Source organism: Rathayibacter sp. AY1D2, from assembly GCF_002932695.1.
Lineage (GTDB): Bacteria > Actinomycetota > Actinomycetes > Actinomycetales > Microbacteriaceae > Rathayibacter.
Genome location: NZ_PSVX01000012.1, coordinates 1 through 54,495, shown reverse-complemented (window position 1 = coordinate 54,495; position 54,495 = coordinate 1). Strand labels below are relative to the sequence as shown.

The window sequence follows — 54,495 nt, the reverse complement described above, 5'->3', positions numbered from 1 at the left end:
TCGACCGGCTTGCCCGCGGCCTGCAGGACGGCGTCGTCGATCGCCTTGCTCGCGTTGGCCTTCCAGCCCGGCTCCTCGACGAAGCCGCGGGTGAAGAACTCGACCGGCTCGCCGAGCGTGCCGCGGTCGAGGTCGGCGATGGCGAGGACCGTGATGGCCCCCTCCTCGGCGAGGACGATGCGGTCGTTCATCGCGTCCTCGGTGGCGACGCCCATCGTGGTGCCGTCGACCAGGATCTGGTCGGCCGGGATGCGCCCGCTGATGCGCGAGCGGCCCTTCACCAGGTCGATCGAGACGCCGTCCTCGATGACGAAGACGTCCTTCTCGTCGATCCCGGTGCGGGTCGCGATCGCCGCGTTCGCGGTGAGGTGGCGCCACTCGCCGTGCACGGGGAGCACCGCGGTGGGGCGGAGGATGTTGTAGCAGTAGGCGAGCTCGCCCGCGCTGGCGTGACCCGAGACGTGCACCTTGGCGTTGCCCTTGTGCACGACGGTGGCGCCCCAGCGGGTGAAGGCGTTGATGATCCGGTAGATCGCGTTCTCGTTGCCGGGGATCAGCGAGCTGGCCAGCAGCACGGTGTCGCCGGGGCCGATGTCGATGATGTGGTCCTTGTTGGCCATGCGCGAGAGCGCCGCCATCGGCTCGCCCTGCGAACCGGTGCAGATCATCACGATCTCGGTCGCGGGGAGCTTCTCGAGCACCTTCATATCGACGACGAGGCCGGCCGGGATCTTGAGGTAGCCCAGGTCGGCGGCGATGCCCATGTTGCGGACCATCGAGCGGCCGACGAAGGCGACCTTGCGGCCGTGGCGCTGCGCGGCGTCGAGGACCTGCTGGATGCGGTGCACGTGGCTCGCGAAGCTGGACACGACGATGCGGCGCGGCGCGGTGCGGAACACCTGGTCGATCGCGGGGGCGAGGTCGCCCTCCGAGATCGCGAAGCCGGGGACGTCGGCGTTCGTGGAGTCGACCAGGAACAGGTCGACTCCCTCGTCGCCGAGGCGCGCGAAGCCGGGGAGGTCGGTGGTGCGCCCGTCGAGCGGGAACTGGTCCATCTTGAAGTCGCCCGTGTGCAGCACGAGGCCGGCCTCGGTGCGGATCGCGACGGCGAGCCCGTCCGGGATGGAGTGGTTCACGGCGAGGAACTCGAGGTCGAAGACGCCGGCGTCGATCCGGTCGCCCTCCTTCACCGGGCGCGTGCGCGGGGTGATGCGGTGCTCCTGCAGCTTCGCGCTGATCAGCGCGAGGGTGAAGGTCGAGGCGATGATCGGGATGTCGCCGCGCTCCTTGAGGAGGTAGGGCACGCCGCCGATGTGGTCCTCGTGGCCGTGGGTGAGGACGATGGCCTCGATGTCCTTCAGGCGCGAGCGGATCGCGGCGAAGTCGGGGAGGATCACGTCGATGCCGGGCTGGTTCTCCTCGGGGAAGAGGACGCCGCAGTCGACGATGAGCAGCTTGCCCTTGTGCTCGAAGACGGTCATGTTGCGGCCGATCTCGCCGAGGCCGCCGAGCGGGGTGATCCGCATGGCGCCCTTCTCGAGGGGCTTGGGCTTGGGGAGCTCGAGGTGGTGGCGGGCGGGCTTGGCGGTTCTGGCGTTTCTCATGCGGTTCTTCCGGGAGGGAGTGGCTGGACGCGGGCGCGCGGCGCAGGGTCCGACCGCGCGCCCGGTCGGGCCGCGGTGATGTGTCGCTCCGGCGCTGTGAGCGCTGTCGGGAGCGGGTGGAGGTGTGCGGGACGGGGCCGGGCGGGGCCGCTCTCAGCGGGCGGTGCCGTCCGTGCGGCGCGCTCTCGCGCACCGACCGTCCCGTACATCCTGCCAGCGTTCCCTGGGTCGCGGGTCCAGGAGGCGGGATCCGGGCCTCGCAGGCGCTCAGGCGCGCGCGTCCTCGACCTCTCGCCGACCCACCGCGTCCTGGCGGCTGCGGAGGAGCTGGCGGCCTGGCGCGCGTGACGGGCGCCGTTCGATGGCTTTACTGCGCTTCACTCGATCTGGATAAAGCACAGTAAGACTCCTGAACCGGCCCGTATGGATGCCGTCGACAATCCCTACACGCCGAATGCGGGAGCGCGACCGGGGATCCTCATCGGCAGAGACGAGCAGACCCAGGCGTTCCGCACCCTGCTGACGCGCCTGCGACGGGGCCGCACGAACCAGTCGATGATCATCACGGGGCTGCGGGGCGTCGGAAAGACGGTCCTTCTCAACGGCTTCCGGACGATCGCCCAGGAGGAGAACGGGGAAGTGATCGAGTTCGAGGCGGTCAAGCACGACGAGGGCCGGTTCCGCCAGGTGCTGGCATCCCAGCTCAAGGCGGCACTCCTCCGCCTGTCCCCCCGCGCGAGATGGACCGACCGCGGGAGGCACGCCGCCGCGGTCTTGAGCGCCTTCGCGGTGTCTGTCGGAGCGGACGGCGAGTGGTCCATTGGATGGGATGTACCGCCGGCAGAAGGAGTGGCCGATCATCGGGATCTCGGACTGGACCTGACGGACGTCCTCGTCGCTGTGGGTGAAGCGGCGGCCGAACAGGGCGAGGGGATCGTCCTGCTCATCGACGAGGTCCAGTTCCTCGACTCACCGCAGCTCGAAGCGCTCATCCAAGCCATCCACAAGACCGTGCAGCGGAGCCTCCCCGTCACGTTCGTCGGTGCCGGTCTTCCGCAGATCGCCGAGCTGGTGGGCGATGCGAGATCGTACGCCGAGCGGCTCTTCACCTTTCCGCGGATCGACTCGCTCGATCACGACGAAGCGGTAGCGGCTCTCCGAGAGCCGGCAGCGGCCGAGGGCGCGGTCTACGACGACGACGCTGTTGAACTCGTAGTCGAGATCACGACCGGATACCCCTCTTTCATCCAGGAACTGGGCTACCAGGTCTGGACGGTGGCTGAGAACGATCGCATCCACCGGGAGGACGTCGAACTGGCGAGGGAGGCCTACGAGGCGAAGCTGGACAGCTCCTTCTTCCGCGTGCGACTCGATCGGGCGAGTCCACTTCAGACCGCGTACATGCGAGCCATGGCGGAGCTCGGACCAGAGCCCCAGAAAGCGGGCGACGTCGCGGCGCTTCTGGAGCGCGCGTCCACTCAGCTCGGATCGGTCCGCGCGGAGCTGATCGGGATGGGGCTCCTGTTCACTCCCGAGCACGGGTACGCCGCGTTCACTGTTCCGGACTTCGACCGGTTCATGAAGCGTGCAGTCCCCGTCTTGGAGGTGCCTCCCGTCGTGAGCCGGGGAGCCCGTCGAGCACCCGCCACCGAGGTCTGAGCCAGGCCGCACCCGTTCACGGCCGCCCGGCGTCAGGACTCGTCGGCCTCGAAGCGCAGGGACCGGTCGGCCACCGGCAGCCCGGAGTCGCGCACGGCGGCCTCGATCGCGGCGTGCCCGCCGTCGGGCGCGACGATCCGCAGGCCGTCCTCGGTCGCCCAGTAGGCGGTGACGCCGTGCTCCTCGACGAGGGTCGTGAGCAGCGCGGCGGTCCGCTCCTGCTCGCCGGGACCGACGGTGATCGCGGCCCAGGGACCGGAGATCTCGACCGGGGCGCCCCGCTCCGCGCCCGCAGCGTCCCGCAGGTCCTCCGCCGCCCGGACGATCGGGAGCAGCGCGGGCAACCCGCCGGAGACGTCCTCGAAGGAGTCGAGGGCGAAGGACCCCTCGCGGAGCGACGCGTGCAGCTCCAGGTCGCGGCCGAGCCCGTCGATCCGCTCGAGCAGGGCCGACGCGTCGACAGCGGGAGCGGGGCACGCGGCGGTCGGCTCCTCCGCGCCCGCGAAGGAGAGGGTGTTCCCGCCTGCGGACGTCGCCCGGAACGACCACAGCACCGGATCCGCGTACTCGGTCGCGCAGGCCGTCGCGAGGGCGTCGGCGAGCGCCGGCTCCTCGACCGCGACCCCGACCCACGAGGTCGGCGGGCCGAACGCCGGCGCCTCGACCCAGCGCTCGGCGCCGTCGAGGGAGACTCCGGGCACCGCGGCGACCTCGCTCGTCAGACGGTCGAAGCCGGCGTCGGGCCGTGCGAACGGCGTCTCGTCGATCGTCCAGACGAGGAGCGTCAGCCCGCCGGCGGCGAGGGCCGCGGCGAGGACGCCGGCGACGGGAAGGAGGAGGCGACGGGACACGCCCCCATCCTCGCTCCCCTCCTCCGCGGCGTCACGTGGACATCGGGTGAACGGACGGTGCGTCGGCGTCGACGGCTCCCGCCCGCGGCCCGGCCCGCGCCGCTACTGCCCGGCGCCCATCCCGCCGTCGATCCGGTACTGGGCGCCCGTGACGAACGAGCTCTCGTCCGAGGCGAGGAAGAGCACCAGCGCGGCGATGTCCGAGGCCTCGGCGCAGCGTCCGAGCGGGATCCCGGCCTCGTAGGCGGCACGCTGCTTCTCAGCGTCGCCGCCGCCCGCCTCGATCGAGCGCATCATCCGCGTGTTCACGGGCGACGGGTGGATCGAGTCGACCCGGACGCCGGTGCCCGCGACCTCGAGGGCCGCGCTCTTGGTGAGCCCGGCGACCCCGTGCTTCGAGGCGACGTAGGGGCTGAGGCCCGGGGCGCCGTCGAGCCCGGCGACGGAGGAGGTGTTGATCACGCTGCCCCGCCCCTGCTCGATCATCCGCGGCAGCACGGAGCGGAGCCGGTGCCGACCCGCTCCCAGCACGCTAGGCGGCCGCCGGCCGCCTGCCACGGGGGTCGACCTCCGCGGGGGGCAGGGGTTACCGGCGCAGTCCCGAGACGAGCGCGAGGAGCCCGTCCATCGACTCGACGACGAGGGGCGGGAGGTCGCCGCGCTCGGCGACGAAGGCGATCGGGGTGGTCGCGACGACGTGCCCGGCGAGCTCGCCGTCGACGTGCACGACCAGGAGGCCCGCCCCCTCGGCCTCGGGGGTGCCGACCACGACCTCCCGCTCGCCGAGGAAGCCGGTGCGCGGTTCCGTCCGGGCGGTGCGGATCCACGCGGGCAGCGGCTCCTCGGCGACGTACCTCGAGAGCGCGTCCTCGAGCGACGGGCAGGTCACGTCCTCCTGCGGCAGCCCGAGGCGGTGCGCCTCGAAGCCGCCGTCGACCGGCGTGATGAAGCCGAGCACGGCCTCCGGCTCCCGCGGGTCCTCGGTGCGGGCGCGGACACGCCAGCCGTCGTCGCCGACCGGGTCGAGCTCCACGTCGTCGACGGTCGCGGGCAGTGCTGTGCGGATCACGGGTGGTCCTTCCTCGAGGGACCGTCCAGTCCACCGGACGGCGGAGGGTGCGTCACCGGGGTTGACGACGGTCGCACCACCCGCATCGAGCACGCCCGCTCCGGACGCGTCCGACTGCTCCCGCTCCGGCACAAGGCCCAGCGCGCGGGCCGCCGTCTCCGCTTGACTGGGGGCGACGCGCCGACCCTCGGCGCACCCGGGAGGCGACATGGCGAACCACCGTTTCGAGCTGCGGTCCGGCCGCGGGATGGGCGTCTCGGCGGCGGGCGATCCCGTCGCCGACCGGCTGGTGGTGTTCTGCCACCCCACTCCCGGAGCCGGCGGCTTCGACCCCGACCCCACTGTCACCGGCCCCTGGGGCCTGCACCTGCTGATCCTCGACCGCCCCGGCTACGGCGCCTCGGACCCGGTCGACGCCGCTCACGGCCGCGTCGAGGACCGCGCGGACGACCTCGCCGAGTACCTGCGCCGCTCCGAGCGCACCGCCCGCATGGTCGAGGGCGCCCGCTTCGGCAGCGTCGGCGTGGTCGGCTGGGGCTCCGGCGGCGCGTTCGCGCTCTCGCTCGCGGCCCGGCACCCCGACCTCGTGGACCGCCTCGCGCTGGTCGGCACCCCCGCGCCCCCGCGGGCCGGCGTGATCGTGCACCCCACCAGCGCGTGGGAGCGGCGCGAGACCCTCCGCGGGGAGGACGCCGACGCGATCGCCGCCGCCCTCCCGCAGACGCAGCCGGGCCTGGACGCGCTCGGGATCGACTCCGACGACCCGGTGCTCACTACCCACGGCGGACTGCGCAACCGGCTGGAGCGGATGCTCGCCGAGGGCTGGCGGCAGGGCCCGAGCGGCGCCGCGACCGACCTCGCGGCCCTCCGCGACGGCTCCTGGGCCGACGACCTCGACCGGGTGACCGCCGAGACGCTCCTGGTCCACGGCGACGCGGACCCGGTGGCGAGCGCCGAGGACGGCCGCTGGTACCGCGGCCGCCTCGCGCGGGCGCGCACCGTGACGGTCGACGGAGCCGGCCGGCTGGCGCTGGTGCGCGAGTGGCGCCGGATCCTCGACCACGTCGCTCCGCTCGAGCGCGGGGCGGAGGGCCGATGAGCGGCCTGGGCGCGGGCCCGCTCGTGCTCGTGTCGGCGATGGCGGTCTCGGGAGTCGTCCACCTGGTGCACCCGCGGACCTTCGACGCGGTGGTCCCGCGAGGGATGCCCGGCTCGGCGCGCGGATGGGTCCTCGTCTCGGGAGCGGCGGAGCTGGTCTGCGCGGCCGCGACGCTGCACCCGCGGACCCGCGCGGCCGGCGGTCTCGCCTCCGCCGCCCTGATGGCCGCCGTCCTCCCCGGCAACGTGCAGATGGCGCGGGACGCCCGTCGGCCCCGGACCCGGGTGATCACGCTGCTGCGCCTCCCGCTCCAGATCCCGCTCGTGCTCTGGGGTCTTCAGGCGGCACGCAGCCGCTGACGCAAGCCCGCGCGGGCGCGGATCGCCCGCTGCTACCGTCCAGGCATGACCGACCAGAGCGCGGACGACCGCCACGACCAGCTGACCAGCGCCCCGAAGGCGACGGAGGCCGACGCGGCCCCGCGCATCGAGGTCTCCACCACCGAGGCCGGCGACACCCGCATCGACATCCGCGAGGACGCCGCCGTGCGACCGGGCCGTGTCGACGAGAACGGCGACGAGCTCGACGAGAGCCGCGACGATGCCTGAGCGCCGCCGCGCCGCCCTCGTCTACAACCCCGTCAAGGTCGACCTGGAGTCCGTGAAGGCCGCTGTGAAGCGCGCCGAGGAGGCCGCCGGCTGGGAGGAGACGCTCTGGTACGAGACCTCCGTCGAGGACCCCGGAGCCGGTCAGACGAAGGAGGCCCTCGCCGCGGGCGCCGACGTCGTGATCGCGGCCGGCGGCGACGGGACGGTCCGCGTCGTGGCGGAGGCCCTCCGCGGCTCCGACGCCTCGCTCGCGCTGCTGCCCTCCGGCACCGGCAACCTGCTCGCCCGCAACCTGAACCTCACGCTCGACGACATCGACAACTCCCTGACCGTCGCGTTCTCCGGACAGGACCGGGCGGTCGACGTCGGGATGATCGACATCGAGACCTCCACGGGCCGCGACCGCCACGCCTACGTCGTGATGGCGGGCCTCGGGATCGACGCGAAGATGCTCGCCAACACCGACGACGACCTCAAGAAGCGGGCCGGCTGGCTCGCCTACGTGGACGCGCTGCGGAAGGCCCTGCTCGACAAGAACCAGCTCGAGTTCCGCTACCGCCTCGACGGCTCCAAGACCCGCAAGGTGCACGCGCACACGATCATCGTGGGCAACTGCGGCGCCCTGCCGGCGAACATCCTCCTGCTGCCGGACGCGGCCGTCGACGACGGCGAGTTCGACATCGTCCTGCTGCGCCCCGAGGGCTTCTTCGGCTGGGTGCAGATCATCTTCAAGGTGGTGTGGGAGAACGGCGTGCTCCGCCGCAGCGGCGTCGTCGGCAAGAAGCTGATGGGCCTGACCAAGGAGGTGTCGGCCCTGCGGTACGTGAAGGGCCGCGACCTCACGGTCCGCCTCGAGCACGCGCAGGAGATCGAGCTCGACGGAGACCCGTTCGGCTCGACCTCGGCGTTCCGCACCTGGATCGAGCCCGGCGGGCTGACGGTGCGCGTCCCGGCGTAGCGCCGGCGGCCGGGCGGATCCGCCCGGTCCGCCTCCCGCCGGGAGAGAGGATCGTCATCCCTCCCGGCGGAGGCGTCTGCTCCGAGCAGGGCGGTGCAGTGCGGCTTCGGGTACCGCACCCCATGCACCTGCATGAACACGGCGACTGTAGTGCGGAATCCGTCGCCGCCGCAACGATCCGCGGGGCTCCGGCGGCTCGAATGGGTAATTCCACCGTGCGATGCTCCGTCGCCGCGACGGATTCCGCAGCTGACTCGCCCCGGCAGGAGCGTGATCGCCCGTCCGTCGATCGACGGGGCTTCTCCTCAGCACGGTGCCGACACGCGCACGAAACGCCCGCCCGCTAGCGTGCGGACATGACATTCCGTGCGTCAGCCGCGCTCAGCGCGCTCGTGGCCTCCTCCCTCCTCCTCGCACCCGCCGCCATCGCCTCCCCCGCCGCCCGCGCGGGCGCCGTCGACGGGGGCACCAGCGCCGGCGATCCCTACTTCCCCGGCCTCGGCAGCAGCGGCTTCGACGCCCTCACCTACAGCCTCGTCCTGAAGTACGATCCGGCGACCCGGGCCCTCGGCGGCAGGGCCGTGGTCACCCTCGCGCCCCAGAAGGACCTGCGCTCGCTCTCCTTCGATCTGACCGGCCTCACCGTCTCGAAGGTCACCGTCAACGCCGGGGTCGCCCGGTTCTCGCAGTCGGGGGACGAGCTGACCGTCACGCCCGCCCGGACCCTCCGGAAGGGCCTGCCCGCGCTGGTGAGCATCGACTACGCCGGGACCACCGGGAACCCCGTCGACGGCACCGGGGCCCCCTTCGGCTGGTGGTCGACGGACGACGGCGCCCTGGTCGCCAGCGAGCCGGACGGCGCCTCGACCTGGTACCCCGTCAACGACTCGCCCGCCGACAAGGCGCGCTACACCTTCAGCATCACGGTCCCGGAGGGCCGGACGGTGGTCGCGAACGGCCTGCCGGTCGGCTCCCCCACCACGTCGAAGGGGTGGACGACCTCCCGCTGGGTCGAGACCAGCCCGATGGCGAGCTACCTCGCCATGGTGAACATCGGCGACTACGACCTGGTCCGCTCCACCCAGGGCGGCGTGACGACCATCGACGCGATCGACCGGGACATCACCGGCGACACCCGCGCCCGCACCGAGGCGGCGCTCGCGAAGCAGGGCGCGATCATCGACTACTTCTCCTCCGTCTTCGGCCCGTACCCGTTCCGCTCGGCCGGAGCCGTGGTCGACGACGAGCGGATCGGCTACGCCCTCGAGACCCAGGGCCGCTCGTTCTACTCCGGCGGCGCGGACGAGTCGACCGTCGCGCACGAGACCGCGCACCAGTGGTACGGCGACAGCGTCACTCCGGAGACCTGGTCCGACATCTGGCTGAACGAGGGCTTCGCGACCTACGCCGAGTGGCTCTGGGAGGAGCACACCGGCGGCGCGAGCGTCACCGAGTCCGCCGCCCGGGTCGCCGCCGCTCCCGCCGACGACCCGTTCTGGTCGACCGCCGTCGCCGACCCCGGAGCCGCGGGCCTCTTCGACGCGCCCGTCTACGCCCGCGGCGGCCTGACGCTCGTCGCCCTCCGCGACCGGATCGGCGCGGACGCGTTCGGCGTGCTGCTGAAGCGCTGGGCCTCCGAGAACCGCTACTCGAACGCGACGACCGCCGACTTCCAGGCCCTGGCCGAGAACGTCTCCGGCTCCGACCTGGCGGACTTCTTCGACACCTGGCTGCGCACGCCGGAGAAGCCCGCCGGTCTCTGACCCCCGGATCGCCGCGGCGCGGCCGGGGTGTCAAGGAGGGACGGCAGGTCGGCCCGAGCCGATACCGTCCCTCCATGGGCTTCTTCGACCGCAACGACTCCTCGACCAGCGCCGCCGCGCCGCAGCCGAGCGCACCCGATCCGCAGCGGCGGGTCTGGAGCGACGGCCTCGGCCGGTTCGCCACCCGCTGCCTCCAGGTGGTCATCGTTCTCCTGCTGGCCTCGGTGCTCGTCTTCGCGATGACGCAGCTCACGCTGGTGCTCATCCCCGTGATGATCGCGCTCATCCTCGCCGCGGCGATCCACCCGGTCCTGGCGTGGATGCGGCGCAAGGGCGTGCCGTCGATCCTCGCGACCTGGCTGGCGCTGATCGGGCTGCTCGCGGTCCTCGGCGCGGTCGGCTGGCTGATCACGGTCGCGGTCCGCAACCAGTGGGACGAGCTGGTCAGCAGCGCCTCCGACGGCATCACCTCGCTGCAGGACTACGTGCAGCACCTGCCGTTCCAGATCACCGACGAGCAGATCGAGTCCGCCCGCCAGTCGGTCGTCGACTTCCTCACCTCCAGCTCGTTCGGCAACGGCGCGCTCGCGGGCGTCTCCGCAGCGGCGAACTTCATCACCGGCCTCGTGCTGATGATCGTGGTGCTCTTCTTCTTCATGAAGGACGGCCCGAAGATCTGGGAGTTCCTCCTGCGCCCCTTCACCGGCTCGGGCTACGAGCGCGCCAAGCGCGTCGGGCACAAGACGGTCGACGTGCTGGGCGGCTACGTCCGCGGAACGGCGACCGTCGCGGCGGTCGACGCGATCGGCATCGGCGTCGCGCTGGCGATCATCCAGGTGCCGCTGGCGATCCCGCTGGCCGTCATCGTCTTCCTCACCGCGTTCATCCCGATCGTCGGAGCCACGGCCGCCGGCATCCTCGCCGCTCTCGTCGCGCTGGTCGCCAACGGCCCGGTCGCCGCGCTGATCGTGATCCTGGTCGTCATCGGGGTCAACCAGCTCGAGGGCAACTTCCTCCAGCCGGTCGTGATGGCGCGCTCGCTGAAGCTGCATCCGCTGATCGTCCTGATCGCCCTGACCGTGGGCACCGTCCTCGCCGGCATCGTCGGCGCCGTGCTGGCCGTGCCGATCGCGGCCGTCGTCTGGGGCATCGTCTCGATCTGGAACGGGCCCTCCGACCCCGCCGAGCCCGCGCGGCAGAAGCGCGCCGAGACGGTCTAGGCCCCCGGGACCGTCGAGCGCGGGCCTAGCGCTCGACGATCCCGTCGCGCAGCGCCTGCCGGCGGAGCGAGATCTTCGTGCCGACGGCCAGCCCCTCCGCCCGGTACTTGCCCCGGGCGCTCCGCAGCGAGCTCCGCGCGGCGTCCTGGGTGATGCCGAGGAGCGTGGCGACCTGCTTCAGCGGCATCCCGTCGACGAAGAGGCGGACGATCTCCCGCTCGCGGTGCGTCAGGGTGCCCGGGCGGTCGGCCCCGAGCAGCTCCCGCGTCTGCGCCGTCAGGAAGCGCTCGTCGCGCGCCGCCGCTCGGATCGCCGCGAGGATCGTCTCGGTCCGCTCGCTCTTGACCACGTAGCCGTGCGCCCCGGCCTTGAGCGCCCGGTTGATCGTCCCCGGCTCGGAGTGCGTGCTGATGATGATCGTGGCGGCGCCGGCGGCCGCGATGATCCGGATCTTCATGGCGAGGTCGAGCTCGTCGCCGAGGTCGATGTCGAGCAGCACCACGTCGGTCGGGAAGGCCGGATGCGCGAGCAGGTCCGTCCAGGTGCCGACCGTCGCCGCCACGCGGATGTCCGTGCCCGAGCGGCGGATCCACTCCGCCAGCGCCGCCAGCAGGATCGGGTGGTCGTCGAGGATGGCCAGCGTGATCGCGGGCTCGTCGCTCATGTCGTCGTCCTCCTCCGGGGCCGGTGGGCGACGAGGATCCTCGTCGCGCCGTGGTCGGTCGTCGTGCGGTGCTCGCCGAGCTCGCTGAGGATGCCCCAGACCGAGCGGTCGAGGTCGCGGGCGCGGATGCCCGCGGCGACCAGGGCGAGCTCCACCCCGCCGCCCTGGCCCGGCTCCAGGCGGACGGCGAGCGGAGTCCTCCCCGCGGGGGCGGTGAGCAGCCAGAGCACCGAGAGCAGCCGCGAGCGGTCGAGCGGGGCCAGCAGCGCCGCGGCCCCGCCCGGATCGTCGATCGCGACAGCGGAGGACAGCAGCGCCGACTCCTCCACCGCGATCCTCAGCCAGGTGCGGTCGTGGCTGCGGGCGAGCGCCTCGCGGAGCTCGTCTCCGAGCACCCGCGCCCGCTCGCCCAGCTCCTCGTCCAGCGGCACCGGCGTCCGGACCCGCTCGAGGAGCTCCTCGATGCGGGCGTCCACCTGCGAGAACTCGTCGTCCGCGGCGTGGACGGTGCCGTCGGCCAGGCTGCGGTCGAGCGTGCGCCGCACGTACTGGTCGAGCGAGGTGAGCACGACGACGCACACGGCCGCGGGCGCGACGGCGAGGAGGACGTTGCTCACCGCGAGGGCGGCGCCTCCGTCGCCGAGGAGCGCCTGGCCGACGAGGCCGAGCGCCGTGAGCCCGACCAGGACCGCCAGGGCGAGGAACGAGCGCGAGAGCGGCTGGAAGGTGATCAGCGCGATCACGCCCGCGCCCACTCCCACGCAGACCGACGGGTAGTACATCGGAGCCGGTGTCGGCAGGGCGTGGTCGGCGAACTCGAGCAGCAGCGCGGCCACGTCCACAGCGAGGACGCCCGCGAAGGCCCGGCGCGGCAGCTCGCCGTGGCGGCTGAGGGCGATCGAGACCCCCACCGCGCTCGCGGCGACGACCAGCAGCCAGGAGAGTCCGCTCAGCCAGGTCGCGGACCGCGCGTCGAGGGACCAGAGGTACGAGATCACTCCGCGGATGTCGAGCAGCACCGCCATCGTGAGGAAGCCCAGCCCGAGGTAGCTCCCGCTCAGGCGGTTCGGCCGGGTGAGGCGCTCGCGGATGCTCCACAGCGCGCCCGGGCTCCTGTCCGCCGCCCGGACCAGCTCCAGGAGCGTCCCCTCCTCCTGCCGCGACCCGCTCACAGCGGCACGCTCAGCAGCACGGTCGCGCCGGACCCGGGCGCCGAGAAGACCCGGACCGCGCCGCCCACCGCCTCGATCCGGCCGACGACCGACTCCGCGAGGCCGAGGCGTCCGGCCGCCACCACGGCCGGGTCGAAACCGCGCCCCTCGTCCGAGACGACGACGCGGAGCGTGCCCGCCTCCTCCGCCACGCTCACGTGGGCCAGGGCCGCTCCGGAGTGGCGCCGCACGTTCTCGAGGCACTCCCCGGTCGCGCGCACCACGGCGTCGAGCACCTCCGGTCGGATCCGCGGCTGCGCACCGCCGTGCCAGCGCACCTCCACGCCCACCGCCGCCGACCGCCGACCGAGCGCGAGGAGCGCCTCCGGCACCCCGGCCGCCCCGTCCGGGTCCGGCTCCTCCACCGTCTCCAGACCGCGCAGGAGGGCCAGGTCGGCGGCGGCCCGGTCGCGCAGCACGGGAGCGGGCACGCCCTCCCCCCGGTGCGCCACCAGCGTCAGCGTCGCCAGGATCGTGTCGTGCATCAGCCGCGCGTCGGCGCGGTGCCGGGACTCGCTCTCGCTCGAGCGGCGCTCGGCGTCGTGGGCGGTCCGGAGGCGGGCGGTGCCGACGTGCGCACGCGCGACGCTGCCCGCGAGCCACCGCGCGGCGGTCAGCAGCAGCGCCCAGCAGACGACGACCGAGATCAGGACGAAGGGAGCGCGCCCGGACGCGCCCGTCGCCGCCGCGCCGAGGGCGAGGACCGGGAGCAGCGCGAGGACCGCGGCCCACGGCAGACCCCGCCAGGAGCCGACGGCGAGCAGCGCGCACGGCAGCGCCATCGAGGCGAGCATCGTGATCCCGCCCAGAACGGCGCGGAGGGAGGCGTCGACGCCCGGCGAGAGGAAGGCGGCGAGTGCCGCGACGTCCAGCGCGGATCCCAGGATCACGGCCCTCGTCCCGGTCGCGACCGATCGGCCGGGCGCGAGCTGCACGAGCGCCGAGACGACCAGCAGCGCCAGGCTCGGCAGCACCGTGATCAGCTGCGCGGGCGTCAGGGCGAGCAGGTGCAGCGCGGAGGCGGCGGTCAGCACCCCGCCCGCCCGCCGGGCGCAGAGCACGCCGACCTCGCGCTGCTCGCGCAGCAGCACCGCGGCGTCGGCGGGCCGGGGAGGCAGGGGCACGGTGACCTCGGGAGGACGGGCTCCGGGCTCGTTCCGGGGCGACGGTGGCGGGGAGGCTGTGGCGGGGATCGGCGGCGGGGAACGGCGCGATCCGAGTCGTATCGTGGCACACCGCGACCCGCCCGGACAGCGGTTCCGGCCGCCTCGCGCGCGCGGATCGGCGCGCCGTCTGACGCGGGCGGTCGCGCTCGGGGGCCGTGATCCCGTAGAGTCGAGACATCTCCTGGGCGATCGCCCGAATTCCACGGCTGAGAAGTCGCACGACGACGAAGAGACTCAGCCCCTGATAGAGACCGCACCGACCGAGAGCATCGTCCTCGGTCGTCCGGTTCGAACGCCCGCCTCGCACGCGGGTACCGCCCTTCACAGGACGCCGCGGAAGCCGCGCCGTTCCTCGTTCGACCCCCGCTCCACCGGCTCGCCCGGTCCGCGGGACGTTCTCCCCCGCAGAGCCGCCCTCCCCCGGAGGCGCGAGCTCAGCCCCTAGACGACCCGGACGACTCCGGCAGACGCGTGTTTCACCCGCGGAGGCCGAGTCGAGCGGGTACCGCACACTCGTGCGGACTCTGACGACGCCGGCCCCGGTCGGCGTCATTAACACATAAGGAAAAGAAATGCCTACTGGCACCGTTAAGTGGTTCAACTCCGAAAAGGGCTTCGGCTTCATCGCTCCCGACGACGGAGGCGCCGACGTGTTCGCGCACTTCTCCGCCATCGCGAAGCAGGGCTACCGCGAGCTCGTCGAGAACCAGCACGTCGAGTACGACGTCGAGCAGGGCCGCAAGGGCCCGCAGGCCGCGAACATCCGCGGCGTCGGCGAGTAATCTCCGACTTCCGACGCCCCGTCGACCAGGATCCCCGGATCCGGTCGGCGGGGCGTCCGTCGTTGACGGGGTGATCCCGTCCCCGGCCGGCGGAGGCGAAACCCGTGTCACCCCTCCGGGCCGCAGGATCGGTATCCTCTCCGTGGCGGCTCCCGAGCTCACGGAGCCCGCGACGCCGTCCGGGACTCCGGCGCGTCGGCACCACTTCACGGCGGAGACAATGGGACGACTGATCTACGGACCGCAATCACTCGAGATCGACTTCGAGGACCGGCTCCTCGCGCACCTCAAGGTCGCGATGTTCACCAAGATGCGGCGGAACGAGTCGTTCAGCCTCTCCTGGAGCGAGCCGGAGTCGTCCGGCTACGGCCGCAGCTCCGTCTGGGTGCACCCGACGACTCCGCTGCACTTCCGGTTCCACGGCAGCAAGCGGCCGTCGCTGAACCGCCTGTGGATCGAGCAGTTCATCGCGAGCGCGAACAACACCGGCGAGATGACCGTGGTGCCGGAGCCGGCCGAGGGCTCCTGACCCGCGACGCTCCTCAGACCACGAGCGGCCGGGCCGTGTGCACGAGCTCCTCGTGCGGCAGGGCCCCGAGGCGCTCGGCGATCTCGGCACGGGCGCCCGCGTCGACCGACGCCCGGGCGTGCTCCTGCGGCCGCAGTGGCGTGAGGGTGACCAGGTCGGCGTGACCGGTCGCCAGGTCGAGCCGCTCGGGCAGGCCGGGGCTGCGCAGGCCCAGGAGGACACCGACGGTGCCCTGCTCGTCGGTCCAGGCGGGCGGCGCCGCGACGTTCGCGAGCCGCGCCGTGTCGAGGGAGCTGCGGCAGCACACCCCCTGCAGGGCGGCCCGTCGGGCGGCCTCGTACAGCAGGCGGAAGTGCCAGTGGTTCCAGAGCTCGGCGGTGGGGACGCCGCGGACGGCGGACGTCTCGAGGCACAGCTCGAGGCCGAGACCGGTGCCGGGATGCGCGAGCCGGTCGAAGGGATCGCTCAGCCCGTCGGTAGCGAGCACCACGGAGGTGCCGCGGTCGACGCGCAGGAACGCACGGTGATCGGTGGGCCAGCGCGCGCCGCCGCGGACGCCGGGATCCTCGGTCGAGACGACGACGGTGCGATCGAGCGCACCCACTCCGCGCCAGGCGTCGGCCCGGTCCTCCGCCACCGCCTCGGCCAGCGCCCGCCTCTCGTCCTCGGTCCATCGGACCTCACGAGTGCGGTTCAGGAACAACGACATGGGACTCCCCGTCCGCGCGACCGGCGTGCCGCGCTCCCGGAACGCTACGGCGCCCACCCCTGCTCCTCCTCCGAACAACCGGAACGCCAGCTGTGTTTGTTGCGCGGCGGTCCCCGCCCGCCGCGGCGCGGTCGGCTCCCAGGAAAGGCCGGGCAGGTGGAGCGTGTCGCGTCCGGCTACGCCGAAACGCTGGAACGCGTTTCGTCGGTTCGCCTCAGGCGGTGTTCACTCCCGCGGCGGTCCCCGCCCGCCGCGGCGCGGTCGGCTCCCGCAGACGGCCTGGCAGGTGGAGCGTGTCGCGACCGGCTACGCCGAAACGCTGGAACGCGTTTCGACGGTTCGCCTCACGGCGCACCGCCGTGGCCGTGGATGGAGGAGTCGATGGCCCGCGCGGCCGGGCGTCCACCGCCGCTGTGTCCGCGAGGCGAACCGGCGGAACGCGTGTCAGCGTTCCGTCGTAGCTGGACGCAGGACGCTCCGCCCGCCCGGCCATCCCGAGTAGCCGACTGCGCCGCGGCGGGCGGGGACCGCCGCGGAAGAAGGCTCACCCCAGCGGGTTGATGCCGTTGGTGCGCCAGCGCTCGTCGGCGAGCTGACCGGGGGTGCCCGCGCTCGCGTTCTCGCCCAGGGGCTCGCCGCCCTCGACGGCGTCGGCGCCGAGCGCGGTGCCGGCTCCCTCGGCGGTGCTGCCGGGGGGAAGCAGGCCCTCCTCGTCCTCGCGGGGGCCGACCTCGTCCTCGGGGGCGTTCTCGGAGCCGCTCTCGCTCATCGGGTCGTAGCCGTGGTCCGGGTCGCGGCTCTCGTCGGCCGTCGTGTTCTCCTCGACCTCGGAGTCGGCGGGGCGGACGTCGTCGGCCTTCTCCGCATCGGTGGAGGGGGTGGCCTCGAAGCCTGCGAACTCGGGGCTGTCGTCTGCGCTCATGGCCGCCACGGTAGCACCGGGCCCGCGGGTACCGGAGGGGGTTCCGCCGGGCGCCCGCGACGCCTCCGCTCAGCGGCCACGCCCTAGGCTCGGGGGGCTGGCACGGACGACGGGAGCGACATGCGACGACTCGGGTACGACAGGTTCGGCGGGCCCGATCTGCTCTCGTGGCGGGAGGCGCCGGTGCCGATGCCGGGTCGCGGCGAGGTCCTGGTGCGCACGCGCGCGGCGAGCATCAACGCGACCGACGAGAAGATCCTGTCCGGCTCCGCGCGGATCATGGCCGTCGGCCGCTCCCGTCCCTACGGGTTCGGCCTCGACATCGCCGGCACCGTCGAGGCGCTCGGCCCGGGGTCGCACTCGGTCGCGATCGGCGACCGCGTGGTGGGGATGACCCGCGACGGCGACGCCTTCGCCGGTGCGTCCATCGCGCGCAGCCGCTCGCTCGTCCCGATGCCCGACTCCCTCGGCTTCGTCGAGGCCGTCACGCTCGCGATGTCGGGCGGCACCGCGGTGGGCCTGGTGGACGCACTGCACGTGCGCGCCGGCGAGCGCGTCCTCGTCAGCGGCGGCTCGGGAGCCATCGGCGATCCGACGATCCAGCTGCTGGTGCGGGCGGGCTGCACGGTCGCGGCCACCGGCTCGGCCGCCTCCGCCGACCTGCTCCGCTCGCTCGGCGCCGAGCCGCACGACTACCGCGCGCTCGACCTCGGGGTGCTGGGCGGCCGCTTCGACGTGGTCGTCGACGTCTCCGGCCACCTGCCGGTCGACGACGCGGCGATCCTCCTGGCCGAGGGCGGGCGCATCGCGACGCTGGTGCCGAGCGGTCCGGCGCTGGTCTCGCAGGCGACGGGCCTCGTCCGCCGCGACCGCCCGCGGGTGCGCAACATGATCGTGGTGGCGACGGCGGAGCGGATCGGGCGCGCGGTCTCGCTCGCCACCTCCGGCGAGCTGCGGCCCCGGCCGGGCGCCGTGCATCCGCTGGGCGACGTCGTCGACGTGCTGTCGCGCCGAGCGACCGGCGCCGACCGCACGATCGGCAAGATCGTCTTCACCGCCGACGACTCGGCTCCGCTGAGCTGACCTCCGGCCCCTCCTCCTCTGCCGGGCGGCCGAGCGAGAGCGTGGCCAGGAAGCCGACGGCGAGGAACCCGGCGGCGGCGAAGGCCGCGTAGCGGGTGCCGTCCGAGAACGCCTCGCCCGCCGCCCGGGCAGCGTCGGCGGTGTCCGGTGAGGCGGCCAGCCCGGCGATCGCGGCGCCGGAGGAGTCGACCACCGCGTCGACGGTGCTCGCGACCTGCTCCGCGGGGAGGCCCTGCTGCTCGAGCGAGGTCGTGAGGACCCCCGCGGTCGAGGTGTAGAGGATCGTCCCGAGCACGGCGATGCCCAGCGCCGAGCCGATCTGCCGCGCGGTCGACTGCGTGCCCGAGCCCTGCCCGCTGAGCTCGACGGGCACGTCCCGGAGCACGACCCCGGTCAGCTGCGCCGTCGCGAGGCCGACGCCGAAGCCGTAGACGGCGAGGAACGGGACGAGGGCCCACCACGGAGTGGAGTCGGAGACGACCAGGCCGATGCCCGCGACGCCGACGATCTCGGCCGCGAGGCCCACCCGCACGATCAGCACCGGCGCGACCCTGTTGCCGAAGGCGCCGGCGAAGCCCGAGGCGACGAAGGAGCCGAGCGCGAGCGCGAGGAGCACCAGGCCGGTCTGCACGGCCGTGTAGCCGAGGACGCTCTGGAGCCAGATCGGCAGCGCCAGGATGATCCCGAACTCGCCGAGCGAGACGATCATCGCGGCGAGGTTGCCGTTGCGGAACGAGGCGAGGCGGAAGAGCCCGATCGCGAGCATCGCCGAGCGCCCGGCGCGCTCGCGGGCCCGCGCCCAGAGGACGAAGTCGACCCCGGCGAGCACCGCGACGGCGAACGCGATCGGGACCGGCGAGAGACCGAGCGGCCAGCTCCAGCCGCCGACGCTCAGGCGCTCGTCGACGCCCCACCAGCCGAGGGTGCGCCCCTCGATGAGGGCGAACACCAGGGAGGCGGAGGCGATGATCGAGAGCGCGGCGCCGACGAGGTCGACCCTCCGCCCGTCGGGCTGCCGCGACTCGTCGACGAACAGCAGCGCTCCGACCACGATGATCACGCCGAGCGGGATGTTGATGCCGAACGCCCAGCGCCAGGAGAAGTCGGTGGTGAGCCAGCCGCCGAGCAGCGGGCCGACCGCGGTCATGCCGCCGATGGTCGAGCCCCAGACGGCGAAGGCGATGGCGCGCTCGCGCCCGCGGAAGGTGGCGTTGATCAGCGAGAGGGTCGTCGGCAGCACCATCGCTCCTCCGACGCCCTGCACGACCCTGGAGAGGATCAGCAGGTCGCCGGTCGGAGCGAGGGCCGCCGCGACGGAGGAGAGCGCGAAGAGCGAGACGCCGACGATCAGCATGCGGCGCCGGCCCCAGCGGTCGGCGAGGGTGCCGAAGACCAGCAGGAGCGCGGCGAACACGAGCGTGTACGACTCCTGCACCCACTGCACCTGGGTCGAGGTGATCCCGAGATCGGCGACGATCGACGGGATGGCGACGTTGACGATGGTCGAGTCGACGATGATCGTCGCCACTCCGAGGCTGATGACGACCAGCCCGATCCACTTGCGGTTGCGCACGACGCTCTCCTCCGACGATTTAGTAAGCCAGCTGACTATATGCCCGCGGAGGGCGCCGTGTCGAAGGGAGGGCCTGGAAGATTAGCGGGAGGCGGGCGCGGCGACAAGGGCGCGAAGCTCCCGGAGCCGCCCGGTCAGGATGGACGCATGCCCGCATCCCCCCGTTCCTTCCCGTATCCCCTCGGCGTCTCCCTCCGCGGCGACGCCGGCGCCGGCGTCGCCGTCTACTCCGAGACCGCGGACAGCGTCGAGGTCTGCCTCTTCGACGAGTCCGGAGCAGAGACCCGCGTCGCCCTCACCGAGCGGACCGGCCACGTCTTCCACGGCCTCGTCCCCGAGATGGGCATCGGCACCCGCTACGGACTGCGCGTCGACGGCCCCTGGGACCCCGCCAACGGCCTCCGCCACAACGCCGCCAAGCTCCTCCTCGACCCGCACGCCACCGCGATCGAGGGCTCGTACACCTGGTCCGAGGACGTCTTCGGCCAGTTCTACGAGGACGCCGACTCCCGCAACGACGCCGACTCCGCGCACGCGGTCCCCCGCTGCGTCGTCACCGACCCCGACTCCTTCGACTGGAGCGGCGACACCGCGCCGCGCATCCCGCTCGAGGAGACCGTCGTCTACGAGGTGCACGTGAAGGGCTTCACGAAGCTGCACCCCGACGTGCCCGAGGACATCCGCGGCACCTACCGCGGCCTCGCGCACCCCGCCGCGATCAAGCACTTCACCGACCTGGGCGTGACCTCGGTCGAGCTGCTCCCCGTGCACCAGTTCGTGCAGGACTCGCACCTCGAGGAGAAGGGCCTGCGCAACTACTGGGGCTACAACTCCCTCGGCTTCTTCGCGCCGCACAACGAGTACTCGCACGCCGGGGACGACGGCTCGCAGGTCGACGAGTTCAAGGCCATGGTCAAGGCGTTCCACGAGGCCGGCCTCGAGGTCATCCTCGACGTGGTCTACAACCACACCGCCGAGGGCAACGACAAGGGCCCCACCCTCTCGTTCAAGGGCATCGACAACGGCTCCTACTACCGACTGGTGGAGGAGGACCGCGCGAACTACTTCGACACCACCGGCACCGGCAACAGCCTCAACGTCGCGCACCCGGCCGCGCTCGGCCTGATCATGGACTCGCTGCGCTACTGGGTGACCGAGATGCACATCGACGGCTTCCGCTTCGACCTCGCCACCACCCTCACCCGCCAGACCGGTGAGGCCGAGGTGCACAGCGCCTTCCTCGACCTGATCGCGCAGGACCCGGTGCTCGCGCCCGTCAAGATGATCGCCGAGCCGTGGGACACCGCCGGCTACCAGGTCGGCGGCTTCCCCTCGGACTGGTCGGAGTGGAACGGGAAGTTCCGCGACGACGTGCGCGACTTCTGGAACGGCGCCGACTCGGTGCTCGGCACGACCGCGCAGCGCGTCCTCGGCTCCCCCGACGTGTACGAGGCCGACCGCCGCTCGCCGGTCTCCAGCATCAACTTCGTCACCGCGCACGACGGCTTCACCCTCGCCGACCTCACCGCGTACTCGCGCAAGCACAACGCGGCCAACGGCGAGGACAACAACGACGGCGAGAGCGACAACCGCTCCTCCAACAACGGCGCCGAGGGCCCGACCGAGAACGAGGCGGTCAACGAGCGCCGCGACCGCATGCGCCGCAACTTCCTCGCGACGCTGCTGCTCTCGGCCGGCGTGCCGATGATCCTGGGCGGCGACGAGATCGCCCGCACGCAGGGCGGCAACAACAACGCCTACTGCCAGGACGACGAGATCTCGTGGTTCGACTGGGAGAACGCGGACCGCGAGCTGCTCGCCTTCACCCGCGAGCTGATCGCCCTCCGCGCCGCGGAGCCGGCGCTGCGCCCGAAGTGGTTCCGCCGCGCCCCCGGCGACGGCGGCCCCGACACGGTCGACATCCTCCGCTCCGACGCGCAGGGCTTCGCCGACGAGGACTGGGACAACCCCGACGCCCGCTCGATCACCTTCGTGTTCGAGCACGAGGGCAGCGCGAGCTTCGCCCTGCTGCTGAACGCGGCGGAGAACGGCGTCGAGTTCACCGTTCCCGAGGCGCCCGGCGCCGAGTGGACGCTGGCCGCCTCGAGCGACCCGGAGCAGGTCGTCGAGGGCGAGGTCACCACGCTGATCGTCCGCGACGGCTCGTTCACGCTGCTGCGCTCGGCCTCCTGATGACCGGCCGGACCCCGCGGCTCCTCCGCTTCGGCGGGCGCATCGCGGGGTTCGGCACGTCCTCGGGCACGAGGATCGTGCTGGGCCTCTGGGAGGACACCCCCTTCGGCCCGTTCGCCGACGCGATGGTCGAGGACGGCGACGGCCACCGCCTCCTGATCGCACCGACCCGCGAGGTCGCGGACTTCATCGGGTCGACGTACGCGTTCGACGAGGTGCGGATCGCGCCGGTGTCGTGGCGGAGGATCGCGGGCGGCCTGTCCGTCGCGGCCGGACCGCTCGCGGTGCGCCTGGAGCTCGGCGGTCTCACTCCGCTCGGCCGGCTGCTGCGGATCGTTCCACGACCGCTCGCCGAGCACCCGGCATGGCTGACCGCGATCTCGCCGGTCGCCTCCCTGCTCGTCCGCGGAGTGAGCACGGCCGGGTCGGCCGGGCACGGACGCCGCGAGTACTACGGCGTGCGGGCGATCCGCCGCGTCGAGGGGGTCCACGCGGTGCTGGCGGAGGAGGACCTCGGCCCGCTGCGCCCGCTCTCGCCGCCCGTGCGGTTCGGCTTCTCGTCGGCGCCCGCCGCCCCGGCGATCGTCGACGTCACCACCACCATCGCGCTCCCGCGCGAGGGGACCACCGCGCTCCGGCGCGACCGAGAGAGAGGAGCCGCCTCGTGAAGAAGGGCGACAAGATCAGCTGGAACACCTCGCAGGGCGAGACCCACGGCGAGCTGGTCGAGAAGAAGACGAAGGAGTTCCAGTTCGAGGGGCAGAAGTTCAACGCCTCGGACGACGAGCCCTACTGGATCGTGCAGAGCGACAAGACCGACGCGAAGGCCGCGCACAAGGAGTCGTCGCTGACGAAGAAGTGAGCGGGCGCACGCCGAGCGGCTGCGGGCCGGGCTCCGGATCGCCTCCGGGGCCCGGCGCGCGCCCGTCTCACGCGATGCGGATGAGCTTCTTGTTCACGAACTCCTCGAGGGCGGGGCGGCCCATCTCGCGGCCGGTGCCCGAGCGCTTCACACCGCCGAAGGGCAGCTCGGCCGCGTCGCCGAGGACGAGGTTGATCCAGACCATGCCCGCGTCGATCCGGTCCGCCAGGCGCAGCGCCTGCTCCTGGTCGGTCGTGTAGAGGTAGGAGCCGAGGCCGTAGGGGGTGTCGTTCGCGAGGGCGATCGCCTCGTCCTCGTCGCGGACGCGGTAGAGCGCGGCGACGGGGCCGAAGAACTCCTCGCGGTAGGCGTCCATCTCGGGCGTGACGCCCTCGAGCACGGCGGGCGGGAAGAAGTTGCCGGTCACCTCGCCGCTGGCGCGGACGGTGGCCCCCTGCTCGCGCGCGGCCGCCAGCTGAGCCTCGAGTCGCTCCGTCGCGGCGGAGGAGGAGAGCGGGCCGAGGAGGGTGCCCTCCGCGAACGGGTCGGCCGGCTGGGCGCGGGTGAACGCCTCCGTGAACTTCTCGGCGAACGCGTCGTACAGCTCGTCGATCACGATGAAGCGCTTCGCGGCGTTGCAGGACTGGCCGTTGTTGTCCAGGCGTGCGGCGACCGCGTCCTCGACCGCCTTGTCGAGGTCGTCGGTCGACAGGAGCACGAACGGGTCGGAGCCGCCGAGCTCGAGCACGACCTTCTTCAGGTGTCGGCCCGCGAGCTCCGCGACGGCCGCGCCGGCCCGCTCGGAGCCGGTGACGGAGACACCCTGGACCCGGGGGTCGGCGATGACGGTCGCGGCCTGCTCGTTCGTGGCGTAGAGGTTCACGTAGACGCCGGCGGGCGCGCCCAGCTCCTCGGCCGCGGTGCGGAACACGTCGGCGATGGCGGCGGCCGACTCCGGGCACTGCGGCGCGTGCTTGAGCAGGATCGTGTTGCCCGCGACCACGTTCGGGCCGGCGAAGCGGGCCACCTGGTAGTAGGGGAAGTTCCACGGCATGATGCCCAGCAGCACGCCCAGCCCGGCGCGGCGGATCAGCGCGGAGCCGGTGCCCTCGGCGAGCTCGATCGGCTCGTCGGCGAGGAAGGCCTCGCCGTTCTCGGCGTAGTAGCGGTAGATGTCGGCGGCGAAGCCGACCTCGCCCTGCGCCTGGTCGAGCGGCTTGCCCATCTCGCGGACGATGATCGCCGCGAGCTCGTCGGCGCGCTCGACGTGCAGGTCTGCCACGCGGGCGATCAGCGCCGCGCGGGTCGCGACGGGCACGGTCCGCGACCACGAGGAGTACGCGTCCTGCGCCGAGCCGATCGCCGCGGTCAGCTCGGCGTCGCCGAGGGTCGGGTACTCGCGGAGGGTCTCCCCCGTGGCCGGGTCGATCACGGCGTAGTGGGTGCTCATGCGGGCTGTGCTCCTTCGCGCTGGGGGGCCGGTGCGGTCGCGCCGTCCTCGTCGATGATCTCCTGTGCCAGGCGCCTGCCGACGCGGATGGCGCCGTCGACGTGCTGGTAGCCCTCGGCGGCGAGGTCGCTCGTGCCGAAGCGGAGCGGACCCACCGGCTCCAGCTGCAGCGCGCCGTACCGGGTCAGCCCGCCCAGGTCGAAGCTCGCGGCGTACGCGCCCTGCGTCCACTCCTCGGACGCCCAGTCGCTCTCGTAGTAGACGACCGGATCGAGTGCGGCCGGGCCGAAGTAGGCGGCGAGCGAGTCGAGGATCGCGGCCTTCCGCTCCGCCTCGTCGAGCGCGAGCACGCGGTCGGCCTTCTCGTCCGAGACGAAGCCGACCAGGGTGCCGCGCTCCTCCCCGTGGTTCGAGTTGTCGTAGGCCTCGTGCACGAGCGAGTGCGGGCTGAACGCGGTGCCGGAGAGGCCGTCGGCGCGCCAGAAGGGCGTGGCGTACGTGGCGTGCACCTTGATCACGAGGCCGAGCGACTGGTGCTGCAGGGCCTGCTGCCGCAGGCGCGGGAGCGGCGGGTCGAACGAGATGCGGCCGACGAGGTTCGGCGGCACGGCGACGATCGCGCGGCGGGCGCGGAGGACGGCGCCGTCGGCGCGCACCTCGACCCCGTCGTCACCGTGGCGGACGGAGCGGACCGGGTGCCCGAGCAGGACGCGCTCGGCGCCGAGGCGCTCGGCGAGCCGCTCCGGGACCTGCTGGAGGCCGCCGATCACGCGCTTGTCGAGGATGAAGTCGGCGTCGACCAGGTTGCTGAAGCTCCCCGCGCTCGCGGCCATGAGGAGCGCCTGGAGGAGGGAGAAGGCGTGCGCCGGCTTGGTGAGCATGGCGTCGGCGAGGAAGAGGGCGATGTTGGCCCGCGCCTCCTCGTCGTCGCTCTGCTGCTCCAGCCAGGCGGCGAAGGTGATGCGGTCGTAGTCGCGGGCGAGCGGATGCGTCCACGGCGCCGCCGGGTCCGTCTCGGCGACGAGGCGGTCGAGCACCTCGATCAGGCGGGAGATCTCGGACTCGGTGCGCTCGCTCCCCGGGAAGATGTCGCCGGTGAAGCGGCGAGCGGAGCCGTCGGCGCCGATGTAGACGCTCTCGCCCTCGCGGTAGCGGGAGTAGGTGCCGAGGCCGAGCTCGTCGAGGGTCTCGAGGAGCGCCGTCTGGTCCGGCGAGACCCACTGGCCGCCGAGCTCGAGGAGCTGCCCGTCGACCACGCGGGTCTCGAGCCGCCCGCCTACGCGTTCGCGCGCCTCGACGACGACGACGTCGAGGCCGTGCTGCTGCAGCCGGAGCGCCGCGGTGAGTCCGGTGGCACCGGCTCCGATCACGACGACGTCGTGCTCGCTGGGGGACATGACTTCTCTTTCCGTCGGTGATCGCGGGAGTGGACGCGCGAATACGGATGATCCTGTCACAGAAACGGAGGAGAACGTCAGTGAGTGCGCGCGATGGAGGGTGGACTCGAAGCGCCCTCCACCGAACTACATAGGCGTGCTATATTGTTTCTCGTGCCCGATTCCAGCGCCCCCGTGCGTCTCGCCTCCGCCGCCACCGCCCTCACGCGGTTCGCGGGCCGGGCGAGCGGCGCGACCGGGCTCGGCGCGCAGTCCGGAGCCGTCTGGTCGACGCTCGCCGAGCTGCGCACCGCCTCCCCCTCCCGCCTCGGCGAGCTCGCCGAGCGGGTCCGCGTCACCCAGCCGACGATGACCGGCATCATCGCCCGGCTCGACGAGGCCGGCTGGATCCGCCGCGTCCACGACGCCGGCGACGGCCGCGCCTGGCTGATCGAGGGCACTCCCGCCGGCTTCGACGCCCTCGCCGAGCACCGTCTCCGCCTCGAGGCCGCCCTGGCCCCGCTGTTCGAGGACCTCGACGAGGACGACCGCCTCGCCCTCGAGCGCGCCGCGACCCTCGTCGAGGCCCGCGTCGCCCGGATCGCCGGCGCCCCCGTCCCCTCCTCCCCCGAGAAAGGCTCCACGCCGTGACCACCTCCCCCCACTCGCCCGCCCAGGGCTCGATCCTGAAGCAGCCGCTGGCCGTCTGGGCCGTCGCCTTCGCCGCGGTGATCGCCTTCATGGGGATCGGCCTGGTCGACCCGATCCTCCCGGCCATCGCCGAGAGCCTGCAGGCGACTCCGACCGAGACCTCCCTGCTCTTCACGAGCTACCTCGTCATCACCGGCGTCGTGATGTTCTTCACCAGCTGGCTCTCCAGCCGCATCGGCGCCAAGAAGACCCTCATGATCGGCCTGGTGCTGATCGTGGTGTTCGCCGCGCTCGCCGGCACGGCGGGCAGTGTCGAGGGCGTCATCGGCTTCCGCGCGGGCTGGGGCTTCGGCAACGCGCTGTTCATCTCGACCGCCCTGTCGACCATCGTCGGCGCGGCGAGCGGAGGCTCCTCCGCGGCGATCGTGCTCTACGAGGCCGCGTTGGGCGTCGGCATCGCCATCGGCCCGCTGCTCGGCGGGCTCCTCGGCAGCGTCTCGTGGCGCGGCCCGTTCTTCGGGACCGCCGTGCTGATGGCCGTCGGCTTCATCGCCATCGCGACGCTCCTGCGCGAGGACGGCCCGAAGCCCTCTCCGACTCCGCTCTCGGCGCCCTTCGCGGCCCTCAAGGTCCCGGCCATCCGAACGCTGGCGGGCGCCGCCCTGTTCTACAACATCGGCTTCTTCGTGCTGCTCGCCTACACGCCCTACCCGCTCGGGCTGGACGAGATGGGCCTCGGCTTCACGTTCTTCGGCTGGGGCCTGGGCGTGGCGGTCACCTCCGTGTTCGTCGCTCCGCTGCTCACCCGGCGCCTCCCGCGCACCGTCGTGCTGCGCTCGGTGCTGCTGCTGCTCGCGCTCGACCTGATCGCCGGCGGCCTCGTGATCTCGTCCCGTGTCGGCCTGATCGTCTGCATCATCGTCGGCGGCCTGCTGCTCGGAGTCGTCAACACGGTGCTCACCGAGTGCGTGATGGAGGCGACCGACCTGCCCCGCTCCGTCGCCTCGTCCGCCTACTCCGGCGTCCGCTTCCTCGGCGGCGCGATCGCCCCGCCCGCCGCCTCCGCCCTGGCCGCCGCGATCTCGCCGGCCTTCCCGATGTACGCCGCGGCCGGAGCCGTCGCCGTCGCCGCGCTGATCGTGCTGCTCGGACGCCGCACCCTGGCCCGCGCCGACGCCCACGAGCCCGAGCCCGAGCTCGTCGAGGCGCAGGCGATCACGCTCGGCGAGTGACGCGCCCGCACCTGCGCGCACCAGCTCGCTGAGGGGTCGCGAACGGTCGTCATCCGAGCGGGATGGCGGCCGTTCGTGACGCATGGACGCGGTCGAGCGGGGTGGGCGGCGGATCCGACCTGTGGAGAACCGGTTCACGAGGATCGGGAGGCGGGACAGTGGCCGGATGCACGATCCCTCGCCGCTTCCGATCGGACTCCGCGGCCGCGCCTTCACCGTCGCTGACGCTCGCGCGAGCGGTCTGAGCCGCGGGCGGCTCCGCAGCTCCGACCTCCACCGGCCCTTCCACGGCGTCCGCACCGCCGACCCCGACCCCGACCTGCGCCTGCGCGCGGAGGCGCTCCTCGCGCTGGTCGGTCCGGAGGCGCTCCTGAGCCACGTGACGGCGGCGCGGCTCTGGCCGCTCGACCTCCCGCCCGCCGCTGCGGACGAGCCGGTGCACGTCAGCGTCCGCCGGCCGGGACGCGCTCCCCGGCACCGGAACGTCGTCGGCCACGCCCTCGCCGATCCCGACGTCCGCCGTGTCCTCCGCCGCGGACTCCCCCTCACCGATCCGGCCTCGCTCTTCTGCCATCTCTCCGCGCTCCTCGAGCCGGACGACCTCGTCGCGGTGGGCGACGCGCTGGTGCGCACGCCGGTCGTCGGCGATCCGGCGGATCAACGGCCCTGGGTGCCGCTGCCCGACCTGCGGGAGCGCGTGTCGGCCTTCCGCGGTCGGGGCTCGGTGCGACTCCGCGCCGCGCTCGCTCTGGTGCGCGACGGGGCGGAGTCGCGGCAGGAGTCGCGGTTCCGGCTCGCGTCCATGCGGGCGGGGCTCCCGGAGCCGGTGCTGCAGGAGCCGCTGTTCGACTCCGACGGGGTCTTCGTCGGGCGGCCGGACGGCTGGTACCCCGCGGAGCGGGTCGCGTGGGAGTACGAGGGCGACGATCATCGCACCAGCAACCGGCGCTTCGCGCGCGACCTCGGCCGCTACGACGACCTCGCCTCGATCGGGGTCCGCGTCGTCCGCATCGTCGGCGCCGAGTTCGTCCCCCACCCCGAGCGCTCCGTCGAGCGCCTGCGACGAGCACTCGCCGACCGGGCTCCGCATCGACGACCGCCGAGGGGTCGCGAACGGTCGTCATCCAAGCGGGATGACGACCGTTCGTGACGCCTCACGGGAGGGCGCGCGCTCAGGAGTCAGGGCGCGACCTCGAAGAGGCGCGGGCGCAGCGCGGACGTGCGCGGGTCGGCGGCGCACGCGGCGAGCGCCGCCGCGAGGACGCCGCGGGCCGGGTGCGGCTCGCGGACGTACACGTCGACGCCGGCGGGCGTGAACGGCGTCCGGGCGAAACGGGTGAGCGCCCAGCCCGCCTCCTCGTCGGCGGCCACGAACGACCAGCGGCTGCGGGCGAGGAGGGTCAGCGGCTCGACGCCCCGCCAGCGGAAGCCGGACAGATCGTGCGGGTCGGGGGTGTCGATCCCGACCACATAGTGCGAGCGCGTGCGGCCGCGCCAGCTGACGACGTCGCCGATCCCGCCGGTCGGGAGCGGCGCGTACGTGATCGCCACCCCCGACCGCGAGCGCCAGAGCGGCAGCGAGGAGCCCCGGACGAACCAGGTGCCGCTCGCGAGCGCCCGGGCGTCGATCATCGGAGGGCGTGCTTGATGTTGGTGCGGGCCAGCGCGACGGCCTCGCCCGCTCCTCCGTTCATCACGATCTTCGAGACCGCCAGCGCGAAGCCCTTCACCTGCGCGCCCGTGATCGTGGGTGGGAGCGAGAGGGCGAGCGGATCCGTCACCACGTCGACGAGGACCGGGCCGCCGTCGGCGAGTGCCGACCGGAGGGCCTCCTCCACGTCGCGCGGGTCCTCGACGCGGATGCCGCGGATGCCGATCGCCTCCGCCACCTTCGCGTAGTCGACCATCGGCACGTCGACAGCGAAGTCCGGGAAGCCGTCGACCAGCATCTCGACCTTCACCAGCCCGAGCGTGGAGTTGTTGAACACGACGATCGTCACGGGCAGCCGGTAGGCGGCGACCGTGACCAGCTCGCCCATCAGCATCGAGAGCCCGCCGTCGCCGCTCAGCGAGACGACCTGGCGCCCCGGGTGCGAGAGCTGCGCGCCGACCGCCTGCGGCAGCGCGTTCGCCATCGAGCCGTGCATGTACGAGCCGAGCAGGCGCCGCTTCCCGTTGGGGGTGATGTAGCGGGCCTGCCAGACGTTGCCCATGCCGGTGTCGGCGGTGACGATCGCGTCCTCGGAGAGCAGGCCGTCGAGCGTGGACGCGACGAGCTCGGGGTGGATCGGGCTGCGCGTGCCGACCTCGGTGTACTTCCCGACGACTCCGGTGACCAGCTTCTCGTGCTTCTTCAGCGTCTTGTCGAGGAAGCGGTGGTCCTTCCGCTGCACGAGCGGGGTCAGCGCGGTGAGGGTCGCCGCCACGTCGCCGTGGACGGGGTGCGCGACGCTGACGCGGCGTCCGAGCTTCGAGGCGTCGCTGTCGACCTGAGCGATCACGACCTTCGAGGCGTCGGGGAGGAACTGCTCGTAGGGGAAGTCGGTGCCGAGGAGGAGGAGCAGGTCGGCGTCGTGCATGCCGGCGTGCGCCGCTCCGTAGCCGAGGAGGCCCGTCATGCCGACGTCGTAGGGGTTGTCGTACTGGATCCACTCCTTGCCGCGCAGGCTGTGCCCGACGGGCGCGCCCACCAGCTCGGCGAAGGCGACGACCTCGTCGTGCGCGTTCTGCACTCCGGCGCCCGCGAAGATCGCGACGGTCCGCGCCTGGTCGATCGCGGCCGCGAGGGCGCGGACGTCGGCGTCGGCGGGGACCAGGACGGGCGTCGACGGCAGCACGAACGCGGGGAAGCCGTCCACCGCTTCCAGCTCGGCGATGTCGCCGGGGAGGGTGACCACGGCGACTCCGCGGAGCGCCACCGCGCTGCGCATCGCGGCGTTGACGACCCGCGGGGCCTGGGCGGCGGTCGAGATCAGCTCGCGGTAGTTCGAGCACTCGACGAAGAGCCTGTCCGGGTGCGTCTCCTGGAAGTAGGACGAGCCGATCTCGTTGCTCGGGATGTGGCTCGCGATGGCGAGCACCGGGGCGGAGGAGCGGTGCGCGTCGTAGAGGCCGTTGATCAGGTGCAGGTTGCCGGGGCCGCAGCTGCCGGCGCAGACGGCGAGGCGCCCGGTGAGCTGCGCCTCCGCGCCGGCGGCGAAGGCGGCCGCCTCCTCGTTGCGCACGTGGATCCAGTCGATGCCTCCCTTCTCGGAGCCGCCGCTGCGGCGCACCGCGTCGACGATCGGATTCAGCGAGTCCCCGACGATCCCGTAGATGCGGGAGACGCCGGCGTCGATGAGCTGAGCGATGAGCTGGTCTGCGACCGTCTTCTGAGCCATGACCCCATTCGACCGGACGGGGCTGAGCGTCCGCTACTCCGGAAAGTGGAGATCCGGATCGAGTGCATCCCCCTCGGGACGGATGCCCTGCACCTCTAGCCTGGGAGTCGTCACAGGAACACCTCCGTACCGCTGATCCCGGGAGTCGCCATGAACCGCCGCAGAACCGCCCTCGTCCTGGCCGCCGGCGCGGCCCTCGCCCTCGGCCTGACCGGCTGCTCGGGCCTGAACGGCCTGATGGGAGGCGAGACCCGCGACGACGAGACCGGGGAGATCACCGAGGGCGGGACGACCGACGTCTTCCAGCTGCGCGTGGGCGACTGCCTGAACGGCGAGCTCAGCGAGGAGGCGACCGAGGTCACCGACGTGCCGACCGTGCCCTGCACCGACCCGCACGTCTACGAGGTGTTCCAGAACCTGACGATGGCCGATGCCGACGAGTACCCGGGCGAGTCCGTCGCGACGGAGCAGGCCGAGACCGACTGCGTCACGGCGTTCGAGTCGTTCACCGGGATCGGCTACCAGGACTCGGCGTACGACTTCAGCTACTACTACCCGACCGCCGAGAGCTGGGGCACGGGCGACCGCACGATCAACTGCATGATCACCGACCCGAACGGGCCGAGCACGGGCACGCTGGCGGGCGTCGCGGCCTGATCGCGATCCCCGCGCGCGGTGGTGCCGGTCCCGCCGAGCGCTCCGCGCGCGGCTCGGGTCAGTCGCGGTCGCGCGCGGGGAACAGGCGCAGGAGCAGGCCGGAGCCGATCCAGACCACGGCGATCCCCGCGACGAGCCAGGAGGCTCCGAGGCCGGACGCCGCTCCCGCCAGCACGGCGCCGACGGCCGCGGCGGCGGAGCGCAGCCCCGCGCCGATCGTGAACACCTGCGAGCGGACGGCGGCGGGGCTCTCCTGGTCGCGCAGCAGCAGCATCGCCGCGTTCGAGGGGGCCGTGAAGACGCCCGCGACCGCGAAGGCGGCGATCGCCACGACGACGCCCAGGTCGGGGACGGCGACCAGGAGGACGGCGCCGGTCGCGATGTAGGCGGCGCCCATGGTCCACGCCGGCGGACGGCGGGTCCAGCGGCGAGCCGCCACGGCGAGGGCGCCGAGCAGGCCGCCCACGGCGAAGGCGGTCAGGATCCACGCGGCGGCGTCGGTGCTGCCCAGCCGCTCCACCGAGAGGCTGATCGCCGCGACTCCCGCCGCTCCGCCCGCGACCTGGCTGAGCGTGCCCGCCGAGGTGACCACCGCGATCGGACGGTGCCGCACGAGGTGGGTGACGCCCGCGACGATCGTCCGCAGCACGCCGACGGTCGGCGCCGGACGAGCCTCCATCGCCAGGCCGAGCGACCCGACGACGCCGATGAGGGCGAGGACCGCCATGGCGAGCATCGCGGTCCGCGCTCCCCCGACTCCGACCGCGAGGCCCACGATCGCCGGCCCGCTGATCGAGGCGACCGTGTACGAGAGCGAGTCCTGCGCGTAGGCGCGGCGCGGCTCCGGGATGGCGCTCGTGACGAAGCTCGACATGCCGCCCATGTAGACGGGCGTCGCGAGCCCCGCGAGGAGCAGCAGCAGCACGATGAGCGGCGTCGGCACCTCGCCGAGGAAGGCGGCGACCGCGAAGGCGACGGCGGTCGTGAGCGCGGCGCCGACCAGGAGCCGGCGGGGGCGGCGGACCCGGTCGAGCACCGTGCCGACCAGCGGCGCGGCGATCACGGCGGGGAAGAGCGCCGCTCCGGTCAGGGCACCGCCGAGCGCGACGTCGCCGAGACGCTCGACGGCGAGGACGGGGAGGGCGACGACCATGCCGGCGCTGGCCAGGCGGAGGGGGATCGACGCGGCCTGGTAGCTGACCGCGCTCATGCGGGACCGGGGATCGACATCACCTCCGATGGTGTCACGGCTGCGGGACCGGGTCGGCCGGGGAGGCAGGCCACCGGCGTCCGAGCGGCCTGCGGAGCCTGCCCTAGGCGATCGGCGTCCGCGCCGCGAGCTCGGCCGCCGCCGCGACGCCCAGGCGCCAGGGCGCGCCGTGGCCGGGCAGGGAGTGTCCGCGCCCCGGTCCCGGCGAGGACCCGCAGCGAGTCGAGGGACTGCGCCGTGTCGGCGGTGGCGGCGCGCGCGACCAGGTGCGGGCCGGTGCGGGCGGAGTAGGGGTCGAGCGTGACCAGTGCGTCTCCGCCGATCACCGCGTCGCGCTCGGGCAGGTGCAGCGAGACGTGCCCGTCGGTGTGCCGCGGAGTCGCGAGCACGCGGGGCGACCCGGGCACGTCGAGCACCTCTCCGGCGGTCAGCGGCAGCGTCCCGTGCACGGGCGGCACCGCGAGCGCCCCGGCACGGGCCATCGCGCCGAGCACCGGGATCGCGGAGGGGTGCAGCAGCGGGTACGCGAACGGGGTGCGCTGGCGGCGGTAGGAGTAGGGCTGCGCGGCGAGCGGCTGGTCGGCCGCGTGCAGGTGCACGGGGACGCCCCGCCGGACGAGGCTGCGGGCGACGCCGAGGTGGTCGACGTGCGCGTGGGTCAGCACGAGGGCGTCGATGTCGCCGAGCGAGCGGCCGAGCACCTCCAGCGCGCGGACCAGGTACGGCCACGTCCTCGGGAGACCGGCGTCGACGACGGTCAACCGGCCCGCCTCCTCGATCAGGTAGAGGTTCGTCCAGGCGTGCTCGAGCCGGTGCACCCCGGGTGCGACGTCCCGGTGCAGGCTCGCGCCGCCCCCTCGCCGCTGCTGCCGGTGCTGCTGATCGCGCTGCTGCTGCTGGTCCATCGTGCAACCGCCCCTCCGGGCCCGCGCCCGATCGCGACGACGCTACGAGCGTCTGCGACGGATCGGACAGGGCGTTGACGGCGGGGGTCCGCGTCGTTCAGGGCTCAGCGGCGCCGCCCGCGAAGGGCGAGCTGCACCGCCGCGAGCAGGAGGAGGACCGCGAAGAGGATCCCGGACACGCGCGCCGGCAGGAGGAAGGAGAGCGCCACTCCGGCGAAGGAGAACGCCGTGGCGGTGAGCCCGACCACGAGGCCCGCCCGCACGTCGAGCAGGCCGCGCCGGGCGTTCGCGATCGAGCCGGTGACCGCCGTCGGGATCATCGCGGCGAGCGAGGTGCCCTTGGCCAGGAGGTCCGCGAGCCCGAAGGCGCCGACCAGGACCGGCACGGCGATCGCTCCGCCGCCGATGCCGAAGAGGCCGGAGGCGACGCCCATCCCGATGCCGAGCCCCGCGAATCCGGGCCACACGCCCCAGCCCTCGGCGACGTCGCCGGTGTCGTTCGAGCCGAACACGGCCATCCGCACCGCCGCGGCCACGAGCAGCGCCACGAACATCCAGCGCAGCACGCCGAGCGGCAGCCGCGCGAGCAGCCAGGATCCGGCCACCGCCCCGAGCATCGCCGCAGCCGCGATCACCGCCGCCGGGACCCAGGCGACCTGACCGGCGAGGGCGTAGCCGAACGCTCCGGCGACCGAGGTCGGAGCGATCGCGAGCAGCGAGGTGGCGGAGGCGCGGCGCTGGTCCATCCCGGCCCACGCGATCAGCATCGGCACCATCACGATCCCGCCGCCGACGCCGAACGCGCCCGACAGGGTCCCGCCGACCGCGCCGATCAGGGCCAGGACGAGCAGGGCGCGCGGGCGCATGCGCGCGGCCGTCCGATCGGGGAGGGGCGCCTGCGGGGCGGTCGCGTCGGTCACGGCTCCATGCCACCACAGCACCGGGCCGAGGGCGAATCGACGGGCGTCGACCGCGTTCCTGAGAGGACCGGCCCGGCCCGGCCCGCCTCTCTGGCAGTTGCCTGGGCGGGCCGGATCCGACCGTGACGTTCGGCGTCGACGGAGCGTCCTACCTGCATACCCCGCCTGATCGAGCGATCGGGCCCCGAGCGAAAAGAGGAGACCATGGCCGAGACCACCGCGACCACCACCCGTCAGACCAGCACCGGATCCGGACGCACCGTGATCGAGGACGGCGTCATCGCCAAGGTCGCCGGCATCGCCGCGCGCGAGGTCCCGGGCGTCCACGCCCTCGGCGGAGGAGCGGCCCGAGCGATCGGCGCCATTCGCAGTGCGATCGGCAACGACGACCGCGGCCAGGGCGTCAAGGTCGAGGTCGGCGAGCGCCAGGTCGCCGCCGATATCACCATCGTCGCCGAGTACCCCGCGCCGCTGCAGAAGGTCGCCGAGGACGTGCGCTCCGCCGTCGCCGACGCCATCCAGCACATCGCCGGCATGGAGGTCGCCGAGATCAACGTGACCGTCCAGGACGTCCACATCCCCGAGGACGACACCCAGGAGTCCGACCCGCGCGTCGTCTGACCCGTTCCCCCCGCACCGACGCCCCGGGCCGAACGGCACCGGGGCGTCGGCGTGTCGGCGACCCTGCGCCGACCCCCGGGGCGTCCCCCGCGCCCCTCCCCGACCGGAAACCGACCCCGCACCCCGATGTGGGGCCCCCGCCCCCGAACCCCTGACCTGAACAGGAGCGATGACATGGAGAAGTCCTGCGTCCGCCCCCTCGACCTGGACGACGCCGTCGCCCTCGTCGGCATCCTCGCCGCCCTCCAGGCCCTCCTCGACAGCGGCGGACTCCCCCCTGAGGAGGTCGAGGCCCTGCGCCACGGCCTCGAGCAGGGCGGAGCCCTCCTCCCCGGAAGTGACGAGAACGAGATTGCGACGGCTCTGGGTGGGCTGAACGCCCGCCTGCGTGGGACCATCGGGTGATCGCGCCGCGCTCGACGTTCCCGTAGCCTTCATCCGCGCTCGTGTCGACCCCGGAAACGCGCTCCCCCGCCCGCGGGTAGCGTCCGGTCCGGTCCCGCACTCCCACGGGGTCGCTGAACCCCGAGAGCCGGAGGAGATCCGATCGTGAACGGTGACCACTTCGTGCTCTCGACCGCGACGCCGTGGGACGACCGCACAGAGATCATCGGCGTGTACGTCTCCGAGGCGTGGGCCCGCGAGGCCGCGGCCGCATGGCTCGGCTCCCCGGACCGCGAGGCGTTCCCCCGGTGCGTCATCGAGGGCTGGAGCGGCGCGCACCTCCTCGGCCGCGAGGTCGTCGAGGCCCTCGGCGTCGACGACGAGGGCGGCGACGAGTCGCTGGGCGGCCCCCGCAGCCTCTGACGTGGCGGCCTAGCCGCCCCAGTGCGGCGGGCGCTCGAAATGCGACGGCAGCGTGGTCGCCGCATCCCCTCGGGCGCTGTTCACCTGCGCCTGGGTGAGGTAGACCGCCTCGGCGAGCCGCGCACCGGACACGTCCGCATCGCGAAGGTCCACCCCCAGCAGGTCGCACCGCTGCAGATCCGCACCCCGCAGATCCGCGGCGAGGAGGAGCGCGCCCCGCAGATCCGCCCCCCGCAGGTCCGCGTTCCGGAGCGATGCACCCGCCAGATCGGCACCCGGAGCGAGCCGACGGCCCCTCGACCGGCGGGCAGCCGGCGCCGCTCCTGCGCGAGCGGCCGCGCTCGCCGCGATCAGGAGCGGCCGGGACGCTCCGTACTCCGCGTCGACGTCGACCGCGACCATCTGCTCCGGCTCGCCGAGCGTGTGCGCGTGCACCGCGTCGAACCGCTCGCGCAGCTCGTCGAGGAGCGGCGCGCCGACGCCGGGCAGCGCCAGAGCGGAGTCGAGGTACCAGAGCAGCTCGTGCAGGCGGCGCATCAGCGGGAACACCGCGAACATCCGCTCGCGCACGGCCGGGTCGGACCGCCAGGAGACGCCGCCGAACGTCTGCTGCGAGACCTTCTGACCGGCGCCGAAGCAGTCGAAGACGGTGCAGCCGACGAAGCCCTGGGGCCGGAGCCGGCGGTGGATCATGCACGCGTCCTCGCCGTCGAGGTTGACGCACGGGTCCCCGGCGCGCTTGTCGAACGGGAAGTCGGCGGAGCGGGCGAAGGCGAGGGCGACGCAGCACAGGCCGAAGCAGTTCGCGCAGTCGGCGCCGAGGTCCTCCCGGCGGCCGAGCTCGACCCTGGTGCGTGACGTCATCCGTCCGAGCCTACGCGCGGCGGCGCCTCCGGATCAGTGCGCGAGCGCGAGCACGCCGACGACCAGAACGCCGAGGCCCACGATCCCGAGCAGCGAGACGAGGCTCTCCTTCCAGGAGAGGCCCGCGCGAACGACGGCGATGAGGGCGATCCCCGCGAGCGTGGCGACGTAGACGCCCGCGCCGATCCGCAGCGCGACCGTCGCGTCGATCCAGCCCAGCGCCGCGGCACCGAGCGCGAGGACCGGCAGCGACGCCGAGGCGAGCGCCCCGCCCGCGATCCGCAGCATCGTTCCCGACTCCGCTCGCGAGGGCGTCGCCGCGTGCACGACCTGGTGCGCGATCACCTCGGCGACGAAGCCCGCGGCCGAGATCCCGATGATCGAGATCACGAGGCTCTGGAGGGCGTGGACCGCGTCGGGGTGGTCGCCGACGAGGTAGATCATCACCACGGCCAGGCCCGTGAAGGTCGCGTAGACGCGCTCCTTGAGGGCGCGGGCGATCTCGTCGAGGGGGCGGCGGGTCCGCTCCGCCCACCGGCCGGCGCGGCCCGGGCGCAGGCGCACGGGCGTCATCCGGTCGGCGGGTGCGGTGCGGCCCTCGTCGGCCGCTCCGTCAGTAGGAGGCGGAGTCGACACGTGCCGCGGAGGAGTCGCCCGAGTGCCGCGCGGCGAGGTCGCCGAGGATGGTCGCGGAGCCGCTGGTGCCGAAGCGGGTGACGCCGAGGCCGCGGTAGGCGAGGAGCGTGTCGAGGTCGCGGACGCCGCCGGACGCCTTCACCTGAACGGCCTCCGAGACGGCGCCGCGCATGAGGCGGAGGTCGTGCTCGTTCGCGCCTCCGCCCGCGAAGCCGGTGGCGGTCTTCACGAAGTCCGCGCCGGCGCGCTCGGCGGCCCGGCTGCCCTCGACGACCTGCTCGTCGTCGAGGAGGCTCGTCTCGAGGATGACCTTGACGACGTGGCCCTCGGCGGCCTCGACCACGGCGCGGACGTCGTCCTCGACGTCCTGGAGCAGGCCGCTCCGGAGGCGGCCGATGTTGACGACCATGTCGAGCTCGGACGCGCCGTCGGCGAGCGCCTGACGCGACTCCGCGACCTTCGCCGCGGTCGAGGTGGTGCCGTGGGGGAAGCCGATGACGGTGCCGACCAGGACGCCGGAGCCCTCGAGCCGAGCGACCGAGTGGGCGATGTCGGAGGGGCGGACGCAGACGCTGAACACGCCGGACGCGCGCGCCTCGTCGAGCTGGGCGTCGACCTCGGCGCGGGTGAGCTCGGGCTTCAGGATCGCGTGGTCGATGAGCGCCGCGATCTCGGCGACGGTGGGCAGGCTGGAGTCGGTCATCCGCACATTTTACGTCCGCCGGCGGGACGACGAAGGCCCGCGATCCGATGGATCACGGGCCTTCGATCGTTCACGCCGCTAGCGGCGCCGGGTCACCAGCTGGACTTGGTGATGCCGGGCAGCTCGCCGCGGTGCGCCATGTCACGGAAGCGGACACGCGAGATGCCGAACTTCGTGAGGTTGCCGCGGGGGCGGCCGTCGACGGCGTCGCGCGAGCGGACGCGGACGGGCGAGGCGTTGCGGGGGAGCTTCTGGAGGCCGACGCGGGCGGCCTCACGGGTCTCGTCGGTCCCGGCCGGGTCGACCAGGGCCTTCTTCAGCTCGAGGCGCTTGGCGGCGTAGCGGTCGACGATCACCTTGCGCTGCTCGTTGCGGGCGATCTTGCTCTTCTTGGCCATACTTAGCGCTCCTCGCGGAAGTCGACGTGCTTGCGCACTACGGGGTCGTACTTCTTGAGCACGAGACGGTCGGGGTCGTTGCGGCGGTTCTTCTTGGTCACGTAGGTGTAACCGGTGCCGGCCGTCGAACGGAGCTTGATGATCGGACGGACGTCCTGCTGCTTGGCCATTAGATCTTCACCCCGCGAGCGAGAACATCCTTGACGACGGACTCGATGCCACGGGCGTCGATGACCTTGATGCCCTTGGCCGAGAGGGTCAGGGTGACGTTACGGCGAAGCGACGGCACGTAGTACGTCTTCTTCTGCACGTTCGGGTCGAAGCGGCGCTTGGTGCGCCGGTGCGAGTGCGAGATGGCGTGCCCGAAGCCGGGGACGGCTCCGGTCACCTGGCAGACTGCTGCCATGGTTTCCTCCATGTGTGGTTACCGTGGATCACGCGCGGCACGAAGCCCCGCCCGACCCACCCAAGGTCACTTGTCGGCGCACCGCCCGCCTGTCCGGCCGGAGCCGGAGCTCCTGCCCGGTGGGCAGCACGCAAGCGCGTGCAGATGCACGCAACCTCGCTAGGCTACGCGACCCGGGCGGCGGCCGCAACAGGGTGGGGACACTCCCCCGACAGGGCGGGAACACTGCCCGGACAGGGTGGGGGCGCTCCCCCGACAGGGCGGGGACGCCGCCCCGACGCGCACGGGGACTTCCTGGGAGGTTCCGGCAGAAGTGGCCTCCCGTACCCCCCGAGCAGGGCGTTCGTGTACCTTCCGCCTTCCTCGCGGGTCGACGACCGCCCTACTCTGAGCCGACCGCGGGCGCCCGCTCCCGGCAGCAGCCGGGAGTAGCAGCACATGCGCCAGTCCTTCCTCCGTTCCCTCGTCGCCGCGGCCGTGCTCGTAGCGGGCGCAGGACTCAGCGTCGTGGCCGCGCCGACCGCGTCGGCGGCGCCGGTCTTCAGCACCGCGTGCTTCACCTCCCCGAAGGTCTCGACGGTGTCGCAGTACACCGTTCCCGCGACCGGGGTCTCGACGGTCCGCGCCGTCCTCAGCGGCCAGAACGGCGGGAAGGGTGCGAGCGGCCTCGGGACGGGCAACGCCGGCGGACGCGGCTCCAGCCTCGTCGTGGAGGTGCCCGTCACACCCGGGCAGGTGCTGGAGATCGGGCGCCTCACCGGCGCCCCGGCCGGAGCGGCAGGCGCCACGCGCTACGTGAACGGCGGCGTCTACGCGGGCGACTCCGGCGGCGCGGGTGGCGACGCCCAGTACCTCAGCACGGCCGGCTCGGACGGCTGTCAGCACGCCCTCGCCGTGGCGGCGGGCGGCGGAGGCGGCGGCGGGCGGTCCTCGGTCGGCGGCGACGCCGACGCCGGCAGCGGCGCGAGGGGCGGCGGGAACGGCGGCAGGAACAACGCGGCCGACGGCGGCGGCGGCGGCGCGGCCGGGCAGAGCTCGGGCGGCTCGCCCGGCGCCCGCGGCTACAGCACGTTCGGCGAATGCGCCGACGGCAACAACGGCCAGTGGGGCGTGTTCCTCAACGACGGCAAGGGCGCCGACGCCGGCGCCTCCCGCGGCGGCGGAGGCAACTGCTCGTTCCCCGGCCACAGCGGCGGCGGCGGCGGGGCCGGCTGGTGGTACGGCGGCGGCGGCGGATCGCCCTACGTGTTCGGCAGCATGAACGACACCCTCGGCGTCATGAACGACCCCGGCGCCGGCGGCGGCGGCTCGAGCTACGTGCACCCGAGCGTGACGAGGATCTCGCAGACGGCCGGCCCGACGGCGGCCGACCCCGTTGTCGCTCCGGTGTACGACACCGCCGTGACCGTGACGCGCACCCCCGACTTCTCGATGCTCGGGCAGGAGGTCACCGTCACCGCGAGGGTGACCATCCCGAGCCTGGGCCGGCCGGTGGCCGCCGGCGGCACCGTCGAGATCCTCACCGGCGCGGGCACCAGCAGGGTGACCCTCGACGCGGACGGCGTCGGCGTTCTGACCACGAGGGACATCCCGCAGGGCTGGAACGAGATCCGCGCGCACTACCCCGACACCATCACCCCCGCCGAGGCGGGACGAGGGAGCTGGTCGGCGCTCCCCGCTCTGCGCCACGAGGTGCGCGCGTGCGCCGCGGCACCCGTCATCACCCGGCAGCCCTCGGACATCGCGGGCGTCACCAACCAGATCTACACGCTGACGATGGGCGTGAGCGTCTCGGCCGTCTACGGCGGCATCCCCGCCGTGTCGTGGGAGAGGTCCACCGACGGCGGCGCCACGTGGAAGCCCGCCCTCGGCCGGGCGGGCGCCCGGGAGGACGGGACCGCGTTCCTCGAGGCCGGCCCCGATCCCACCGGCTCCTACCGCTACCGGGCGACCCTGACCACCTGCGGGGGCAGCGTCCGCAGCGAGCCGGCCACCGTGGCGGTGGGCGGCGTGCGCTTCGACCTGTCGACGCTCCCGCAGAAGGCGTACGGCGACTCCTTCGACGCGAGCCCCTACGCGCAGGCCGTCGATGTGCCCGGCCGCTCGATCGTCCTGAGCAGCAGGACCGCCGAGACCTGCTCCGTCAGCGGCATGAGGGTGACCGTGCTCCACGCCGGCGTCTGCACGCTCGCGGCGAGGCTCGACGCGCTCGCTCCTCTGGGCTGGGCGGGCGAGCCCCTGCAGAGCTTCACGGCGAAGCCGAAGGCGCTCACGGTGACCGCTCCGACGGTCGACTACCCGCGAGGCGCGCCGTCCCCCGACCTGCGCTGCACGGCCGCCTTCGTCGGCACCGACACCTTCGGCGCCCCGCTCACGGCCGGCGTCTACCGGCCGATCGTCACGGCGGACGACGTCATCTACCGCTTGATCCCGAACTGGCCCACCTCCACCTTCACCACCTTCACCACGCGGTGCAGCGGCGCGAAGGTCAGCAGCGACTACACGATCGCGGGGTACAAGGACGGCGCGCTGCGCATCGTCGCGGCCGTCCCGATGGTGACCGCCTCCTCGCCCTCGTCGACCTACGGATCCACTCCCCCCGCGATCACCGCCTCCGTGACCGGCTCCCCCTCGGGGACGGTCTCCTGCGGCGCCTTCGCGGCGTCCGACACCGGATTCACGACGCCGCTGGCGCTCTCCGCGACGACCCCCGTCGGCCGCTACCCCACGCGCTGCTCCGGCCTGACGAACCCCTCGGGACAGCTGATCACCATCGACGGCGCGCTCACGATCTCGCCGGCGCCCCTCTCGGTGACCGCGTCGAGCCCCGGGACGCAGGCGCACGGCACCGCGACCGCCCCGACGGTCACCTGCACGGCCGACGGCTTCGCAGGAACCGACCGGTTCGTCACCGAGCCGACCGGCGCCTACTACACGGCGGACGGCACCGGGAAGGTGACGATCGGAGCGCGCACGCCCGTCGGCGACTACGTCACGCGGTGCGACGGAGGCGACGCCGGGCCGAACTACACCCTCCGGTCGATCCCCGGCACCTTCGCGCTGGCCGACCGCTCGGCCCCCGTCGTGACCGTGCCCGCCGCCGTCACGGCCGAGCCGGCCGACGTCTCCGGCGCCGTCGTCACCTTCGCGTCCTCCGCGCAGGACGCGGTCGACGGAGCCGTGGGCTCGACCTGCACGCCCGCCTCGGGAAGCGTCTTCCCGATCGGGGACACGACGGTCGACTGCACCGCGGACGACGAGGCCGGCAACACCGGCACGTCGTCGTTCCGGATCACGGTCCGGAAGTTCTCGCAGACGGTCGCCTTCACCTCCTCGCGGCCGACCGCGCCGACGGCGCTGGGCACCTTCACTCCGACGGCCACCGGCGGCGGCTCCGGGAGCCCCGTCTCGATCGGAGCGACCGGATCCTGCGCGATCGCCGACGGCGTCGTGACCTTCACCCGGAGCGGCACCTGCACCGTGACCGCCGACCAGGCCGGCGACGACCACTACACCGCGGGGCGCGCCTCCTTCGATCTCGAGGTCGCGAAGGCGTCGCAGACGCTGACGGTCGCGGTGCCGAAGACCGGCGTCCTGGAGTCGACCGGCGTCGCCACGGCGACCTCGAGCTCGGGACTGCCGGTGCTCGTCAGGACCTTCTTCGGCTGCACCGTCGCCCCCGACGCGACGGGTGCGCAGATCCTGACCTACACCGAGCCCTCGACCTGCGGCGTGCAGTTCGACCAGCCGGGCGACGACGTGTACGCGGCCGCCGACGGCCTGGTGCGCTTCGTCCCGATCTCGCGGATCCCCCAGACCGTCGTCGTCACCTCGACTCCGCCCGACCGGGTGTTCACCGACGACCGGTACACGGTCGAGGCGACCGGCGGCGGCTCGGGCAACCCGCTCGTGATCGCGGTGATCGAGAACGGCAACTGCACCATCGCGGACGACGTGGTGACGTTCTTCGGCGACGGCACCTGCACGGTGACGATCGACCAGGCCGCGGACGATCGGCACGACGCCGCTCCGCAGGTCCGGCAGGTCATCACGGTCGGGACTCCCGAGGGGAACCTCTCCTTCGGGAGCACCGCGCCCCCGCACGCGATGTCGCTCGAGACGTACCGGCCGACGATCGTGCCCGGCCCGTCGAAGGGCGTGCCCGTGCTCTCCGCGAGCCGAGACTGCTCGATCCTCCCGGACGGCGTGACCGTGCGGAACGACGGGGCCGGGCTCTGCGTGCTGTCCCTCGACCAGCCCGGAGACGGCTACTGGCCCGCGCGGCACGCCGAGCAGGAGTACTCGATCTACTTCCTCCCGCAGACGGTCCGGATCACGAGCGCGCCTCCGGTCGGCGTCGTCCTCGGGGACACGTACCGCCCCGTGATCGAGGGCGGCGCCTCGGGCATCGCTCCGTTCCTCCTCACCACCGCGTCGTGCTCGGCGAAGGACGGCGTGGTCACCTTCACCACGAAGGGCGTCTGCGGCGTCTTCGCCTACCAGAACGGCAACCGGCAGTACGACAGCGCCCGGCCCGCCGTGCAGGAGGTGGAGGTCGGCTACGCGCCCGGCTCCGTGGCGTTCACGACCGCCGTCCCGACCGACGCGGAGGTCGGCGGATCCTTCACTCCCGCCTTCACGCGAGGCCCGTCCTCCGGCCCCTCGGTGCTCAGCGTCTCGGGCGCCTGCTCCGACGGCGAGAACGGCGCCGTCCGGTTCGACTCCGCGGGCACCTGCACGCTGACGGCGATCCACTACCGCGACGCCGCCTACGGCACCGCGCGGGCGGTCCAGACCTTCGAGATCACCGCGATCGCGCAGACCGTCGCCTTCACCTCGACCGCGCCGTCGACGGCCACGTCCGGCGACACGCTCACTCCGACCGCGACGGGCGGCGCCTCCGGGCTCCCCGTGACGATCGGAGCGACCGGCGCCTGCACGCTCGCGGACGGCGTCGTCACCTTCGCCGGCAGCGGCACCTGCACCGTCACGGCGGACCAGGCGGGCGACGGGCGCTACGCCGCGGCGGCGCAGGCCTCGCAGACCGTCGCGGTCACGCAGCTCGCGGGCACCGTCGCGTTCGGCGGCGATGCTCCGGCCGAGGCCCGGGTCGGGGGCTCCTCGACGGCCGCGGTCGTCGCCGGCCCGTCCAGTGCCCCCCCGGTGCTGACGGCCTCCGGCGCCTGCTCCGTCGGGCCCTTCCGACTGGTCTCCTACGACTCCGCCGGCACCTGCACGCTGACGCTGGACCAGGCGGGCGACATCCGCCACAGCGCAGCGCCGACGGCCGTGCGCAGCTTCGAGATCACCCGGGTCGCGCAGACCGTGGCCTTCACCTCGCAGGCGCCGGACTCGGCGCTCGCGGGCGGCACCTACCGCCCGACCGCGACCGGCGGAGGCTCCGGGCGGCCCGTGGTGCTCGGCGCCTCCGGGTCCTGCACGCTCACGAACGGGGTCGTCTCCTTCACCGGATCGGGCACCTGCACGGTGACCGCCGACCAGACGGGCGACGCCCGGTACGACGCGGCGGAGCGGGCCTCGCAGGTGATCGCGGTCGGACTGCTCGCGGGTACCGTCTCCTTCGGCGGCACCGCGCCGACCGGTGCGACGGTCGGCGGGACGACCACCCCGCGGATCGTCGCCGGACCCTCCACCGCGCGTCCGGTGCTGACCGCCTCCGGAGCATGCTCGGCGGCCGCGGGAGTGGTGTCCTACGACTCCGTCGGCACCTGCACGCTGACGCTCGACCAGGCGGGCGACTCGCGGTACGGCGCCGCTCCGCAGTCCGTCCGCACCTTCGCGATCGGCGCCCTCGGCCAGACGCTGGCGTTCGCCTCGCCGGTCCCCGACGCGGCGGTCGCGGGGGGCTCCTACACGCCCGTCGTGACGGCCGGCGCGTCGAGCTCCCCCGTGGTGCTCGGAGCGGCCGGATCCTGCACGGTCGCGGACGGCGTCGTGACCTTCACCCGCTCCGGCACCTGCACGGTGACCGCGGACCAGGCCGGGGACGAGCGCCACTCGGCGGCTCCGCGGATCTCGCAGTCGGTGGAGGTCGGCACGGCGGCGGGAGCGGTGTCGTTCCGCGACGCCGCTCCGACGGACGCCCGGATCGGCGGCTCCTGGACCCCGTCGATCGCCCGCGGCCCGTCGAGCGCCGACCCGGTGCTGGACGCCTCCGACTCCTGCTCGCTGGGAGAGGACGGCACGGTGTCCTACGACTCCGTCGGCACCTGCACGCTGACGCTGGATCAGGCCGGCGACGACGCTCACGCGCCCGCGGAGCAGGTCGTCCGGACGTTCCCGATCGGCAAGGCGCTGCAGACGGTCGCCTTCACCTCCGCGGCTCCGAGCACGGCGACCGCGGGCGGCCGCTACACGCCGACCGCGGCGGGCGGCTCCTCCGGTCTGCCGATCACGATCGGCGCCACGGGCGCGTGCTCGCTCGCGAGCGGCGTCGTGACCTTCAGCGGATCCGGCACCTGCACCGTCACCGCGGATCAGGCCGGCGACGCCTCGCACGACGCGGCTCCCCGGGCGACCCAGTCGATCGCGGTCGCCGCGGTCGTCCCCCAGAAGAAGAAGGCGCAGAAGGTCGCCTTCTCGACCGCGATGCCGTCCTCGCCCGAGAAGGGGATCGCCTACCCGGTCGCGGCCACCGCCTCCTCCGGTCTGCCCGTGAAGCTGTACGCGAGCGGCAGCTGCACGCTGACCGCGACCGGCGCGGGCACGGCGACGGTGCGGCTGACGGGCGCGGCGAGCTGCACCGTCCGGGCCACACAGGCGGGCGACTCCGCCTGGCTCGCCGCGACCTCGGTGACGCAGTCGCTGCAGGTGAAGTCCTCCACCCGCGCCGACCTGACGCTGGCGCTGGCGCCGGCGCCGGGACTGGCGGCGACGGCCCCGCTCTCGGGCACGATCACCGTCCGGAACACCGGCACCCGGGACGCGGCGACGACGACCACCCGGGTCGTCGTCAGCGGAACGGTGGCGAGTGCGCCCGGCGCCGTGCAGACGAAGGGCTCGGCGGCGGGCACGACGGTCCTCACCTGGACCGCGCCGAGCGTCTCGGCCGGGCGGAGCACCACCTACTCGGTGACGCTGGTCGACCGGCCGGCCGCCACGACGATCGACGCCAGGGTGTCGACCGCCGCCGCCGATCCCACACCGGCGAACAACGCGGTCAGGCGCACCTTCCGGTAGAGGCTGCGGGGAGGGAGGGGTGTCGCGCCGCGTTGCCCGTTCCCTCCCCGACCGCTACGGTCGCGGGGACGCTCCGGGGGACGGGGCTCGCGAGGGGGGCCCGTGGACCGGTTGAGGCGACGCGCGCTGCTGCTGGGGATCGCCTCCTCGGCGGTCGCGCTGACGGGGTGCACGCCCGCCCGGCCCGCTCCCGCGGCGCTCCCGCCGAGCACGGCGCCGGCGGCGGTGCTGCCGTCCGCCGCTCCGACCGCCGTCCCGACCCCTCCCCGCCCCGTGCCGACCACCATCGCCGCGGCGGCTCCGGTACGGCGGAAGGCGCCGCTGCCCTCCGGCACGATCTCGGAGCTGCCCGGCGAGGGGAGCACGCTCGCCTGGACCGTCGACGACGGCGCCGACTCCGACGTGGTCGCCGCCTACGCGCAGTTCGCCCGCGACACCGGCACCCGGCTGACCTTCTTCCTCAACGGGAAGTACGACTCGTGGACCGTGAACGCGCCGCTGCTGGCTCCGCTCGTCGCCTCGGGGCAGGTGCAGCTCGCGAACCACACCTGGTCGCACGCCGACCTGACGAGCCTCTCGAGCGACGGCGTGCAGGAGGAGCTGGGCCGCAACGGCGACTTCATCCGCTCGACCTACGGGGTGGAGGCGGCGCCCTTCTACCGGCCGCCGTTCGGCTACACGGACGAGCGGAGCCGGGCCGCCGCGGCGGCGATCGGCTACACGGCGACGGTGCTCTGGTACGGCTCGCTCTCGGACTCCAGGCGGATCACGCCGGAGCAGGTGGTCGGCTTCGCGGACCAGTGGTTCCTGCCGCAGCACATCGTGATCGGGCACGCCAACTTCGATCCGGTGACGCAGGTCTACGCGCGGCTCGTCGACATCCTCCGCGAGCGCTCGCTCGAGACGGTGACCCTCCGCGACGTGTTCGCGGTCTGAGCCGCGCCTTCAGCGGAGAGACGCGCGCGCGGCGGCGGAGACGGCCGCGGCGACCGCGTCGAGGGCGGGCGTGTGCAGGGCCCACTGCTGCCAGTAGAGGAGGACGTCGACGGGGTCGCCGCCCAGCTCGACCAGGCCCTCGCCGCCGACCGGGGCCTGCAGCTCGGGCAGCATCCCCCACCCCATGCCCAGGCGCACGGCCCGCTCGAAGTCGGTCGACCCGGGGACGCGGTGCTGCGGCGGGCGGCCCTCGACGCCGGCGGCTCGGAGGAAGTCGTCCTGCAGGCGGTCCTTCTCGTCGAAGACGACCAGCGGAGCGCTCGCGAGACCGGCCGTGCCGCCGTCCGGGAACCAGCGCTCGGCGAACGCAGGCGAGGCCATGGCGCGGTACCGCATCACTCCGAGCGGTGCGACGGTGCAGCCGAGCACCGCTTCCGACTCTCCGGTGACGGCCGCCAGCACGGTGCCGTCGCGGAGGAACGCGGTGGTGTGCGCCTGGTCCTCGCGGTGCAGCTCCACCACGACGTCGGCGACGGAGGCGAGCGCGGGCAGCACCCAGGTGGCCAGGGAGTCGGCGTTGACGGCGAGCGGGAGGACGACGGGGCCCGCCCCCGCCGCGTCCTCGCCGCCGAGCGAGCGGACGGCGTCGTCGGCGAGGAGCTCGATCTGACGGGCGAGGCGGAGGAGCCCGGCACCGGCCTCGGTCGCGACGACGGGGCGCGAGCGCACCAGCAGGACGCGGCCGGCGGCGGTCTCGAGCGCCTTGATCCGCTGGCTGAGGGCGGAGGGGGTGATGTGCAGGGCCCGGGCGGCGGCGTCGAAGGAGCCGTACCGGACGGAGGCGGCGAGCGCGCGCAGGCGGGAGAGGTCGAGGTCGTCGGACAGCATCAGTGCTGCTTACGGTAGTGAAGGAGCATGAGCTGGTCTACAGGAGCGCCCCGCCCTAGCGTCGGAGCGTGTCCCCCCTCCTCGCCGCCCTCTCCGGCCTCGGCTTCGGCCTCTCGCTCATCATCGCCATCGGCGCGCAGAACGCCTTCGTGCTCCGCCAGGGCCTCCGCCGCGAGCACGTGCCCGCCGTCGTCGCGATCTGCGCGCTCTGCGACGCCGCGCTGATCGTGCTCGGGATCGCGGGGATCGGAGCGGTCCTGGAGTCGGCGCCGTGGCTGCTGGTGGTGATCCGCTGGGGCGGCATCGCCTTCCTCCTCGCCTACGCGGTGATGGCGGCGAGGCGCGCACTGCGGCCGGGGACCCTCGACGGCGGTCCGGCCGGCGCCTCGACGTCGCTCCGCACGGCGATCGGCACATGCCTGGCGCTGACACTGCTCAACCCGCACGTCTACCTCGACACGGTCGTGCTGCTCGGGTCGGTGGCGAACACGCACGGCGACGAGCGCTGGTGGTTCGGGGCGGGGGCGGCGGCCGGGAGCGTGCTGTGGTTCACCGCTCTCGGCTTCGGGGCGCGCGCGCTGCGGCCGCTGTTCCGGAGCCGCGGGGCCTGGCGGATCCTCGACGCGGCCGTGGCGGTCGTGATGGTGGTGCTGGCGGTGTCGCTCGCGCTGCACTGAGGGCCTGGTGGTGCACTGCTTGTTCTACTAACATTGTGAACATGTTGTTCCGGGTCGACCACTCCGCGGCGGGCTCGCTCGCCGACCAGCTGGAGTCGCAGGTGCGCTCGGCCGTCGCCCGGGGCGAGCTCTCGGCGGGCGACCGCCTGCCGCCCGCCCGCGAGCTCGCCGACTCGCTCGGCATCAACATGCACACCGTGCTGCGCGCGTACGCCGCCCTGCGCGACGACGGGATCCTCCAGATGCGCCGGGGCCGCGGCGCGTGGATCACGGAATCGGCCGGGCCCGGGCTCGTGCGTGTCACCGCCCTGGTCGACGAGCTGCTCGCGGAGGCCCGCCGCAGCGGCATCACCCCGGCGGAGCTCGTCCGCCTGATCGAGAGGACCGGATCATGACCGCCACCGCCGACCGCCGCCGCGAGCTCCTCGCCGCCGCGTCCCTCCTGCTCCCCGCCGCCGGAGTGCTCGTCTCGCGCCTCGTCCTGGACGACGCTCTGCCCGCGGAGCTCGCCTCGCACTGGTCGGGGACCGGGGCGGCCGATGCGACCGCGGCGACGGGCGCCCTGCTCGCGATCGCCCTCGTGCTCTCCGGGCTCCCGGCCGTCGCGGGCGTCGTGGCGGCGGCCGTCGGGCGCGCCCCGCGGCTCCTGCTGGCGACCCTCGGCCTCGTCGCCGGGATGGGCGCCTCCGCCTGGGCGACCTCGGTCGGCACGACGCTCGCGGCCGGGCGCGCCGAGGGGGCGGAGCTCGGCGGGTGGCTGCTCGCGCTGCTCGGAGGGATGCTCTTCGCCGTCGTGCCCGCGCTGATCGCTCCGGGCACCCGGCGCGCCTCCCGCCTGGCCGCCGGCCGCCTGCCGCTCGCGGCGGAGGAGACCGGCGCCTGGTCGCAGACGCTGACGGGCCCGGTGTTCGCCGTCGCCGCGGTCGCCACGGCGGCGGGCGCGGCCCTCTCCCTCGCGACGCTCGCCGCGGCGGGCGCCACCGGTCCGGCGATCGCGACGGCCGTCGTCCTCGGCGTCGTCGCGCTGGTGCTCCTCTCCTTCTCCCGCCTGAGGGTGACCGCCGACCGCCGCGGCCTCCGCGTCGTCACGACCGCCCTCGGCATCCCGCTGCGCCGCATCCCGCTCGACACCATCGCCTCGGCCGGCACGGCCCAGCTGCGGCCGTCGGACTGGGGCGGCTGGGGGTACCGGGTGATGCCGGGCCGCTCGGCGGTCATCCTGCACGCCGGGCCGGGGCTGGTGGTGACGACGGACCGCTCGCGCGAGTTCGCGATCAGCCTCGACGACCCCGAGACCCCCGCGGCGCTGCTCGAGACCCTGCGCTCGCGGGCCTGAGGCGCCGACCCGTCAGTCGACCACGATCCGGACGAGCGTCGTGACGGCATCCACCGCGTTCACGTAGGAGTAGTGCCGCGAGGTCGGGAAGGCGAGGTGCCGTCCGGGCTCCAGCCGCACGGGCTCCTCGCCCTCCCGCTCCAGGAGGAGCGCGCCGGCGGTGACGAGCAGGATCTCGTGCCACCCCTCGGGGTCGGGCTGCGCGTCGTAGCGGTCCCCCGGACCGAGCGTCCAGGTCCAGAGCTGGGCCTCCCGGCGCGCGGGGACGGAGGAGAGCAGGGCGGCGACACTCGCCTCGCCCGCTCCCCGCCAGGCGACCTGGTCGATCGCCGCGGGCGCGGATCCCGGGGCCGAGACGAGTGCCGTGAACGTGGTGCCGAGGGCGGTCGCGAGGCGGTCGACTCCGGTCAGCGAGATGTTGGCCTCGCCGGCCTCGGCCGCGACGATCGTCCGCCGGCTGATGCCCGAGCGCGCCGCCAGCGCGGACTGGCTCAGTCCGGCTCCGCGCCGCGCGAGACGGAGGTTGCCGCCCAGGTGGGCGAGGACGGGAGCCGACATGCGCACTATTCTGCACCGACAGGCCCCTGATGCTCCTAGGATGTGCAGAATGATGCACATCTCGCCGCTCCGGGGCCTCCGCTTCACCCGTCCGGAGTGGGCGCTCATCGGCATCACCGCGATCTGGGGCGGGACCTTCCTCGCCGTGCACATCGCGATGGAGCACAGTGGTCCGCTGTTCTTCGTCGGGATGCGGTTCGCCATCGCGGGACTGATCAGCGCGGTCGTGTTCCACCGGTCGCTCCGGGGGATGCGGCGGATCGACCTCGCGGCCGGCGTCGCGATCGGGGTGATGATCTTCGCGGGCTACGGCCTGCAGAGCTACGGGCTGCAGACGATCCCGAGCAGCACCTCCGCGTTCCTCACCGCGCTGTACGTGCCGCTGGTGCCGCTGCTCCAGTGGGTCGTGTTCCGTCGCCGTCCGGGCGTGCTGACGCTGGTGGGCGTCGCGCTGGCGTTCGTCGGACTGCTCCTGATCGCGGGCCCGCAGCCGGGCGTCGCGCTCGGAGCGGGCGAGGTGGCGACGATCGTGAGCACGCTGCCGATCGCGGCCGAGATCATCCTGATCGGCCTCGTCGCCGGACGCGTCGACCTCGGCCGGGTGACCGTGGTGCAGCTGCTGGTCGCCGGCGCGCTCGGGTTCGCCTCGATGCCCCTCGCGGGCGAGGCGGTCCCGGCGTTCTCGGGGGCCTGGCTGATCCCCGCGCTCGCGCTCGGGGCGAGCAGCTGCCTGATCCAGCTGACGATGAACTGGGCTCAGCGCTCGGTCTCGCCGTCGCGCGCCACGATCATCTACTCCGCCGAGCCCGTCTGGGCCGGCCTGATCGGCCGCCTCGCCGGCGACCGGCTCCCCGCGCTCGCCCTGCTCGGGGCGGGGTTCATCGTCGCGGGCACGCTCGTCAGCGAGCTGAAGCCGCGGCGCGAGCCCGCGCCGCCGGCTCTCAGGTGACGGCGGGGAGGGCGGCCGAGGCGACGAGCGCGCCGCCGGCGTCGGTGATCTCGACGGCGGCGACGGACTCGCGCAGGACGGCCGCGTTCATCTCGCAGTCGAGCTCCGCGGAGCTGCCGAGGAAGGAGCCGGACGGGAGCCGCTCGCCGGAGCCGGTGACCAGCACGAGGTCGTAGCTCTCGCCGAGCGCGAAGCCGGTCCCGCGGAGGATCGTCTCGGTGCCCCAGGTGTGCGCCACGAGCGAGCCGTCGAGCGTCACGCCCTCCGTCCGCTCGTCGAAGGCGATCGCCTCGACGGCGCCGAGCGTCCCGGGCGGTCCCGCGACGGGGCGCTCCTCGGCGGACCGCAGGGCCGCTCCGGCGACGCCGCCCACGACGAGGAGCGCGGCCGCCGCGGCGACGGCCAGGACGGCACGGAGACGCGAGGCACGGAGGCGCGGGGCACGCACGCTCGCAGCGCGCTCGGACCGCTCCCCGGCGAGCGCCGCCACGCGCGACCGCAGCTCCGGCGACGGCTCCGCCTCCTCCCAGCGGCCCAGCGCGCCGACTCGGTCGACCACCGAGCCGAACGACGCGAGCTCGCGGTCGATCGAGGGGTCGGCGGCGCGCAGGCTCTCGAACTCCCGCGCCTCCTCGGCGGAGAGGTCGCCGGCGAGGGCCGCGGCGAGGAGCTCCTCGCGGCGGCCGCCGGGCTGGTCTCCGTCGGGCTGGTCTCGGTCGATCACGATCTCTCCTCGTCGGTGGATCCGGCGCCCGCGAGGTGACCGCGGAGCGCTCGGAGAGCGTAGAAGGCGCGGCTGCGCAGGGTGGCGACCGGCACGCTCGTGGCCGCCGACAGGTCGGCGTAGGTCTCGCCGTTCAGGTGGACGGCGACGACGACCTGCCGGTGCTCGGCGGAGAGCCTCGCGAGCGCCTCGGCGATCGCGAGCGGCTCGAGGGGGTCGCGGTCCTCCGCGGGCACCTCCTCCAGAATCTCGGCCTCGACCAGGCGCGGCAGGCGCCGGCGCGAGCGGTGCACGTCGATGACGACGTTGCGGGCGATGGCGAAGAGCCAGGTGCGGGTGCTGGCGCGCTCGGCGGAGTAGCTCGCCCGCGAGCGCCAGGCGCGCAGGAACGTCTCCTGCACGCAGTCCTCGGCGAGGCCGCGGTCGCGCAGGGCGTTGAGCGCGAAGCCGAGCAGGGCGGACCCGTGCTCGTCGAAGGCGGCGGCCGGGTCGAACCCCGCCGTCCGGGGCTCGAGGCGCACCACCGGAGCCGGGACCTCCGAGTGCTCGCGCGGCATCGCGGGCCCTTCGTCTCGTCGTGCCGTCGCCGTGCGCGCCACACCGCCTCCTCGTCGGGACCGGTGGTCCGTCGGAAGGGGGTACGGCCGCCCAGGCGGCGGCGTTCATCGGAGGCGAGGACCGTCTCCGTGAAGATCCTCTCAGATGGAGTGAACGCGGCGCCGCTTCCGGCCGTACTCCCTGCATCGGGCCCGCTCGGCGCTCGCGATCGAAAGGCTCCACCATGACGAAGACGTCCCCCGCGCGGAACCGCGCCGGCCGCCGCCTGCTCTCCCTGGGCGGCATCACCGCCGTCGCCGCCGCCTCCTTCTTCGCCGCCGCGCCGGCCCAGGCCGAGACCGAGGTCGCCGAGCCGTCCTCCTTCACCAGCGCCTTCACGGTGATGGCGACGCCCGACCAGGTCGTGAACGCCGACTCCGCCGCGACCCCAGGCCAGCCCGGCGCCACGGGCGAGATGACCTTCCGGGTCAACAGCGACCTCGACATCATCTGCTACGACATCACCCTCACCGGCGTGACCGGCGACTACCAGAGCCCCGCGAAGACCGCGACGCACATCCACCAGGCGGCCCTGGGCAAGGCGGGCCCGCCGCGCATCGCGTTCCCGAACCCCGCGCCGGTCGGAGACGGCCCCCGCACCAGCAGCGGCTGCCTGCAGGGCCCCTTCACCACGGGCATCCAGGCGAACGGGGCGGACACCGGCGCCGGATTCACGCTCAAGGCACTCGAGGCCGATCCCGCCGCCTTCGCGGGCGACTCCCACACGGCCTCGTACGCGGCTGGCGTCGTCCGCGGCCAGCTCTCGCAGGTGCCGGTCGGCGGCCTCCAGACCGGTGGCGGCGCGACCGCCGCCGGGAGCGACGCCACGGGCCCGTCCGGTCTCGCCGCGATGGCCGGCCTCGGAGCCGTCGTCGCCCTCGGCGCGGCCGGAGTGGTCGTCGCCCGCCGGCGCACCGCCTCCTGATCGTGGGCACCCGGTCGAGGAGCGGCGCGGCGGCACTGTGCGCCGTGCTGCTCCTCGCGGGGTGCGCCGCCGCGGACGGGAGCGGAGGAGCGGAGACGCCCGCGAGCGCGCCCGCGCCTCCGGCCCTCGCTTCTGCTCCCCCGCTCACTCCTCCCCCGGTCCCCGCGCCCGACCCCGCCGCTGCCGCGCCTGCGCGCACCGTCGGCGTCGAGCCCGCCCGGCTGAGCGTGCCCGCGATGGGCCTGGACGAGCCGCTGATCGCGCTGGGCATCCAGTCGGACGGGGCGATGGAGGTGCCGGTGGACTACGACGACGTCGGCTGGTTCTCGGGAGGCGGGCGCCCGGGTGGCAGCGGCCGCACCGTGATCGCGGCGCACGTCGACTCGCGGTCCGGTCCCGCGGTCTTCTTCCGCCTCGGCGAGCTCACCCCGGGCGATGAGATCGCGGTGAGCGGAGTGGACGGCTCCGACCACCGCTACCGGGTGGCGGCGGTCGAGTCCCACGCCAAGGCCGCGTTCCCCACCGCCCGCGTCTTCGGCGCGACCCTCGAGGAGGAGCTGATCCTCGTGACCTGCGGAGGCGAGTACGACGCGGCGATCGGCCGTTATCGGGACAACCTGGTGGTGTTCGCCTCCCCGCTCTGAGGCCCGCCACGGAGGCGCGGCACAGAGAGGCGGCACAGAGGGGCGGCACGACCGCCCGGCATCGTGGCGCGGAACGGAGGCGCAGAGCACAGCACAAGAGCCCCGTCGGCGCAAGGGTCCGGGCGCGCGGACGCCGTGTGGTCGGATGAGGAGGGCAGCCCCCGCCGCCGCTCCCCTCCCGCTCCCCACCGCCGTGGCGCGGCCGATCCGACAGGACGCCCGTGTCCACCAGCACCCGCACCTGGCTCTTCGCCATCGCCCGCAACGTCGTCATCGACGTGCACCGCTCGCGCCGGCGCCTGCCGCGCCTGGTCGAGGCC

The 54,495-nt window shown here is 73.7% G+C and carries 55 protein-coding genes (1 of these 55 only partly in view); 28 read left to right on the top strand and 27 right to left on the bottom strand.

Features of this window, described 5'->3' with window-relative positions; translation table 11 throughout:
* Positions 1-1,604: the 5' portion of a ribonuclease J gene (locus tag C5D04_RS04950; protein WP_104222925.1), read on the bottom strand. The gene continues 103 nt to the left of window position 1, outside the view; the window shows 1,604 of its 1,707 coding nt (coding positions 1-1,604); its start codon is at positions 1,602-1,604; its stop codon lies beyond the left edge, outside the window.
* Between the two features lie 423 nt (positions 1,605-2,027).
* Between C5D04_RS04950 and C5D04_RS04945 the strand changes: the two genes are divergently transcribed.
* Positions 2,028-3,263 carry an ATP-binding protein gene (locus C5D04_RS04945; protein ID WP_104347323.1) on the top strand — a complete coding sequence of 412 codons (1,236 nt, stop codon included), beginning with the start codon at positions 2,028-2,030 and terminating at the stop codon, positions 3,261-3,263.
* A 32-nt stretch (positions 3,264-3,295) separates the two neighbouring features.
* Here C5D04_RS04945 and C5D04_RS04940 read toward each other — a convergent pair whose 3' ends face one another.
* From C5D04_RS04940 to C5D04_RS04930, 3 genes are all read right to left on the bottom strand, one after another.
* A complete protein-coding gene (locus C5D04_RS04940) occupies positions 3,296-4,114 on the bottom strand; it encodes a hypothetical protein (RefSeq protein ID WP_104233057.1) in 819 nt (272 codons plus the stop codon).
* 102 nt (positions 4,115-4,216) lie between these two features.
* Entirely contained in the window at positions 4,217-4,612 is a 396-nt protein-coding gene (locus C5D04_RS04935; RefSeq protein ID WP_258068834.1) for an SDR family NAD(P)-dependent oxidoreductase, read from the bottom strand.
* Positions 4,613-4,700: 88 nt separating this feature from the next.
* On the bottom strand, positions 4,701-5,183 hold the full coding sequence (locus C5D04_RS04930) for a hypothetical protein (RefSeq protein ID WP_104226109.1): 483 nt from the start codon (positions 5,181-5,183) through the stop codon (positions 4,701-4,703).
* Between the two features lie 208 nt (positions 5,184-5,391).
* On the opposite strand from C5D04_RS04930, the gene C5D04_RS04925 reads away from it, so the two are divergent.
* The 6 genes from C5D04_RS04925 to C5D04_RS04900 all read left to right on the top strand — a co-directional run bounded on the left by C5D04_RS04925 (position 5,392) and on the right by C5D04_RS04900 (position 10,831).
* Positions 5,392-6,282, top strand: a complete 891-nt coding sequence (locus tag C5D04_RS04925) for an alpha/beta fold hydrolase (protein ID WP_104347322.1) — start codon at positions 5,392-5,394, stop codon at positions 6,280-6,282.
* Complete coding sequence (locus C5D04_RS04920; RefSeq protein WP_181068405.1) at positions 6,279-6,641, top strand: hypothetical protein; 363 nt, start codon at positions 6,279-6,281, stop codon at positions 6,639-6,641. Before C5D04_RS04925 ends, C5D04_RS04920 begins: the two co-directional genes overlap by 4 nt.
* A 45-nt stretch (positions 6,642-6,686) precedes the next feature.
* A complete protein-coding gene (locus C5D04_RS04915; protein ID WP_104222930.1) occupies positions 6,687-6,890 on the top strand; it encodes a multidrug transporter in 204 nt (67 codons plus the stop codon).
* Complete coding sequence (locus tag C5D04_RS04910; protein ID WP_104267189.1) at positions 6,883-7,848, top strand: diacylglycerol kinase family protein; 966 nt, start codon at positions 6,883-6,885, stop codon at positions 7,846-7,848. Before C5D04_RS04915 ends, C5D04_RS04910 begins: the two co-directional genes overlap by 8 nt.
* Before the next feature lie 356 nt (positions 7,849-8,204).
* The gene (locus tag C5D04_RS18125) at positions 8,205-9,611 is read left to right on the top strand and encodes a M1 family metallopeptidase (protein WP_104333223.1); all 1,407 of its coding nucleotides are present in this window, start codon (positions 8,205-8,207) and stop codon (positions 9,609-9,611) included.
* Positions 9,612-9,685: 74 nt separating this feature from the next.
* Positions 9,686-10,831 carry an AI-2E family transporter gene (locus tag C5D04_RS04900; protein ID WP_104233055.1) on the top strand — a complete coding sequence of 382 codons (1,146 nt, stop codon included), beginning with the start codon at positions 9,686-9,688 and terminating at the stop codon, positions 10,829-10,831.
* 25 nt (positions 10,832-10,856) lie between these two features.
* Here C5D04_RS04900 and C5D04_RS04895 read toward each other — a convergent pair whose 3' ends face one another.
* Genes C5D04_RS04895 through C5D04_RS04885 form a run of 3 tightly spaced genes read right to left on the bottom strand, consistent with a single transcriptional unit; the run spans position 10,857 to position 13,830 of the window.
* Positions 10,857-11,495 carry a response regulator gene (locus C5D04_RS04895; protein WP_104347321.1) on the bottom strand — a complete coding sequence of 213 codons (639 nt, stop codon included), beginning with the start codon at positions 11,493-11,495 and terminating at the stop codon, positions 10,857-10,859.
* Positions 11,492-12,667: a hypothetical protein gene (locus C5D04_RS04890; RefSeq protein WP_104347320.1), complete on the bottom strand. Its 1,176-nt coding sequence runs from the start codon at positions 12,665-12,667 to the stop codon at positions 11,492-11,494. Before C5D04_RS04890 ends, C5D04_RS04895 begins: the two co-directional genes overlap by 4 nt.
* Positions 12,664-13,830: a sensor histidine kinase gene (locus C5D04_RS04885; protein WP_104347319.1), complete on the bottom strand. Its 1,167-nt coding sequence runs from the start codon at positions 13,828-13,830 to the stop codon at positions 12,664-12,666. Before C5D04_RS04885 ends, C5D04_RS04890 begins: the two co-directional genes overlap by 4 nt.
* Before the next feature lie 614 nt (positions 13,831-14,444).
* Between C5D04_RS04885 and C5D04_RS04880 the strand changes: the two genes are divergently transcribed.
* Both C5D04_RS04880 and C5D04_RS04875 read left to right on the top strand, forming a co-directional pair.
* Positions 14,445-14,654: a cold-shock protein gene (locus C5D04_RS04880; RefSeq protein WP_055786246.1), complete on the top strand. Its 210-nt coding sequence runs from the start codon at positions 14,445-14,447 to the stop codon at positions 14,652-14,654.
* A gap of 220 nt (positions 14,655-14,874) precedes the next feature.
* The gene (locus C5D04_RS04875) at positions 14,875-15,183 is read left to right on the top strand and encodes a hypothetical protein (protein WP_104226101.1); all 309 of its coding nucleotides are present in this window, start codon (positions 14,875-14,877) and stop codon (positions 15,181-15,183) included.
* Between the two features lie 13 nt (positions 15,184-15,196).
* On the opposite strand, the gene C5D04_RS04870 is transcribed toward C5D04_RS04875, so the two are convergent.
* Both C5D04_RS04870 and C5D04_RS04865 read right to left on the bottom strand, forming a co-directional pair.
* Complete coding sequence (locus C5D04_RS04870) at positions 15,197-15,892, bottom strand: hypothetical protein (protein ID WP_104292677.1); 696 nt, start codon at positions 15,890-15,892, stop codon at positions 15,197-15,199.
* 544 nt (positions 15,893-16,436) lie between these two features.
* A complete protein-coding gene (locus C5D04_RS04865; protein ID WP_146086357.1) occupies positions 16,437-16,814 on the bottom strand; it encodes a hypothetical protein in 378 nt (125 codons plus the stop codon).
* 120 nt (positions 16,815-16,934) lie between these two features.
* Between C5D04_RS04865 and C5D04_RS04860 the strand changes: the two genes are divergently transcribed.
* Positions 16,935-17,897 carry an NADP-dependent oxidoreductase gene (locus tag C5D04_RS04860; RefSeq protein WP_104295223.1) on the top strand — a complete coding sequence of 321 codons (963 nt, stop codon included), beginning with the start codon at positions 16,935-16,937 and terminating at the stop codon, positions 17,895-17,897.
* Here the strand turns inward: C5D04_RS04860 and C5D04_RS04855 are convergent.
* On the bottom strand, positions 17,866-19,470 hold the full coding sequence (locus C5D04_RS04855) for a DHA2 family efflux MFS transporter permease subunit (RefSeq protein WP_104347318.1): 1,605 nt from the start codon (positions 19,468-19,470) through the stop codon (positions 17,866-17,868). The genes C5D04_RS04860 and C5D04_RS04855 overlap by 32 nt on opposite strands.
* 147 nt (positions 19,471-19,617) lie before the next feature.
* Between C5D04_RS04855 and glgX the strand changes: the two genes are divergently transcribed.
* From glgX to C5D04_RS04840, 3 genes are read left to right on the top strand one after another with little or no spacing between them, the layout of a single operon-like run.
* A complete protein-coding gene (gene glgX / locus C5D04_RS04850) occupies positions 19,618-21,663 on the top strand; it encodes a glycogen debranching protein GlgX (RefSeq protein ID WP_104347317.1) in 2,046 nt (681 codons plus the stop codon).
* The gene (locus C5D04_RS04845) at positions 21,663-22,331 is read left to right on the top strand and encodes a hypothetical protein (protein ID WP_104246956.1); all 669 of its coding nucleotides are present in this window, start codon (positions 21,663-21,665) and stop codon (positions 22,329-22,331) included. Before glgX ends, C5D04_RS04845 begins: the two co-directional genes overlap by 1 nt.
* A complete protein-coding gene (locus tag C5D04_RS04840; protein WP_056866275.1) occupies positions 22,328-22,525 on the top strand; it encodes a DUF2945 domain-containing protein in 198 nt (65 codons plus the stop codon). Before C5D04_RS04845 ends, C5D04_RS04840 begins: the two co-directional genes overlap by 4 nt.
* Before the next feature lie 67 nt (positions 22,526-22,592).
* Here C5D04_RS04840 and C5D04_RS04835 read toward each other — a convergent pair whose 3' ends face one another.
* Positions 22,593-23,975 carry an NAD-dependent succinate-semialdehyde dehydrogenase gene (locus C5D04_RS04835; RefSeq protein WP_104347316.1) on the bottom strand — a complete coding sequence of 461 codons (1,383 nt, stop codon included), beginning with the start codon at positions 23,973-23,975 and terminating at the stop codon, positions 22,593-22,595.
* Complete coding sequence (locus tag C5D04_RS04830; protein ID WP_104222945.1) at positions 23,972-25,372, bottom strand: NAD(P)/FAD-dependent oxidoreductase; 1,401 nt, start codon at positions 25,370-25,372, stop codon at positions 23,972-23,974. The genes C5D04_RS04835 and C5D04_RS04830 overlap by 4 nt, the downstream gene beginning before the upstream one ends.
* Before the next feature lie 153 nt (positions 25,373-25,525).
* Between C5D04_RS04830 and C5D04_RS04825 the strand changes: the two genes are divergently transcribed.
* From C5D04_RS04825 to C5D04_RS04815, 3 genes are all read left to right on the top strand, one after another.
* Positions 25,526-26,002: a MarR family winged helix-turn-helix transcriptional regulator gene (locus tag C5D04_RS04825; RefSeq protein WP_181137670.1), complete on the top strand. Its 477-nt coding sequence runs from the start codon at positions 25,526-25,528 to the stop codon at positions 26,000-26,002.
* On the top strand, positions 25,999-27,234 hold the full coding sequence (locus C5D04_RS04820; RefSeq protein ID WP_104347314.1) for an MFS transporter: 1,236 nt from the start codon (positions 25,999-26,001) through the stop codon (positions 27,232-27,234). Before C5D04_RS04825 ends, C5D04_RS04820 begins: the two co-directional genes overlap by 4 nt.
* A gap of 166 nt (positions 27,235-27,400) precedes the next feature.
* Positions 27,401-28,384, top strand: a complete 984-nt coding sequence (locus C5D04_RS04815) for a hypothetical protein (RefSeq protein ID WP_104347313.1) — start codon at positions 27,401-27,403, stop codon at positions 28,382-28,384.
* 29 nt (positions 28,385-28,413) lie between these two features.
* Here C5D04_RS04815 and C5D04_RS04810 read toward each other — a convergent pair whose 3' ends face one another.
* Together C5D04_RS04810 and C5D04_RS04805 are read right to left on the bottom strand one after the other, a co-directional pair.
* Positions 28,414-28,866: a hypothetical protein gene (locus tag C5D04_RS04810; RefSeq protein WP_104347312.1), complete on the bottom strand. Its 453-nt coding sequence runs from the start codon at positions 28,864-28,866 to the stop codon at positions 28,414-28,416.
* On the bottom strand, positions 28,863-30,614 hold the full coding sequence (locus tag C5D04_RS04805; protein ID WP_104226089.1) for a pyruvate dehydrogenase: 1,752 nt from the start codon (positions 30,612-30,614) through the stop codon (positions 28,863-28,865). Before C5D04_RS04805 ends, C5D04_RS04810 begins: the two co-directional genes overlap by 4 nt.
* Positions 30,615-30,764: 150 nt before the next feature.
* On the opposite strand from C5D04_RS04805, the gene C5D04_RS04800 reads away from it, so the two are divergent.
* Positions 30,765-31,271 (top strand): septum formation family protein, encoded by a 507-nt coding sequence (locus C5D04_RS04800; protein ID WP_104226088.1) that lies wholly within the window; start codon positions 30,765-30,767, stop codon positions 31,269-31,271.
* A gap of 58 nt (positions 31,272-31,329) precedes the next feature.
* On the opposite strand, the gene C5D04_RS04795 is transcribed toward C5D04_RS04800, so the two are convergent.
* The 3 genes from C5D04_RS04795 to C5D04_RS04785 all read right to left on the bottom strand — a co-directional run bounded on the left by C5D04_RS04795 (position 31,330) and on the right by C5D04_RS04785 (position 34,306).
* On the bottom strand, positions 31,330-32,481 hold the full coding sequence (locus tag C5D04_RS04795) for an MFS transporter (RefSeq protein WP_104257981.1): 1,152 nt from the start codon (positions 32,479-32,481) through the stop codon (positions 31,330-31,332).
* Positions 32,478-33,386 carry an MBL fold metallo-hydrolase gene (locus C5D04_RS04790; RefSeq protein ID WP_308471766.1) on the bottom strand — a complete coding sequence of 303 codons (909 nt, stop codon included), beginning with the start codon at positions 33,384-33,386 and terminating at the stop codon, positions 32,478-32,480. The genes C5D04_RS04795 and C5D04_RS04790 overlap by 4 nt, the downstream gene beginning before the upstream one ends.
* 104 nt (positions 33,387-33,490) lie before the next feature.
* On the bottom strand, positions 33,491-34,306 hold the full coding sequence (locus tag C5D04_RS04785; RefSeq protein WP_104233037.1) for a sulfite exporter TauE/SafE family protein: 816 nt from the start codon (positions 34,304-34,306) through the stop codon (positions 33,491-33,493).
* Between the two features lie 204 nt (positions 34,307-34,510).
* Here C5D04_RS04785 and C5D04_RS04780 point away from each other — a divergent pair, with 204 nt between their 5' ends.
* The 3 genes from C5D04_RS04780 (at position 34,511) to C5D04_RS04770 (ending at position 35,734) form a co-directional block, all read left to right on the top strand.
* The gene (locus C5D04_RS04780; RefSeq protein WP_104225148.1) at positions 34,511-34,927 is read left to right on the top strand and encodes an Asp23/Gls24 family envelope stress response protein; all 417 of its coding nucleotides are present in this window, start codon (positions 34,511-34,513) and stop codon (positions 34,925-34,927) included.
* Positions 34,928-35,101: 174 nt separating this feature from the next.
* Complete coding sequence (locus C5D04_RS04775) at positions 35,102-35,332, top strand: hypothetical protein (RefSeq protein WP_104225103.1); 231 nt, start codon at positions 35,102-35,104, stop codon at positions 35,330-35,332.
* A 144-nt stretch (positions 35,333-35,476) separates the two neighbouring features.
* Positions 35,477-35,734: a hypothetical protein gene (locus C5D04_RS04770; RefSeq protein WP_104267983.1), complete on the top strand. Its 258-nt coding sequence runs from the start codon at positions 35,477-35,479 to the stop codon at positions 35,732-35,734.
* Between the two features lie 9 nt (positions 35,735-35,743).
* On the opposite strand, the gene C5D04_RS04765 is transcribed toward C5D04_RS04770, so the two are convergent.
* The 6 genes from C5D04_RS04765 to rpmB all read right to left on the bottom strand — a co-directional run bounded on the left by C5D04_RS04765 (position 35,744) and on the right by rpmB (position 38,741).
* On the bottom strand, positions 35,744-36,598 hold the full coding sequence (locus C5D04_RS04765; RefSeq protein WP_104347311.1) for a pentapeptide repeat-containing protein: 855 nt from the start codon (positions 36,596-36,598) through the stop codon (positions 35,744-35,746).
* Positions 36,599-36,631: 33 nt separating this feature from the next.
* Positions 36,632-37,234, bottom strand: coding sequence for a hypothetical protein (locus tag C5D04_RS04760; RefSeq protein ID WP_146076980.1), 603 nt, complete (start codon positions 37,232-37,234; stop codon positions 36,632-36,634).
* A complete protein-coding gene (gene deoC / locus C5D04_RS04755; RefSeq protein ID WP_181027245.1) occupies positions 37,212-37,937 on the bottom strand; it encodes a deoxyribose-phosphate aldolase in 726 nt (241 codons plus the stop codon). Before deoC ends, C5D04_RS04760 begins: the two co-directional genes overlap by 23 nt.
* 92 nt (positions 37,938-38,029) lie before the next feature.
* Positions 38,030-38,335: a 30S ribosomal protein S14 gene (rpsN, locus tag C5D04_RS04750; protein WP_104225107.1), complete on the bottom strand. Its 306-nt coding sequence runs from the start codon at positions 38,333-38,335 to the stop codon at positions 38,030-38,032.
* Positions 38,336-38,337: 2 nt separating this feature from the next.
* Positions 38,338-38,505: a 50S ribosomal protein L33 gene (gene rpmG / locus C5D04_RS04745; RefSeq protein WP_027692168.1), complete on the bottom strand. Its 168-nt coding sequence runs from the start codon at positions 38,503-38,505 to the stop codon at positions 38,338-38,340.
* Positions 38,505-38,741 (bottom strand): 50S ribosomal protein L28, encoded by a 237-nt coding sequence (gene rpmB / locus C5D04_RS04740; protein WP_056038148.1) that lies wholly within the window; start codon positions 38,739-38,741, stop codon positions 38,505-38,507. Before rpmB ends, rpmG begins: the two co-directional genes overlap by 1 nt.
* Before the next feature lie 438 nt (positions 38,742-39,179).
* Between rpmB and C5D04_RS04735 the strand changes: the two genes are divergently transcribed.
* A complete protein-coding gene (locus tag C5D04_RS04735; protein ID WP_146087836.1) occupies positions 39,180-45,941 on the top strand; it encodes an HYR domain-containing protein in 6,762 nt (2,253 codons plus the stop codon).
* 102 nt (positions 45,942-46,043) lie between these two features.
* Positions 46,044-46,877, top strand: coding sequence for a polysaccharide deacetylase family protein (locus C5D04_RS04730; RefSeq protein WP_219815007.1), 834 nt, complete (start codon positions 46,044-46,046; stop codon positions 46,875-46,877).
* A gap of 9 nt (positions 46,878-46,886) precedes the next feature.
* On the opposite strand, the gene C5D04_RS04725 is transcribed toward C5D04_RS04730, so the two are convergent.
* Positions 46,887-47,765, bottom strand: coding sequence for an ArgP/LysG family DNA-binding transcriptional regulator (locus C5D04_RS04725; protein WP_104347308.1), 879 nt, complete (start codon positions 47,763-47,765; stop codon positions 46,887-46,889).
* Positions 47,766-47,833: 68 nt separating this feature from the next.
* Between C5D04_RS04725 and C5D04_RS04720 the strand changes: the two genes are divergently transcribed.
* From C5D04_RS04720 to C5D04_RS04710, 3 genes are read left to right on the top strand one after another with little or no spacing between them, the layout of a single operon-like run.
* Positions 47,834-48,442: a LysE/ArgO family amino acid transporter gene (locus C5D04_RS04720; protein WP_104347307.1), complete on the top strand. Its 609-nt coding sequence runs from the start codon at positions 47,834-47,836 to the stop codon at positions 48,440-48,442.
* Between the two features lie 41 nt (positions 48,443-48,483).
* Positions 48,484-48,837: a GntR family transcriptional regulator gene (locus C5D04_RS04715; RefSeq protein WP_104225158.1), complete on the top strand. Its 354-nt coding sequence runs from the start codon at positions 48,484-48,486 to the stop codon at positions 48,835-48,837.
* Positions 48,834-49,778 carry a hypothetical protein gene (locus C5D04_RS04710; RefSeq protein ID WP_104347306.1) on the top strand — a complete coding sequence of 315 codons (945 nt, stop codon included), beginning with the start codon at positions 48,834-48,836 and terminating at the stop codon, positions 49,776-49,778. Before C5D04_RS04715 ends, C5D04_RS04710 begins: the two co-directional genes overlap by 4 nt.
* Positions 49,779-49,790: 12 nt before the next feature.
* Here C5D04_RS04710 and C5D04_RS04705 read toward each other — a convergent pair whose 3' ends face one another.
* Entirely contained in the window at positions 49,791-50,336 is a 546-nt protein-coding gene (locus tag C5D04_RS04705; protein WP_104347305.1) for a helix-turn-helix domain-containing protein, read from the bottom strand.
* Between the two features lie 49 nt (positions 50,337-50,385).
* Between C5D04_RS04705 and C5D04_RS04700 the strand changes: the two genes are divergently transcribed.
* On the top strand, positions 50,386-51,285 hold the full coding sequence (locus tag C5D04_RS04700) for a DMT family transporter (protein ID WP_258059541.1): 900 nt from the start codon (positions 50,386-50,388) through the stop codon (positions 51,283-51,285).
* Here the strand turns inward: C5D04_RS04700 and C5D04_RS04695 are convergent.
* Positions 51,278-52,009, bottom strand: coding sequence for a hypothetical protein (locus C5D04_RS04695; RefSeq protein WP_104347304.1), 732 nt, complete (start codon positions 52,007-52,009; stop codon positions 51,278-51,280). The genes C5D04_RS04700 and C5D04_RS04695 overlap by 8 nt on opposite strands.
* On the bottom strand, positions 52,006-52,566 hold the full coding sequence (locus C5D04_RS04690; RefSeq protein WP_104347303.1) for a sigma-70 family RNA polymerase sigma factor: 561 nt from the start codon (positions 52,564-52,566) through the stop codon (positions 52,006-52,008). Before C5D04_RS04690 ends, C5D04_RS04695 begins: the two co-directional genes overlap by 4 nt.
* A gap of 224 nt (positions 52,567-52,790) precedes the next feature.
* Here C5D04_RS04690 and C5D04_RS04685 point away from each other — a divergent pair, with 224 nt between their 5' ends.
* Both C5D04_RS04685 and C5D04_RS18620 read left to right on the top strand, forming a co-directional pair.
* The gene (locus C5D04_RS04685) at positions 52,791-53,531 is read left to right on the top strand and encodes a CHRD domain-containing protein (RefSeq protein ID WP_104347302.1); all 741 of its coding nucleotides are present in this window, start codon (positions 52,791-52,793) and stop codon (positions 53,529-53,531) included.
* Positions 53,532-53,533: 2 nt separating this feature from the next.
* Entirely contained in the window at positions 53,534-54,175 is a 642-nt protein-coding gene (locus C5D04_RS18620; protein ID WP_181137669.1) for a class F sortase, read from the top strand.
* Positions 54,176-54,495: the final 320 nt, after the last annotated feature.

What these genes read in the sequence shown, in the direction of transcription:
- C5D04_RS04945 (WP_104347323.1), top strand. Translation starts at nt 2,028, where the DNA reads ATGGATGCCGTCGACAATCCCTACACGCCGAATGCGGGAGCGCGACCG.
- C5D04_RS04925 (WP_104347322.1), top strand. Translation starts at nt 5,392, where the DNA reads ATGGCGAACCACCGTTTCGAGCTGCGGTCCGGCCGCGGGATGGGCGTC.
- C5D04_RS04920 (WP_181068405.1), top strand. Translation starts at nt 6,279, where the DNA reads ATGAGCGGCCTGGGCGCGGGCCCGCTCGTGCTCGTGTCGGCGATGGCG.
- C5D04_RS04915 (WP_104222930.1), top strand. Translation starts at nt 6,687, where the DNA reads ATGACCGACCAGAGCGCGGACGACCGCCACGACCAGCTGACCAGCGCC.
- C5D04_RS04910 (WP_104267189.1), top strand. Translation starts at nt 6,883, where the DNA reads ATGCCTGAGCGCCGCCGCGCCGCCCTCGTCTACAACCCCGTCAAGGTC.
- C5D04_RS18125 (WP_104333223.1), top strand. Translation starts at nt 8,205, where the DNA reads ATGACATTCCGTGCGTCAGCCGCGCTCAGCGCGCTCGTGGCCTCCTCC.
- C5D04_RS04900 (WP_104233055.1), top strand. Translation starts at nt 9,686, where the DNA reads ATGGGCTTCTTCGACCGCAACGACTCCTCGACCAGCGCCGCCGCGCCG.
- C5D04_RS04895 (WP_104347321.1), bottom strand. Translation starts at nt 11,495, where the DNA reads ATGAGCGACGAGCCCGCGATCACGCTGGCCATCCTCGACGACCACCCG.
- C5D04_RS04880 (WP_055786246.1), top strand. Translation starts at nt 14,445, where the DNA reads ATGCCTACTGGCACCGTTAAGTGGTTCAACTCCGAAAAGGGCTTCGGC.
- C5D04_RS04875 (WP_104226101.1), top strand. Translation starts at nt 14,875, where the DNA reads ATGGGACGACTGATCTACGGACCGCAATCACTCGAGATCGACTTCGAG.
- C5D04_RS04870 (WP_104292677.1), bottom strand. Translation starts at nt 15,892, where the DNA reads ATGTCGTTGTTCCTGAACCGCACTCGTGAGGTCCGATGGACCGAGGAC.
- C5D04_RS04865 (WP_146086357.1), bottom strand. Translation starts at nt 16,814, where the DNA reads ATGAGCGCAGACGACAGCCCCGAGTTCGCAGGCTTCGAGGCCACCCCC.
- C5D04_RS04860 (WP_104295223.1), top strand. Translation starts at nt 16,935, where the DNA reads ATGCGACGACTCGGGTACGACAGGTTCGGCGGGCCCGATCTGCTCTCG.
- glgX (WP_104347317.1), top strand. Translation starts at nt 19,618, where the DNA reads ATGCCCGCATCCCCCCGTTCCTTCCCGTATCCCCTCGGCGTCTCCCTC.
- C5D04_RS04845 (WP_104246956.1), top strand. Translation starts at nt 21,663, where the DNA reads ATGACCGGCCGGACCCCGCGGCTCCTCCGCTTCGGCGGGCGCATCGCG.
- C5D04_RS04835 (WP_104347316.1), bottom strand. Translation starts at nt 23,975, where the DNA reads ATGAGCACCCACTACGCCGTGATCGACCCGGCCACGGGGGAGACCCTC.
- C5D04_RS04830 (WP_104222945.1), bottom strand. Translation starts at nt 25,372, where the DNA reads ATGTCCCCCAGCGAGCACGACGTCGTCGTGATCGGAGCCGGTGCCACC.
- C5D04_RS04815 (WP_104347313.1), top strand. Translation starts at nt 27,401, where the DNA reads ATGCACGATCCCTCGCCGCTTCCGATCGGACTCCGCGGCCGCGCCTTC.
- C5D04_RS04810 (WP_104347312.1), bottom strand. Translation starts at nt 28,866, where the DNA reads ATGATCGACGCCCGGGCGCTCGCGAGCGGCACCTGGTTCGTCCGGGGC.
- C5D04_RS04805 (WP_104226089.1), bottom strand. Translation starts at nt 30,614, where the DNA reads ATGGCTCAGAAGACGGTCGCAGACCAGCTCATCGCTCAGCTCATCGAC.
- C5D04_RS04800 (WP_104226088.1), top strand. Translation starts at nt 30,765, where the DNA reads ATGAACCGCCGCAGAACCGCCCTCGTCCTGGCCGCCGGCGCGGCCCTC.
- C5D04_RS04795 (WP_104257981.1), bottom strand. Translation starts at nt 32,481, where the DNA reads ATGAGCGCGGTCAGCTACCAGGCCGCGTCGATCCCCCTCCGCCTGGCC.
- C5D04_RS04790 (WP_308471766.1), bottom strand. Translation starts at nt 33,386, where the DNA reads ATGGACCAGCAGCAGCAGCGCGATCAGCAGCACCGGCAGCAGCGGCGA.
- C5D04_RS04780 (WP_104225148.1), top strand. Translation starts at nt 34,511, where the DNA reads ATGGCCGAGACCACCGCGACCACCACCCGTCAGACCAGCACCGGATCC.
- C5D04_RS04775 (WP_104225103.1), top strand. Translation starts at nt 35,102, where the DNA reads ATGGAGAAGTCCTGCGTCCGCCCCCTCGACCTGGACGACGCCGTCGCC.
- C5D04_RS04765 (WP_104347311.1), bottom strand. Translation starts at nt 36,598, where the DNA reads ATGACGTCACGCACCAGGGTCGAGCTCGGCCGCCGGGAGGACCTCGGC.
- deoC (WP_181027245.1), bottom strand. Translation starts at nt 37,937, where the DNA reads ATGACCGACTCCAGCCTGCCCACCGTCGCCGAGATCGCGGCGCTCATC.
- rpsN (WP_104225107.1), bottom strand. Translation starts at nt 38,335, where the DNA reads ATGGCCAAGAAGAGCAAGATCGCCCGCAACGAGCAGCGCAAGGTGATC.
- rpmG (WP_027692168.1), bottom strand. Translation starts at nt 38,505, where the DNA reads ATGGCCAAGCAGCAGGACGTCCGTCCGATCATCAAGCTCCGTTCGACG.
- rpmB (WP_056038148.1), bottom strand. Translation starts at nt 38,741, where the DNA reads ATGGCAGCAGTCTGCCAGGTGACCGGAGCCGTCCCCGGCTTCGGGCAC.
- C5D04_RS04735 (WP_146087836.1), top strand. Translation starts at nt 39,180, where the DNA reads ATGCGCCAGTCCTTCCTCCGTTCCCTCGTCGCCGCGGCCGTGCTCGTA.
- C5D04_RS04725 (WP_104347308.1), bottom strand. Translation starts at nt 47,765, where the DNA reads ATGCTGTCCGACGACCTCGACCTCTCCCGCCTGCGCGCGCTCGCCGCC.
- C5D04_RS04715 (WP_104225158.1), top strand. Translation starts at nt 48,484, where the DNA reads ATGTTGTTCCGGGTCGACCACTCCGCGGCGGGCTCGCTCGCCGACCAG.
- C5D04_RS04710 (WP_104347306.1), top strand. Translation starts at nt 48,834, where the DNA reads ATGACCGCCACCGCCGACCGCCGCCGCGAGCTCCTCGCCGCCGCGTCC.
- C5D04_RS04705 (WP_104347305.1), bottom strand. Translation starts at nt 50,336, where the DNA reads ATGTCGGCTCCCGTCCTCGCCCACCTGGGCGGCAACCTCCGTCTCGCG.
- C5D04_RS04700 (WP_258059541.1), top strand. Translation starts at nt 50,386, where the DNA reads ATGATGCACATCTCGCCGCTCCGGGGCCTCCGCTTCACCCGTCCGGAG.
- C5D04_RS04690 (WP_104347303.1), bottom strand. Translation starts at nt 52,566, where the DNA reads ATGCCGCGCGAGCACTCGGAGGTCCCGGCTCCGGTGGTGCGCCTCGAG.
- C5D04_RS04685 (WP_104347302.1), top strand. Translation starts at nt 52,791, where the DNA reads ATGACGAAGACGTCCCCCGCGCGGAACCGCGCCGGCCGCCGCCTGCTC.